This window comes from Limnobaculum eriocheiris (assembly GCF_021010575.1).
GTDB lineage: Bacteria > Pseudomonadota > Gammaproteobacteria > Enterobacterales > Enterobacteriaceae > Limnobaculum > Limnobaculum eriocheiris.
The window spans coordinates 115,344-173,014 of the sequence record NZ_JAJNAG010000002.1 but is presented as its reverse complement, the minus strand read 5'-3'; the positions used below and the strand labels follow the sequence as shown (position 1 = coordinate 173,014).

57 protein-coding genes and 1 pseudogene (2 of these 58 cut by a window edge) are annotated in these 57,671 nt (G+C 41.0%); 16 read left to right on the top strand and 42 right to left on the bottom strand.

Translation table 11 applies throughout. The annotated features are described in order from the left end of the window. The 11 genes from LPW36_RS01875 to LPW36_RS01825 all read right to left on the bottom strand — a co-directional run. Positions 1–375, bottom strand: the beginning of a protein-coding gene (locus LPW36_RS01875; RefSeq protein ID WP_230607802.1) for a mannose-1-phosphate guanylyltransferase/mannose-6-phosphate isomerase. It extends 1,041 nt beyond the left edge of the window; only the first 375 of its 1,416 coding nucleotides appear in the window; it begins with the start codon at positions 373–375; the stop codon falls past the left edge of the window. A gap of 25 nt (positions 376–400) precedes the next feature. Continuing rightward, positions 401–1,396 (bottom strand): WaaS/CpsH family glycosyltransferase, encoded by a 996-nt coding sequence (locus tag LPW36_RS01870; protein ID WP_230607801.1) that lies wholly within the window; start codon positions 1,394–1,396, stop codon positions 401–403. Between the two features lie 28 nt (positions 1,397–1,424). Beyond that, a complete protein-coding gene (locus LPW36_RS01865) occupies positions 1,425–1,982 on the bottom strand; it encodes an acyltransferase (protein ID WP_230607800.1) in 558 nt (185 codons plus the stop codon). 3 nt (positions 1,983–1,985) lie between these two features. Then, positions 1,986–2,792 (bottom strand): glycosyltransferase family 2 protein, encoded by an 807-nt coding sequence (locus tag LPW36_RS01860; protein ID WP_230607799.1) that lies wholly within the window; start codon positions 2,790–2,792, stop codon positions 1,986–1,988. Next, complete coding sequence (locus LPW36_RS01855; RefSeq protein WP_230607798.1) at positions 2,789–3,871, bottom strand: glycosyltransferase family 4 protein; 1,083 nt, start codon at positions 3,869–3,871, stop codon at positions 2,789–2,791. Before LPW36_RS01855 ends, LPW36_RS01860 begins: the two co-directional genes overlap by 4 nt. A 29-nt stretch (positions 3,872–3,900) precedes the next feature. Beyond that, the gene (locus tag LPW36_RS01850) at positions 3,901–5,082 is read right to left on the bottom strand and encodes a hypothetical protein (protein ID WP_230607797.1); all 1,182 of its coding nucleotides are present in this window, start codon (positions 5,080–5,082) and stop codon (positions 3,901–3,903) included. Between the two features lie 2 nt (positions 5,083–5,084). Continuing rightward, positions 5,085–6,206, bottom strand: a complete 1,122-nt coding sequence (locus LPW36_RS01845) for a hypothetical protein (RefSeq protein ID WP_230607796.1) — start codon at positions 6,204–6,206, stop codon at positions 5,085–5,087. Between the two features lies 1 nt (position 6,207). Then, complete coding sequence (gene wzx / locus LPW36_RS01840; RefSeq protein ID WP_230607795.1) at positions 6,208–7,617, bottom strand: O-unit flippase-like protein; 1,410 nt, start codon at positions 7,615–7,617, stop codon at positions 6,208–6,210. 60 nt (positions 7,618–7,677) lie between these two features. Next, complete coding sequence (locus tag LPW36_RS01835) at positions 7,678–8,508, bottom strand: NAD-dependent epimerase/dehydratase family protein (RefSeq protein ID WP_230607794.1); 831 nt, start codon at positions 8,506–8,508, stop codon at positions 7,678–7,680. A gap of 14 nt (positions 8,509–8,522) precedes the next feature. After that, entirely contained in the window at positions 8,523–9,056 is a 534-nt protein-coding gene (rfbC, locus tag LPW36_RS01830; protein WP_230607793.1) for a dTDP-4-dehydrorhamnose 3,5-epimerase, read from the bottom strand. 83 nt (positions 9,057–9,139) lie between these two features. Then, positions 9,140–10,225 (bottom strand): LPS O-antigen chain length determinant protein WzzB, encoded by a 1,086-nt coding sequence (locus tag LPW36_RS01825; protein ID WP_230607792.1) that lies wholly within the window; start codon positions 10,223–10,225, stop codon positions 9,140–9,142. Positions 10,226–11,046: 821 nt separating this feature from the next. Between LPW36_RS01825 and LPW36_RS01815 the strand changes: the two are divergent. Further along, positions 11,047–12,117, top strand: a pseudogene (locus LPW36_RS01815) (IS3 family transposase); the annotation flags it as partial. Between the two features lie 63 nt (positions 12,118–12,180). On the opposite strand, the gene LPW36_RS01810 reads toward LPW36_RS01815, so the two are convergent. The 8 genes from LPW36_RS01810 to LPW36_RS01775 form a co-directional block, all read right to left on the bottom strand. After that, complete coding sequence (locus LPW36_RS01810; protein ID WP_230607791.1) at positions 12,181–13,263, bottom strand: glycosyltransferase; 1,083 nt, start codon at positions 13,261–13,263, stop codon at positions 12,181–12,183. Positions 13,264–13,294: 31 nt separating this feature from the next. Further along, entirely contained in the window at positions 13,295–14,413 is a 1,119-nt protein-coding gene (locus tag LPW36_RS01805; protein ID WP_230607790.1) for a glycosyltransferase family 4 protein, read from the bottom strand. A gap of 311 nt (positions 14,414–14,724) precedes the next feature. After that, positions 14,725–15,750, bottom strand: coding sequence for an SDR family oxidoreductase (locus LPW36_RS01800; protein ID WP_230607789.1), 1,026 nt, complete (start codon positions 15,748–15,750; stop codon positions 14,725–14,727). 2 nt (positions 15,751–15,752) lie between these two features. Beyond that, entirely contained in the window at positions 15,753–17,030 is a 1,278-nt protein-coding gene (locus LPW36_RS01795; RefSeq protein WP_230607788.1) for a nucleotide sugar dehydrogenase, read from the bottom strand. A gap of 71 nt (positions 17,031–17,101) precedes the next feature. After that, entirely contained in the window at positions 17,102–18,094 is a 993-nt protein-coding gene (locus tag LPW36_RS01790; protein ID WP_230607787.1) for a glycosyltransferase, read from the bottom strand. Then, complete coding sequence (locus tag LPW36_RS01785) at positions 18,095–19,228, bottom strand: O-antigen polymerase (protein WP_230607872.1); 1,134 nt, start codon at positions 19,226–19,228, stop codon at positions 18,095–18,097. A 29-nt stretch (positions 19,229–19,257) separates the two neighbouring features. Continuing rightward, complete coding sequence (gene glf, locus LPW36_RS01780; RefSeq protein ID WP_230607786.1) at positions 19,258–20,358, bottom strand: UDP-galactopyranose mutase; 1,101 nt, start codon at positions 20,356–20,358, stop codon at positions 19,258–19,260. 15 nt (positions 20,359–20,373) lie between these two features. Continuing rightward, a complete protein-coding gene (locus LPW36_RS01775; RefSeq protein ID WP_230607785.1) occupies positions 20,374–21,621 on the bottom strand; it encodes a flippase in 1,248 nt (415 codons plus the stop codon). Positions 21,622–22,470: 849 nt separating this feature from the next. On the opposite strand from LPW36_RS01775, the gene cysK reads away from it, so the two are divergent. The 4 genes from cysK to crr all read left to right on the top strand — a co-directional run bounded on the left by cysK (position 22,471) and on the right by crr (position 26,723). Then, positions 22,471–23,439 carry a cysteine synthase A gene (cysK, locus tag LPW36_RS01770; protein WP_230607784.1) on the top strand — a complete coding sequence of 323 codons (969 nt, stop codon included), beginning with the start codon at positions 22,471–22,473 and terminating at the stop codon, positions 23,437–23,439. A 542-nt stretch (positions 23,440–23,981) separates the two neighbouring features. Continuing rightward, on the top strand, positions 23,982–24,239 hold the full coding sequence (gene ptsH, locus LPW36_RS01765; RefSeq protein WP_047781613.1) for a phosphocarrier protein Hpr: 258 nt from the start codon (positions 23,982–23,984) through the stop codon (positions 24,237–24,239). A 45-nt stretch (positions 24,240–24,284) separates the two neighbouring features. Further along, a complete protein-coding gene (gene ptsI, locus LPW36_RS01760; protein WP_230607783.1) occupies positions 24,285–26,012 on the top strand; it encodes a phosphoenolpyruvate-protein phosphotransferase PtsI in 1,728 nt (575 codons plus the stop codon). A gap of 201 nt (positions 26,013–26,213) precedes the next feature. Further along, a complete protein-coding gene (crr, locus tag LPW36_RS01755; protein ID WP_108901690.1) occupies positions 26,214–26,723 on the top strand; it encodes a PTS glucose transporter subunit IIA in 510 nt (169 codons plus the stop codon). A gap of 66 nt (positions 26,724–26,789) precedes the next feature. On the opposite strand, the gene LPW36_RS01750 is transcribed toward crr, so the two are convergent. Both LPW36_RS01750 and LPW36_RS01745 read right to left on the bottom strand, forming a co-directional pair. After that, positions 26,790–28,127: an ATP-binding protein gene (locus tag LPW36_RS01750; RefSeq protein WP_230607782.1), complete on the bottom strand. Its 1,338-nt coding sequence runs from the start codon at positions 28,125–28,127 to the stop codon at positions 26,790–26,792. A gap of 6 nt (positions 28,128–28,133) precedes the next feature. Further along, positions 28,134–28,811 (bottom strand): response regulator transcription factor, encoded by a 678-nt coding sequence (locus LPW36_RS01745; RefSeq protein WP_230607781.1) that lies wholly within the window; start codon positions 28,809–28,811, stop codon positions 28,134–28,136. A 267-nt stretch (positions 28,812–29,078) separates the two neighbouring features. On the opposite strand from LPW36_RS01745, the gene LPW36_RS01740 reads away from it, so the two are divergent. Continuing rightward, a complete protein-coding gene (locus LPW36_RS01740) occupies positions 29,079–30,269 on the top strand; it encodes an efflux RND transporter periplasmic adaptor subunit (protein ID WP_230607780.1) in 1,191 nt (396 codons plus the stop codon). Between the two features lie 4 nt (positions 30,270–30,273). Then, the gene (locus tag LPW36_RS01735) at positions 30,274–32,235 is read left to right on the top strand and encodes a MacB family efflux pump subunit (protein WP_230607779.1); all 1,962 of its coding nucleotides are present in this window, start codon (positions 30,274–30,276) and stop codon (positions 32,233–32,235) included. A gap of 382 nt (positions 32,236–32,617) precedes the next feature. On the opposite strand, the gene cysM is transcribed toward LPW36_RS01735, so the two are convergent. The 8 genes from cysM to LPW36_RS01695 form a co-directional block, all read right to left on the bottom strand. Continuing rightward, entirely contained in the window at positions 32,618–33,502 is an 885-nt protein-coding gene (gene cysM, locus LPW36_RS01730) for a cysteine synthase CysM (RefSeq protein WP_230607778.1), read from the bottom strand. 39 nt (positions 33,503–33,541) lie between these two features. Then, positions 33,542–34,636: a sulfate/thiosulfate ABC transporter ATP-binding protein CysA gene (gene cysA, locus LPW36_RS01725; RefSeq protein WP_230607777.1), complete on the bottom strand. Its 1,095-nt coding sequence runs from the start codon at positions 34,634–34,636 to the stop codon at positions 33,542–33,544. Continuing rightward, complete coding sequence (gene cysW, locus LPW36_RS01720) at positions 34,626–35,501, bottom strand: sulfate/thiosulfate ABC transporter permease CysW (RefSeq protein ID WP_230607776.1); 876 nt, start codon at positions 35,499–35,501, stop codon at positions 34,626–34,628. The genes cysA and cysW overlap by 11 nt, the downstream gene beginning before the upstream one ends. Next, a complete protein-coding gene (cysT, locus tag LPW36_RS01715) occupies positions 35,501–36,337 on the bottom strand; it encodes a sulfate/thiosulfate ABC transporter permease CysT (protein ID WP_420844696.1) in 837 nt (278 codons plus the stop codon). The genes cysW and cysT overlap by 1 nt, the downstream gene beginning before the upstream one ends. Beyond that, the gene (cysP, locus tag LPW36_RS01710; protein ID WP_230607775.1) at positions 36,337–37,344 is read right to left on the bottom strand and encodes a thiosulfate ABC transporter substrate-binding protein CysP; all 1,008 of its coding nucleotides are present in this window, start codon (positions 37,342–37,344) and stop codon (positions 36,337–36,339) included. Before cysP ends, cysT begins: the two co-directional genes overlap by 1 nt. Before the next feature lie 218 nt (positions 37,345–37,562). Beyond that, positions 37,563–38,459, bottom strand: coding sequence for a Dyp-type peroxidase (locus LPW36_RS01705; RefSeq protein WP_230607774.1), 897 nt, complete (start codon positions 38,457–38,459; stop codon positions 37,563–37,565). Between the two features lie 130 nt (positions 38,460–38,589). Beyond that, positions 38,590–39,168, bottom strand: coding sequence for an RpoE-regulated lipoprotein (locus tag LPW36_RS01700; protein WP_230607773.1), 579 nt, complete (start codon positions 39,166–39,168; stop codon positions 38,590–38,592). Positions 39,169–39,213: 45 nt separating this feature from the next. Further along, the gene (locus LPW36_RS01695) at positions 39,214–39,639 is read right to left on the bottom strand and encodes a GNAT family acetyltransferase (RefSeq protein WP_228399108.1); all 426 of its coding nucleotides are present in this window, start codon (positions 39,637–39,639) and stop codon (positions 39,214–39,216) included. Positions 39,640–39,796: 157 nt separating this feature from the next. On the opposite strand from LPW36_RS01695, the gene LPW36_RS01690 reads away from it, so the two are divergent. Further along, positions 39,797–40,252, top strand: a complete 456-nt coding sequence (locus LPW36_RS01690; protein WP_230607772.1) for a YaiI/YqxD family protein — start codon at positions 39,797–39,799, stop codon at positions 40,250–40,252. A 340-nt stretch (positions 40,253–40,592) separates the two neighbouring features. Here LPW36_RS01690 and napC read toward each other — a convergent pair whose 3' ends face one another. From napC to napF, 7 genes are read right to left on the bottom strand one after another with little or no spacing between them, the layout of a single operon-like run. Beyond that, positions 40,593–41,192 carry a cytochrome c-type protein NapC gene (gene napC / locus LPW36_RS01685; protein WP_230607771.1) on the bottom strand — a complete coding sequence of 200 codons (600 nt, stop codon included), beginning with the start codon at positions 41,190–41,192 and terminating at the stop codon, positions 40,593–40,595. 11 nt (positions 41,193–41,203) lie between these two features. Beyond that, on the bottom strand, positions 41,204–41,653 hold the full coding sequence (gene napB, locus LPW36_RS01680; RefSeq protein WP_230607770.1) for a nitrate reductase cytochrome c-type subunit: 450 nt from the start codon (positions 41,651–41,653) through the stop codon (positions 41,204–41,206). Continuing rightward, complete coding sequence (locus tag LPW36_RS01675; protein ID WP_230607769.1) at positions 41,650–42,600, bottom strand: quinol dehydrogenase ferredoxin subunit NapH; 951 nt, start codon at positions 42,598–42,600, stop codon at positions 41,650–41,652. The genes napB and LPW36_RS01675 overlap by 4 nt, the downstream gene beginning before the upstream one ends. Continuing rightward, complete coding sequence (gene napG, locus LPW36_RS01670; protein ID WP_230607768.1) at positions 42,600–43,352, bottom strand: ferredoxin-type protein NapG; 753 nt, start codon at positions 43,350–43,352, stop codon at positions 42,600–42,602. Before napG ends, LPW36_RS01675 begins: the two co-directional genes overlap by 1 nt. A 20-nt stretch (positions 43,353–43,372) precedes the next feature. Beyond that, complete coding sequence (napA, locus tag LPW36_RS01665; RefSeq protein ID WP_230607767.1) at positions 43,373–45,856, bottom strand: nitrate reductase catalytic subunit NapA; 2,484 nt, start codon at positions 45,854–45,856, stop codon at positions 43,373–43,375. After that, the gene (napD, locus tag LPW36_RS01660) at positions 45,853–46,122 is read right to left on the bottom strand and encodes a chaperone NapD (RefSeq protein ID WP_130592917.1); all 270 of its coding nucleotides are present in this window, start codon (positions 46,120–46,122) and stop codon (positions 45,853–45,855) included. The genes napA and napD overlap by 4 nt, the downstream gene beginning before the upstream one ends. After that, entirely contained in the window at positions 46,106–46,612 is a 507-nt protein-coding gene (gene napF / locus LPW36_RS01655) for a ferredoxin-type protein NapF (RefSeq protein ID WP_230607766.1), read from the bottom strand. The genes napD and napF overlap by 17 nt, the downstream gene beginning before the upstream one ends. Positions 46,613–46,977: 365 nt before the next feature. Between napF and narQ the strand changes: the two genes are divergently transcribed. The 6 genes from narQ (at position 46,978) to LPW36_RS01625 (ending at position 51,999) form a co-directional block, all read left to right on the top strand. Continuing rightward, complete coding sequence (gene narQ, locus LPW36_RS01650) at positions 46,978–48,669, top strand: nitrate/nitrite two-component system sensor histidine kinase NarQ (protein ID WP_230607765.1); 1,692 nt, start codon at positions 46,978–46,980, stop codon at positions 48,667–48,669. A gap of 62 nt (positions 48,670–48,731) precedes the next feature. Then, complete coding sequence (narL, locus tag LPW36_RS01645) at positions 48,732–49,367, top strand: two-component system response regulator NarL (protein ID WP_230607764.1); 636 nt, start codon at positions 48,732–48,734, stop codon at positions 49,365–49,367. 256 nt (positions 49,368–49,623) lie between these two features. Beyond that, complete coding sequence (locus LPW36_RS01640; protein WP_230607763.1) at positions 49,624–49,989, top strand: ArsC family reductase; 366 nt, start codon at positions 49,624–49,626, stop codon at positions 49,987–49,989. Further along, the gene (gene dapE, locus LPW36_RS01635) at positions 49,989–51,125 is read left to right on the top strand and encodes a succinyl-diaminopimelate desuccinylase (RefSeq protein ID WP_230607762.1); all 1,137 of its coding nucleotides are present in this window, start codon (positions 49,989–49,991) and stop codon (positions 51,123–51,125) included. The genes LPW36_RS01640 and dapE overlap by 1 nt, the downstream gene beginning before the upstream one ends. After that, positions 51,122–51,832, top strand: a complete 711-nt coding sequence (locus LPW36_RS01630) for a M15 family metallopeptidase (RefSeq protein ID WP_230607761.1) — start codon at positions 51,122–51,124, stop codon at positions 51,830–51,832. Before dapE ends, LPW36_RS01630 begins: the two co-directional genes overlap by 4 nt. Continuing rightward, a complete protein-coding gene (locus tag LPW36_RS01625) occupies positions 51,802–51,999 on the top strand; it encodes a YpfN family protein (protein ID WP_230607760.1) in 198 nt (65 codons plus the stop codon). Before LPW36_RS01630 ends, LPW36_RS01625 begins: the two co-directional genes overlap by 31 nt. 11 nt (positions 52,000–52,010) lie before the next feature. Here LPW36_RS01625 and LPW36_RS01620 read toward each other — a convergent pair whose 3' ends face one another. After that, a complete protein-coding gene (locus LPW36_RS01620) occupies positions 52,011–54,065 on the bottom strand; it encodes a tRNA(Met) cytidine acetyltransferase TmcA (protein WP_230607759.1) in 2,055 nt (684 codons plus the stop codon). A gap of 72 nt (positions 54,066–54,137) precedes the next feature. Beyond that, positions 54,138–54,317 carry a type 2 periplasmic-binding domain-containing protein gene (locus LPW36_RS01615; RefSeq protein ID WP_338085957.1) on the bottom strand — a complete coding sequence of 60 codons (180 nt, stop codon included), beginning with the start codon at positions 54,315–54,317 and terminating at the stop codon, positions 54,138–54,140. A 17-nt stretch (positions 54,318–54,334) separates the two neighbouring features. Between LPW36_RS01615 and LPW36_RS17905 the strand changes: the two genes are divergently transcribed. Both LPW36_RS17905 and LPW36_RS01605 read left to right on the top strand, forming a co-directional pair. Further along, the gene (locus LPW36_RS17905; protein WP_420844699.1) at positions 54,335–54,487 is read left to right on the top strand and encodes an NAD(P)H-dependent oxidoreductase; all 153 of its coding nucleotides are present in this window, start codon (positions 54,335–54,337) and stop codon (positions 54,485–54,487) included. Between the two features lie 219 nt (positions 54,488–54,706). Next, positions 54,707–55,066, top strand: a complete 360-nt coding sequence (locus LPW36_RS01605) for a helix-turn-helix domain-containing protein (protein WP_230607756.1) — start codon at positions 54,707–54,709, stop codon at positions 55,064–55,066. Here LPW36_RS01605 and LPW36_RS01600 read toward each other — a convergent pair. The 4 genes from LPW36_RS01600 to bamC form a co-directional block, all read right to left on the bottom strand. Next, positions 55,043–55,495, bottom strand: a complete 453-nt coding sequence (locus tag LPW36_RS01600; protein WP_230607755.1) for a DUF441 domain-containing protein — start codon at positions 55,493–55,495, stop codon at positions 55,043–55,045. The two genes, LPW36_RS01605 and LPW36_RS01600, sit on opposite strands and share 24 nt — an antisense overlap. A gap of 96 nt (positions 55,496–55,591) precedes the next feature. Continuing rightward, a complete protein-coding gene (ypfJ, locus tag LPW36_RS01595) occupies positions 55,592–56,467 on the bottom strand; it encodes a KPN_02809 family neutral zinc metallopeptidase (RefSeq protein ID WP_230607870.1) in 876 nt (291 codons plus the stop codon). 216 nt (positions 56,468–56,683) lie between these two features. Beyond that, positions 56,684–57,397, bottom strand: coding sequence for a phosphoribosylaminoimidazolesuccinocarboxamide synthase (gene purC, locus LPW36_RS01590; RefSeq protein ID WP_130592930.1), 714 nt, complete (start codon positions 57,395–57,397; stop codon positions 56,684–56,686). Positions 57,398–57,481: 84 nt separating this feature from the next. After that, positions 57,482–57,671 carry the 3' end of an outer membrane protein assembly factor BamC gene (bamC, locus tag LPW36_RS01585; protein ID WP_230607754.1) on the bottom strand. The gene runs 848 nt beyond the window's last position, so 190 of the gene's 1,038 nt are visible here — the last part of the coding sequence; the start codon falls outside the window, past its right edge; it ends in the stop codon at positions 57,482–57,484.

The window sequence follows — 57,671 nt, the reverse complement described above, 5'->3', positions numbered from 1 at the left end:
AAAAGCAATCTCATCTTTAATTAGGTGGTCAGCAGAAAGAATTAATAATAAAGGGTCATCACCATGAGATAATGCATATAATGCAGCTAATGCAATTGCAGGTGCAGTATTTCTGCCAAAAGGCTCTAAAATAATATTTTTATCTAATTTATTTAATTGTCGCAATTGTTCGGCAGCAATGAATCTATGTTCCTCGTTACAAACGATCAGAGGTTTAGTACTATCGCTTATATCATTCAATCTTGCCACAGTTGACTGTAACATAGTAAGTTCACTATCCAACTTCAGAAATTGCTTTGGATAAAGCTCTCTTGAAAGAGGCCAAAGTCGACTACCCGTCCCACCTGCAATTATAATGGGTTGTAACATTTTCATTCACCTTTATAAAATAAAAACCAATTTAAGCAGAAAATATATTATTAATCCAACTAGAAAGACTATATTTTAAGTAAATTTCTTCATCAATCGGCTTATATGGCAACCTTATAAAGTCCTCATCAATGAATATATTATTAGGATCTACTATACAGATGTTTTGTTTATCATAGAAATCATAGCTACTAACGTTAGTATTAGTCGTTATTAATTTTTTTTCAGCGCCCAACATCTCTATTGTTCTCATTGTTAATCCACTCTGAGACGGATGAGAAATATCAATTACAAACTCAGATTTAGAGATCATATCTAATAACAATTCATCATTAATTGGCTCAAAAGAAACATCCCTTAAAGAAACGCCTGACATTTCTTTAGTAAAAACTCGTTTAAATAGAAAAAGAATTTCACTAGGGCAATAAAAGAAACTAAACCCATAATGGTCATTCTTAAAAAAAGATGATATATGTTTGACTAAATTAAACCGCCCACTATGCAGTGTACCAATAAAACAAAATTTCAATTCATTTTTTTTATTCTTTCTCATTTCACTATACTCCTCAGTAAAAAAAAGAGGCTGAAATATTATTTTTGGATATATGAGTGAGTCTTGATTATCAAAAGTAAAAAATCTATCAACCACATTAATATATTGGTAACTATTTTTTTTATTATTAATTGAATCCCACATATACACAATGACTTTGGTCTCAGGAAAGATATTTTTAATATAAGACATTATCTCTGGAGTTACACTTTCCGGGTTAATGAAAAGAATATAATCCGGGTAAAAACTAAAAAATGAATTTATTTTTTTCAAATAATATCTGTGAATAAAATAACTAATAAGCACAGATACATTTAGCCTTAACAATATTTTACCAAAACTAGAAGAAAATGGTCGCTCATCAAATAATAAAACTTCCGCCCCCTTCTTTTTTAATTCATCCCTAATTTTATATTCATAACCAAAGAATTTAGGAGAGAATAAAACAATTCTTTTCCCCAAAAGATTTCGCATAAATTAACTCAATATATTCAAATAATTATTATGTATGGTGACTATTAATCCAACTACCACTTTCAAAATTATAACATTTAACTATTTTAGCTGGCACCCCAACGATTACTGAATATGGAGGAAAAATCCCTTTAACAACAGCATTAGCCCCAACAATACAATGTTCACCCAAAACAGTTCCTGCTTGAATAATTGCACCAGAACCAATAAAACAATTTCGTCCAATTATTGTATCTGAAAGAATAAATTGTTGACAATGAATAGGGATGATAATGTCAGAATAATCATGATCAATGTTAGTGATAACTACATTTGCTGTAATTAAAGTACCTTCCCCTATAATCAAATTACACCCTGATGTAATATGAAAATTCTGCCCTATAGCAACATTATCCTTTATATCAATTATACCGTCACCATGAGTCTCAATTCTTGAACCGGGAAATATCCTAACTCTCTTTCCGATAGTAACTCTTTTTAACCCACAAGAAAAAATAGGCCATGCAATATAAGTAGGAAAGCCAATTTTCTTAAGAAAAATAGATAATATAATAGCGGATAAAAACCATTTTAGCTTGTAAAGCATAACCTAACCTCGTCTAAACATCACAATTAACATTCGCCGTATATATTTAATCTTATAAAAAAACAAGAAAATATAAAGTTGTGATTGAGAAATTATGTTATTTGAATAAGTAAGATAAAGCATTTCTTCTGTACCGGCTTGCATTTTCTTTATATTTGAAGATAAACCACTAGCACCAAAATTATATTTCCCGTTTCCCGTAATAACTAATGATTCTGGATAATAGTAAAAATTGCTACTAGCACAGATACGTACCCATAATTCTCCATCTTCTGCATATCTCATTTTTTCATTATAATTTCCAGCCACATCAAGAACAGACTTTCTAACTATCGCTGTCGAAGTTTGAGGAAACATTTTGATCAATAAATCGGTGACATTTGCTTTATATAACGTATTAATATGCCTAAATAATATTCTAAGTTTCTCATTATTTCTAGCACATCCTAAAAAATCTATGCGCACATTAGAACTTAAAATAATATCAAATTGTTTTCTTATTTTTGCCGGTAGCCATATATCATCGGAATCAAGAAATGCGATCCATTCCCCCTTAGCTATATTTATTCCATAATTTCTAGCTGAAGATACTCCGCCATTCTTTTTATGAAAGATATATAAGTTGCTTTTTTTATTTTCTACTTTATATTTCTCTAATAAAATTAATGAATTATCAGTAGAACCGTCATCAATTACAATAACTTCCATTTCAATGTTATATTCACCAATTTCTTGCGAATAAACTGAATCTAAACAAGATAAAATAGTTTGCTGAGAATTATATACTGGAATTATTACTGAAAGCTTCATTTGAATACCTTAAACCAATGCTGGAGTATTATATTATCATTCCATTCCTCAGCTTTTATTAATGCATTTCTACCCATTTCCTCTCTCAAATCAGACTCTTTTAATAATATACTTAGCTTATCAATGTACTCTTCAACATTATTTAATTCTGCTAAAAAGCCATTATAACCATCTTCAATAATATCTCTAGGTCCAGATGGACAATCAAAAGAAACGCAGGGAACACCAAAAGATATAGCCTCTAAAAGCACCATACCAAACCCCTCAAATCGAGAGGTCAATGCAAAAATAGAAACCTTACTATATATACTTTCTATTCTAGTTAGTGTTCTAAGCAATGTAACAGAATTTAATTGATTATCTTTAATGAATTTCAATAACTCATTTTCCAACTCCCCTTCACCTATAATAATTAAGGTCCAACCATCAGGTAATAATCCCCGTATTACTAATTGGTTCCAACAATACAGTAATACAAGTTGTTGTTTATCGGCAGTAAATCTACCGACATTTAACACTATTTTTTCCTTTTTATTATTCAAAGAAAAAACCATATCAGAACGAAAATGAGGTATGTAAACAGCTGGAAAACCCTTTGACATATAAAGGTTATAATCTTGTTTTGTTGGAATACAGTAAAATAGACATGACTTATACGTCAAACGCTTTATTATTCTGTAAAAAAAATTATAGCCATGAGAAGAGCCATGCTCAGAAATAATAAGCTTATCAGTATTTCCTCCAGCCAATAAATACTCAACATGATTCATAGGATGCGTAATATATATATAATCATACCTATTATTATGAATAAAAGATCTTAAGAATTTTACAGACGTAAAAACACTCTTTCCTATTTGAAATATTCTAAATAATCTATTATTCATATTAAGTATTAATGGATTATTCATTGAGACTAGTTTGACATTATCACTAATAGCATAAAATGAATCGCCATCATCTTTAACTAAAATAGTAATTTCATATGAACTAGAAAGCTTACCTACAATGGTAGATACAACTCGCTCAATACCACCTGCAGGTTTCATACTATTTAAATAAAATAAAATTTTTTTCATTAAACACCATTTTTTTGGTACAAAACCAATTATAAATATTTAATTTTTACACGTCTAATTGACAAAAAAAAGAAATACAAAACTCGCAAGATAATTATAGATTGGAAAAGCATTGATAACTCCCAAATATCAGCAGATAAATTTACCATATAAGTTGCTAAAAGGAATATCACTACTCTATGTTCTTTTCTTTCATACGGGGTCAAATAAAATATCAATATATATATTGTGAGAATAAATCCAGAGTTAATACAAGCTATAGGGAAATCAGATCTAAACATTACTAATAAGTGACCGGGCAGACTCATAAATATAGAGTAATCAGCGGAATCACCAAGTAAAAAATCATTAAATAATATACTTGGAGTAATAGCAGGAAGAAGGCTTATTCCTGTTAATCGTTCAAGTATAATTCCTAATGAGAAGAACGGGGAAATAAGCTCACTATGAAAATTAATCATATCAATATATATATACGAAGATAGTGACGATATCCTACCTAAAGCAAAAATAAATATATCATCAGCAGCAATCCCTTCACCCCCTCTAGTAGATTGACGAACATCATAAATAAAAAGAAGTAAATCTTTAACTAAAAAGGATAAAATAAATGGCATTAAAAAAAGTAAAAATAACCTAAATTTACTCATATTGTAATTTATTAATATATAAACAAATGAAGATATTGCAATTACAAAATATCCTTGTAATGACTTTTGACAATAACTAATATATGCGATAAATAACGCACATAATATAAATCGTTTGATTGATAATCTATTAGCAGATATTATCAACAATAGAAAATATGGATTAATCTTTACTAAAATTGATTGAATCACACCTAATATTCCTGACTGAGCATTTTCACCAATAGCCATACCCCCAAAAATAAATGCACCCACACCACAAATAACAATGAGATAATAACAAAATGATGTAAAATGACCTTCTCTATCTTCAAAACCTTTTACATTATTAAAAATAATTAATATGACAACAAATCCTAATAAAACTAATATAAATGCTAGCAAATAAAGGAAAATATCAAATAAAGAACCATTATATTCGACACTTCTAAAATCACCAATTAAATGACCACTAGAATAAATATATATGGCATTGGTTATTAATGGAGTAAAATATAGATAAAATAGGAAAAACCATAATTTATTTTTATATCTGTAAATTTCGTTAATCATATATTCCATAATTAACTCTGGATTATTCGTAGCAAGTTATCTCTAAAATTATTGAAACTCATATCATCTCTTGCAGACTTCATATTATCGAAATACTCTTCACACTTTTCACGCTCTAAATAAAGTAATTTAATAAAATCAGCCATCTCATCAAGATTATTACATAATTTTCCCATGGGGCCATATTTTTCAAAATATGCTTGAAATATTCTATTTTTCAAAGAAATAATAGGGATATTAAAAGAAATACAATCATAAAAAATTCCGCTAGGTACTAACGCATATTGAGTATCACCATTATAAAAAAACAATGCAAAATCAATTTTATTTACATTCATAACGAACTCTTCGCGAGGAATAAAATTTTTTCCAAATACGCCAGCACAATAATGAAGAATATTATCTGAGCGGCCATATTTAAAATACCCATCACTTATACCAACAGTAATTATATCAATAGATTTAATTATATTCTCATCAATACATAACGCTAGGTCATATATCTTTTCACTATTTTTATCCTTTGAATGAATACCAAAAGAACCAAAACATAATTTTTTATCGTTTTTTTTACTAAACGTAATGTCATCCAAAGGATGCTCTACTATAGTTATATGTCCAGCCAATGACGGATAAATTTCTAATAATAGGCTATAGATAGGAAATCCCAGAGCAATATAAGTTAATTTTTTTACTTTATAGCTTAGAAAGCTCTTATTTATACACCAACCACCAATCTTTTGCCCTAATCCAATAGGATGATTCAAATAACTTAGCTCCCCATGCATTATTATGTATATATTCAAATTCAATATTAATAAAAATTTTGATATTATATAATAATGAAGAGGGGTTGCAGATAAGAATAAAACACTTTCCTTCCTAAAATAAGCCCTGAAAAGTATATAAACGGTAATAAATGAAGAGATAAACCAATAATAGAACTTCGATCCAAAGCTTCTCACATTTCTTTTTTTTACGTTGATTTCTCTATCTAATAAAACGTTACAAGTAGAGTTTTTTGTTAACCAGACCTCGGTTATAGTAGATGTACTCAGCAAAGCAGTAATAGCCTTACTATTAAACACATTGTGCTCATCATTTTGTCTCAAAATATCAACAATAATTGTCATATCAGACCTTTTTGCTATTAGTTAAAGCCCCACTTAATGATAAATATGCAATTTTAAAAGGCTCAAAAAATGTCAACCCAAGATTGTTATATGCAATAACTGGCCAAAACCAATTGTTAAAGCACACCTGGACTATAAATAAGGAAATAACTAATGTCCCAATTCCATACCCTAAAAATTTAATACTAATTAAACTAAAGAAGACAATTAATATACCTGAAATTATAGTCGACCACATAAATGGTACTCTATTTAAGGTTGTTAAATAAGCGGTGCATAATGAATGATTCATTTCTAGAAATCCAGCAAGAAAGAATAAGACTAGATATTTTAACTCAAATAACTTCGTACCTGATGAAACTAAATTAATTAATGGTATCCCAATATATATCAAACAAAGAAAACCAAAAATAAAAATGAACCAAGCAATAACAAGTGATATAGAAAAGATTTTTTTGATTTTGTCTTTACTATTCGTAAATTGTAATGAATTCATATGGGGTAATTGCAATCCAAAATACATAGATGCTACTATAATTAAAACACTTAGAAGTTGAGTTGCCAATCCATAACTTGCTGCTGCAGCTAACCCAAGAAAGCTAGAAGCAATAAATAAATTTGCTCTAAGTATTAGAAATGAACCTAATTGTACAAAACCCAACCGCCAAGAACTGGTCCAAATTAATGATAATAAATTTTCAGTAATTACTGTTGATATTGCTAACTTAGTTTCATTATAGCGATCATTATAAAATGCTCTACTTATTAAAAATCGGTCTACAATTACAGAACACAACATTCCAATAGAAAGTGCCATAATACCAAATCCAAATACTAATAAGGGTATCACTACAACTATATTTGTAACTTTCGAAATTACAATCACTTTGTTTAATGCTGTTTGATCACCTCTTCCTTTTAGGATTCCATTATAATAACCAAAATAAAACAATGTGACATTACTTATTGAATATAATACCCATGAAAAAAATATAGTATGTGAATCAATATTACTATTTAAACTATATATATATAATGTACCAATAATTAATAAAATTATTGATGCAGCTATAGAAACTATAAAATAAACTTTTCGGGAGGCTAAAATAAAATTAGCTAATAGTTTTATATTAATTTCATCTCCAGAGCAATTTCTATCAGGAATGCCGACTGACGATAATTTTTTTGCTCCAGAATATATATAAGATGTATGCCTTGATATCGTTGGTTGAAAACCAAACTCTAATAATTGAGTAACACCAGCAATAGATAAAAAAACATACCATAACCCCATTTGCTCTTCATTAAGATAATATAGAGCAATTGGTAATAATATAAGATAAGATCCCATATTAAGAAACTGAGATAAATACCCCCAGAAAATATCTGATTTTACGACGTGATTATTCACTATATAATCTTCATTATTTAATTTACCATGATATATAAAATTTATTAGCGATACATATGCTTATAAATTATTTTTCATACTACTCTTAAAGTCATCAATCATATAATTCAAGTCATCTAGTATTTTCCTTGGATTATATTCTGGTATATATTTCAGAAGATTATCTACTTCAATTCTTGGAAAATACTCCTCTGCAAAATCTATATCGTGCCAAATAATCTCACAATTCGTTTTTTTATGCAGAATATCCGCTATTTCTTTAGCCGAAACGTTATAGCCAGAAGCAACATTGATTATTTTTTCTTTTATAGGTATATCATTCTTAGCTAAAAGAATAGTTGTTAATGCGACATCATCAACAGATACATAGTCTTTTGAATATGACATAGGAACATACATATCTACTTTCCCATTATTAATTGCATTACGTGTTATTGTCGGTAAAAATAAAGGACTATTAAGTGTTATACCATAAACATTGCTAGGTCTTAAAATGAATACATCTCGACTACTACGCAAACATAGTTCCTCGGCTAATAATTTAGTTAAATTAAATAATCGCCTACTGTCATTTACACATATTCTAATATCATCATTTTCATTTGCGGATACATTATTCATATAAATGCGAGTTGACGAAATATATAATAACTTACTAAAATTTGCTTTTTGCAATAACTCACTTAGCAAATTAACATTTGCCTCATAAACATTAAATGGTGTTTTTACACAATCTCCATTTCCCGCGCAATAAATAACCACACCTAAATTTTTAATAAATATCGATGAATCATTCCGTTCTGGAATCCATACGGAGTAACCTTGGTTGATCAAATACTTTACAACCACTGAACCAATAAAACCATTACCACCAAATATAGTAAAATCCATTATCATTTTCGCTATTAGCTAAAAATATCTCTGAACATAGGTAATATACTATCTTTATCAGATATAATAGGCTTCAACAGAGGCCAGTCAATATTTAATGTAGGATCACTCCAATATATACCTCCTTCATCCAAAGGATCATAATAATCTGTACACTTATATTCAAAATCAGCCAACTCACTTAATACACAAAAACCATGAGCAAAACCTGGTGGTATATAAAATTGAATGTGATTGCTTTCACTTAATATAACTGACTTATGTTTACCAAATGTATCAGACTCGACTCTAAGATCCACCGCCACATCAAACACAACACCTTGTGTTACTGTTATAAGTTTGCCTTGGGGTTTAGTTTTTTGAAAATGTAATCCTCTTAATACATTACAAGATGAACGAGAACGGTTATCTTGAACAAATTCCGACTCAATACCAATATCTTTGTATCTTTCTAATTGATATTTTTCATAAAAAAAACCCCGACTATCCTCAAATACCTTTGGTATTATAATGAGCAACCCATCAATACCTGTTTCAATAACATTCATTTGATTTCTCTACATGGCTATATATTACTATTTTTTAATGAGATGCTTTCAGTCAATATTCAAAAGTAAACTATAATCAATCTCTAGCTTTTATTATTATAATTAACAATCAAAATCTTCCCTAAAAAGTACCCTATACTTATAAATAAACCAATAATCATTCCGCTAAGCAGTATCAATAATTTTTTAGGCTTGTCTTTAACAAGAGGTACCGCGGGACTTTTTAAATACGCAAATGCTTGAGCCTTATCTCTGTTGATATTAAAGCTTTCCAGATTAATGTATTGGCGTTGTAAGTCATAATATCCATCAGTTAAAACTAATGGTTGCTTTTCGATATTGTCTAACATTGCTTTCAATGCATCATTTCCTAATAAAAATAGATTTGAATTATCAATTCTTGTTAAACCATTTAATTCAGGTCTTTTTATATTAGATTTTTCAGCTATAACTAATGCCATTTTTATATTTTTAGTTTCTGCCTGACGCTTTTCCTCTGCAATTACCTTTAAAGTATCCATTTGGTTTTTAATACTAATTATTTTATTTTTAATTTGTAACGTTAATTGGTTATATTGTAATTCACCAACATTGCCATTGACTGTTCTCATATAATTTTCAAGTAATTTCTGGGCACTATTTGCTTCACTAGCCGGAAACTTCACGATATAAGAAGTACTATCTTTCTCTTTCGTAAAGCTTATATTATCCACTAGCTCATTTAATAAATTGGCCATTTCATCTGTGTTTTTACCACTAGCAAATCTTTTAAAGTACTCACTTTGGCCAACAAATTTACTTAATTCATTGTAAGAACTAGCCTGATTAATAAACTGCCTAAATAATTTTTCAGCTACATTATCTGGACTAGAAATTCTTTCAGAATTACCTTCAACAAGATGAACACCTTCATAATAATTACTAATTGAATCATATCCAGGTACATCTATTACTGCTGTTGCAGTCCACTGCTCTTTTGCAGTAAAAGCATAAATTCCAGCTATCAATGTGGCCACAATCATACAACTTACAATCCAAAATTTTTTTTGCCATAATTTTACAAGAAGAGCAAACAATTCTATTTCATCATTTTTTGATGCTAAATACATTGGATAGTAAGCAGGTAACACAGGTTGCTGTGGTGGTATGGATTGGTCTTTATCACTCATTAATTATTTCCAATTAATTGAAATTAAATTATTTAAATTCATTGCCTTACTTAATCTAACATAATAATTAGATATCATTTTGACATGCTACCGCCCTTGAGTTACGGCCCTCAAAGGCGCAATACTTTTCCAAATCTAGAGCCACAGCTGCTCTCCACTACACTAATATCTAATTCAATGGTTAGCGCCTGTCGCTCTTTATGTTGTAATGTAGAGGAGTATTTATATGAGTGATTATACGCACTTACCCCCTAATCGCAAGCGAAGCACGTCATAGCTCACAAGCCGAATTAATTATAACCAATTGATTAAATAGAGAAATTAAACATCATTAGATAAGTAAATCTAACGTTAATCACTAATTTTTCCATTACCCATAAATACTGTTTTGTTATAAAAGCAGATAATATCAACCTTAGGCGATTTAACTATAACCATCAACTAATAGCGTGCGGAATAGTAAATCAAGTTAAGGGAACTCAGCCTGGATTGTACGATCTAAACAATCGCCAAACCAACCATAATTACCAACTAAACTAAGTTATGCTAATCATATCACCCATCCCTCAAAATGAACGACACCTGATAAAAATTATGCCCGACAGCTCATGACCATGCTGATGTTGCACCGGGATGAATGTGTCAGCAATATCGCCAAAACATTTTGCTGCGCCTGTTCATCTGTCGGATGCAGAACTAATTGATTTATACTATCAGGCAGGCGTTGAAGGGTTGATGTAAGTGTAAGTATCCCACATAATAGACCCATTCACTTTTAGAGATCTTCTGACATACTGATTATGTTCCTGGAGGAGATCACCATATGTAAAATCCGATTTACAGAGCACCAGATAATCGCCGTTCTTAAATCTGTTGAAGCCGGACGAACAGTGAAAGATGTCTGCCGTGAGGCTGCTATTTCTGAAGCCAGCTATTACAACTGGAAGGCGAAATATGGTGGTATGGAAGCTGCTGATATCAAAAAGCTCAAAGACCTTGAGGACGAGAATCGTCGTCTGAAACAGATGTTTGCCGATCTGAGTTTGGAATGCCGGGCGCTGAAGGACGTCATCGAAAAAAAAGCTTTAAAACCAGCGATAAAGCGTGAGCTAGTCAGCTATTTGATAGAGCGGTTTACGATGAGCACGCGTCAGGCGTGCAGGACATTATCGCTGAGCAGGACGGTATTTCGTTACCAACCGGATACAAGACGTGATGAACCGGTGTTTCAGGCACTGACTGAAGCAGCGGAGCGTTATCCCCGCTACGGATTTAAGAAGCTTTTTCAGATGCTTCGCAGGCAGGGGCATCTCTGGAACCACAAACGTGTGTACCGGATTTACTACCTGCTAAAACTGAATTTTCGTCATCAAGGTAAACAACGCCTGCCGGTGCGCAACCCGGCTCCGCTGGCAACACCGGACGCACTCAACCAAAGCTGGTCCATCGATTTTATGCACAACGCACTGGTCTGTGGCCGACGTTTTCGTACCTTCAACGTCGTGGATGATTTTAACCGAGAAGCGCTGGCCATAGAAATTGACCTGAATATTCCGGCACAGCGCGTTGTCCGGGTACTGGACAGGATAGTGGCAAACCGGGGATATCCGTTGAAGATGCGAATGAATAACGGGCCGGAACTGATATCACTGACGCTGGCACAAAGGGCTGAAAAGCATGGCATGATGCTGGAATTTATCAAGCCCGGCAAACCGACGCAGAACGGGTATATCGAACGTTTTAATCGAACATACCGGACAGAAATATTGGATTTTTACCTGTTCAGAACGTTGAATGAAGTACGGGAAATCACGGAGCACTGGCTGAACGAATACAACAGTGAGCGACCCCATGAATCCCTGAATAACCTGACACCGGAAGAATACCGGCGGATGACTAAAAACCAGAAATCTCAAAAAGTACGTAGTACTAAAACGGGTGTACTTACATTACAGTTAATAAATAGACAACCAACGTTCAATTATTTTATTCAGATCAAAGTTCTCATGAGAATGCATTCTGGCTTTTTTCATCAAAATCAAAGATTCCTCTGCAGGTAGCTCCAATGCATGTACCATTGCACAAGCAAGTTTTTCACTATTTCCAGGCTCAACCAAAAAGCCTTGCTCCCCCAGAACTTCTTTTACTCCACCACTATCTGTAGCTACAATTAATCGCTCACATAACATTGCTTCAGCAACAACCATGCCAAAACCTTCCCAAGCAGATGACAGCACGAACAGGTCTGCTGCACTCATCCACCCTGGAATATCATTCCTTACACCTAAGAAATAAATAAGATTAGTAAGACCTAATTCTTCAGCTAATTTTTGTATATCAGGCTTTAATTCACCATCACCTATAATAACCACTTTAATATCTGGTATTTTTTGAAAAACACACTTGATAGCATATAATAAATTAGGATAATCTTTCGCCTGAGTAAATCGCCCAACGGAAAGAATAAGTTTAGTACGTTCATCAACACCCAACTCTTTTCTTTTTAGATTTCTTTCTGACTCTGAAAAACTAAACTCACATGAACTAATCCCATTATAAACAGTGATAATCTTATCATTATCCACAGCATTATGATTTAACAAGGAATTCACAGCTGAATTACTTACATTAGTAGATAAATCAGGAATACATTTCGTTACTCTATAAAGAAACATTCTCATTTTCCCACCTTCATTATTGCTATGAGAAGTATTTATTAATTTCCTTATAGGCGTTATGATTCTTAACATCCTAACAAAAATATTTGCATGATACATATGAGAATGAACAACATCTGGAATTATTTTATTAATAACCTCTCTTGCTTTTAACAAAGCAATAAAAATTCCCCATGGATTTTTCTTTATATTTAATGAGATAATATTAATCTTTTTGTCATTAGGCTTTAATATAACATTCCCATTAAGTGATATAATCGTAACCGAGTGCCCCAGTTTACTCATACCATCAGCAAGATTACATACCTGCCGTTCAGCTCCCCCTACACCAAGCCCTGTAATAAAATACATTATTTTCATAAAAAATTCTTCTTTTATTCTTTTATAAGAACTAATATCCATTATTATAAATATTTAAATGCGACTGTATGACAATATTAATGTCAAAAACTCCTTCAGCAAATAATCTCCCTTCATTTCCCATTTTTTTTCTTCTGTCAGGGTTTAATAATAACTCTTCGATAGCGTTCGCTAAACTCATTGCATCTCTAACAGGCACTAACAATCCTGTATTATTCGGAATGATAGCATCTCTACACCCTGGAACGTCTGTAGTAATAATACTTCGTGCACACGCAGCCGCTTCAATTAAACATTTTGGTAACCCCTCACGATACGATGGAAGTACAACTATATTTGATTTTGATATAGCCAAAGGCACATCGTTCGTGTATCCCCAGTGTTCAACTAATTCGATAGATTTCCAGTTATTAACTTCCACAGGCTTAATAGATTTTGGATTATCATCAAAATCACCAAGTAAAACCATTCGAACATTGACATTGCGAAATTTTAAAATTTTTGCTGCCTCAACAAATTCATATACTCCTTTGTCCTTTAACAATCGACCAATGAACATAGCTGTCGGCTTAGCAGAAACAGGTTCATCTACAACATGATACTGTTCTAAATCTACACCAGACCCTCTAATTAAAACAGACTGCTTAGGATTAATAATTCCTAACTTTACAAATAAAGACTTATCATCATTATTTTGAAAAATAACAGTAATACGCTTACCATTTATAGATAATTTATATATTCGAATTAAGAAAAAACGCAATAACTTTGCCTTTAAACCTTCAGCAAGAAATACATAACCCAACCCAGAAATTGCAGCCACAACCTTTTTAATTCTTAGTAACTTACTAGCCAGACCTCCATATATCACAGGCTTAATAGTAACCAAATGAATAATATCTGGAACATTATTTCTAATAGCATTAAGTATTGATAAAAAAGATAATGCTTCTGATAATATATTCATTCCACAACGAGACATCTTTATTGGATGTGTTTTAATTCCAAGATCACTTATATATTCTTGCCGATCGGTAAATTGACATACAAGATGAACCTCATAGCCATTATTCATTGCAGCTATCGCTATAGGAAGTCTATGTGAGATAAAAAAAGTATCCACGTTTAATATAAACATTAACCTTTTCATAAAAATACCTAAATCTGTCCTTGAATTTATAACCAAACAAATTATGATTATGTGCTGTATCATAATTTTACGGACATTTAATATATAAAACACTCATAACAATTATTTCATATATATTTCAATGGCCATTATTTAAAACATTACATATTATTATCTATATTAATTAGCACACATAAAAACACCAAAAAACGTAATGTAAATCCTTACATTTAATTTATTGAAAAATTAATTATATTATAAAAAATCAACAGCATTTCAGATAATCCTATAAAAAGACATACAAACAAATCAGTTATATTATCATCCAAAAACTATAAATACTGAGTCATATACCAGTGCATCGCCACCCTAATTCCATCATTAACGGTATAAGTTGGTTCATATTTAAGCAATGACCTGATTTTTTCAATATTGGCTAATGAGTGCTTTACATCACCTTCACGAAATTTACAGAACTCAGGAGGAAAAATATTATGAGAGAAACCATTTTCTTTTAAAGCATTAGATATCATCTTAAAAAGCTCATTAAGTGATGTTCTCTCTCCTACTGCCACGTTATATACTGTATTAACAGCTTCTTCATTACATGTTGCAGCTAAAATATTAGCCTGTAGTACATTCTCAATAAAACAAAAATCTCGACTAGTTTCACCATCGCCATTAATTTTTATTTGTTCTCCAGCTAAAATAGCAGCAGTCCATTTTGGAATAACCGCAGCATATGCACCATTAGGATCTTGACGAGGACCAAAAACATTAAAATAACGTAATCCGATGCTATTAAAGTTATAGCATTTTGCGAAAACATCAGCATACAACTCATTTACATATTTAGTAACAGCATATGGTGAAAGAGGCTTTCCAATTTTATCCTCAACTTTAGGTAAACCTGGATGATCGCCATATGTCGAACTACTAGCAGCATAAACAAAACGTTTAACACCTTCATCTCTTGCCGCAACAAGCATATTCAAAAAACCACTGATATTTGTTTCATTGCTAGCTATAGGATTCTCAATAGAGCGAGGTACTGAACCTAAAGCAGCTTCATGAAGTATATAATCAATACCACGGCATGCGGATCGACAATCATCCAAATTACGAATATCACCTTCGAAAAAAGTAAACCTTTTCCATTGCTCCGTAGTTACAATACTTTCTACTAATCTCAAATTATGAACGTGACCCGTTGAGAAATTATCTAAACCTATTACTACTTGATCTAATGATAATAATCTTTCTAATAAATTACTTCCTATAAAACCAGCAACGCCTGTAATGAGCCATACTTTAGGTTGAGCTTTCAATTCATTAATAGCAACATCAATATATTTCATTATTATAGTCTCCAGAAATGATAACCATTAGATAATATTTTCTTAGCAGGCCATGCACTTTTAACATCGACAAATACACCGCCTGATGTAAGTTTAGATAATATTTTATCTATCTTCATTTCTTGATAAACATCATGATTTACTGCAGCTACTATTGCGTTGACTTCAGGAATATAATCCCATTCACAAAGAGTAATATTATACTCCGACTTCGCTTCCTCTATATCGGCCAGAGGTTCATGTACGATAACTTCAATACCATAACTTTGTAATTCTTTAATAACATCAACTACCTTACTATTACGTAAATCAGGACAATTCTCTTTAAATGTTAATCCTAATACTAATACTTTAGCACCTTTAATTGATTGACCTGCTGCAATTAAATTTTTTATAACTTGTTCTGCAACATATTTTCCCATTCCATCGTTAATGCGGCGCCCAGCTAAAATAATTTGGGGGTGATATCCCAGCATTTCTGCCTTATTAGTTAAATAATAAGGGTCAACACCGATACAATGTCCACCAACTAAACCAGGACGGAATGGTAAAAAGTTCCACTTGCTACCCGCAGCCTCTAAAACCTCTAAAGTATCTATTCCTACTTTTTCGAAAATCATAGCTAATTCATTCATTAGTGCAATATTTAAATCACGCTGTGTATTTTCTATTACCTTCGCTGCTTCAGCAACTTTTATTGAACTTGCAGAATAGACGCCAGCAGTAATAATAGAGCCATATACACTTTTAATTTTTTCTAATGTATCCTCATTATCACCTGAAATAACTTTTACAATTGTTGTAACTGTATGGTTTTTATCCCCTGGATTTATTCGTTCAGGGCTATATCCTACATGAAAATCTTTCTTCCAAATCATATTAGAATATTTTTCCAAAACAGGTATACAGACTTCTTCTGTAGCTCCCGGATAAACTGTAGATTCATATACTACAATTGCTCCCGGTTTAAGATTTCTTCCTACTGTTTCAGAAGATTTTATTAAAGGAGTAAAATCAGGTTGATGTGCATCATCAACAGGTGTTGGTACAGCAATAATAATAAAATCAGCTAACTTCAAAACGTCAGGATTTGAATAGCATGATAAATACTTTGCTTCTTTAATATCATCACTACTAATTTCACCTGTTGGATCGCAAAAGTTTCTATACGCGTTAACTTTTTCTTCTGATAAATCAAATCCTATAGTTTCAAATTTTTTACCAAACTCAACAGCTAAAGGAAAACCTACATAACCCAAACCAACAACAGCAACTTTCATTCACATCTCTCCCTAATTGCGACTAAAAAACAATCCATTTATTCAACTATAAAACTGAATATTATTAATAACTATATTAATTTTTTAAGAGACTCAGATAAATAATCTCCTACTCTTAATTTTCTACCTATATTCTTAGCAGACATTATATGTTTATAATATTCTTTATTATCATTTAATATAAAATCTAATTCATTAAGCGATGAAATACTAAAACCACAATTATTTAACTCAACATATGATGACAAGGCCGACTCTTTCCAAACAATAACAGGTATACCAAGTGTTAAATAAAGTGATAATTTGTGAGGATTATTAAACCGTAAATATTCACCATAATTACCACTACATGTATCTACTGAATCGCCATCCCAAACCAATCCATAGCATTTATAATCATCTAACTTAAGTAATTCTGAAGGATCGTTTGAATCGAAAACCCCTCTGTATGACATCATCTTTGATACCTTTGCAGAAAGATTAATCCCAAATAAAAACACATTAAAATTTGGATTCCAATCATACAGGTATCTGGCCTTAACTGGTGATAAGTTCCCAGCCACAACGACAGCACAATTACTATCAGTTTTAGGCGAAAAATATGCATCATCCTCAGGTATCAAATAATCAAATATCCCTAGATTTACCATCCTCTGAGGTTCAATTCCTTCTTGCAACAATAAATCGAACATTCTTTCGTTATGAACAATTAGACCTTGTGCGCACGTAAGAAGGTTATTTCTTTTTTGTTCATGGCCTCTTAATGAATCAACATCATGAACTAAAAAGTAAGACTTAAAATTCCTAAGCCTCATAATAACCAGTATTATGAAATTATATGGTTTAGCTAATGGATAATTAAAAATAATTCTATCCCGGCTAGAAAGGGATAATAAATACATAGAAAGCCTAATAGAACTAATAATTCTCCCCCAAAAACCTTTTATAGATAGAGGAATTGTTTTTATATCGAGATTGTTTTTTTCTGCTATCTTTAAGGCATCATATTTAGCTTTAAAACCAGCATGATTCCCAATCAAACTTAAATCATTAAAAAATATCATTTATAATGCCTTTCTTTTGTAAAAGAATGAACTTATTAATATAGAAAGAAAAACTATTTGAATCCAATAACTAATACTTGTAATAAAACTCTCATGATAAAAAACAAATATTATACTATATGCAAAATAGCCATAACATACTTTTGCCCATGGATAATTTTTTGCTAAACGCCACATAATGCCAGATACAGCACCATGAAGAAAACTCAATAGAAAAGATGTCCCCATAGAATAATATACATAATCAGAGTATGCCGTATATACGTTTGTTGGAACACCAACATTAACAAAGCCTCTATGTAATGATGACAAATTATTACTGCCTGAAATAGTATTCAGGATTTTTTCAAAAATGCGAAATAAATTTGAGCTTTCAGGAAATTGGTTTAAAAAATAATATTCCTGGAAAGCGATTGTTGGGCTTGATATATAAAAAGCCATATACTTTTTCATATCAGAAACAAGTTCCCCATCCCCCCCATTTCGGAGAATAAAACTAAAGAAAAAGAATACAAACATCCCAAAAGCAAAAAAAAGCAATAATGAAGATAATTTTCTTTTACTAATTATATAAAAAGCAGAAATCAACAGTAAAAAAGCAGATTGTTTTGACGTTGTGAATATTGTAACAATGAATAGTAAAAAACCTAGAACTATGTACAATAGTGTTACTGATGGTTCTTTTTCTCTTTTCCAAATAAGACAGTAAGCCCAAATCACATATATAATAGGAAGAAGATATGTAATTAATGAAGTTCCATCTACAATATCCTCTTTTCGAATATCATTGATAATCTTACTTATTGAATCCAATGAAATTGAATAGCTACTAACACGAATTACTATATAAATAATGCATAATACAGCCAAAAAAAGCTGAATGGATGATATATTATCTCTTAATTCTAAATTGTTATTTATTGAAAATTTTCTTACTATCTCATCAAAAATAACACAGGATATAGAAAAAAACATTATATTTATAAATATAAAAACTTGTGTTTCCAGAAAAAACGAGCTAGTTAATATATCTCTAGTCCAGTAAATGGAAAAAGACACAAATATATATGAACTACTTATCAAAAAAACTGGGTAAAATGAATCTCTACGAATATAATAAATTAAACAGGACATTAGTAACAACAGAATAATTAACATTCTACTTACCCATTTAATTCCTGCTTAATACAATAAAGAGCAGAACGAATTACTTGATGCATATCATAATATTTATATTCAGCTAAACGCCCCCCAAAAATAACATTATTTTCCTGTTGAGATAGTTCTCTATATTTAGAAAATAGGGCCATGTTTTTTTCATCATTAACTGGATAGTAAGGCTCATCGCCAACCTTCCATTCCGCAGGATATTCCCTGGTGATAATGGTATGATCGGTTTCAATAGGGTCAAAATGCTTATGTTCTATTATACGAGTAAATGGTACCTCAGCTTCCGTATAGTTTATTACTGCATTTCCCTGGTAATTGCTTTCTTTCAAACACTCATTCTTAAAACACAAAGATCGGTACTCTAATAAACCATAGATATAGTCATAATATTCATCAATAGGGCCTGTGTATATTACTTTAACGGCACGCTGAGACAAACTTTCACGCTTCGATAAGTAATCGATATTAAGCTCAACATCAATACCTTCTAACATATTAGATACTAATTTTGTATATCCACCTACTGGAACACCTTGATATTTATCAGAAAAATAATTATTGTCAAAGGTCATTCGAACTGGCAGACGTTTAATAATAAAAGCTGGTAAGTCAGTCGCTTTTCTACCCCACTGCTTTTCTGTATAACCTTTTATTAAAATCTCATAAATATCCCGACCAACAAGAGATATTGCCTGCTCTTCTAAATTAGATGGTTCTTTTCCTTCCAATTCTTTACGCTGTTCGTTAATTTCATTTAATGCTTCACTTGGTGTTTTAACTCCCCATAGCTGATAGAATGTATTCATATTAAAGGGCAAGTTAAACAATTTCCCTTTATAATTTGCTAATGGCGAGTTAGTAAAACGATTAAATTCAACAAAAGAATTCACATAATCCCAAATATCCTTTTCGTTAGTATGAAAAATATGAGCCCCATACTTATGCACATGAATACCATTATTATCTTCAGTATATAAATTACCTGCAATATGAGCACGTTTTTCTATAACTAAAACTTTTTTTCCATTCTTTTTTAACTCATGGGCACATACAGATCCAAACAGACCTGCACCAACAATCAAATAATCATACATCAGTATGAACCTCTATCATTTGAATAAAAATATTTTCTTTTTACGTAAAAATAAATACATTAGTAATGTAACACAGGATTCTGTCATCAAAATAGAAATCGCTGCGCCATTGGCGTAAAATAATAAGACCAAAGGAAAAACAATAAACAAACTACAAATACCACAAGTAATAAGTATAGTACTAAATTGCTTTTTATAATTATGAGAAAGCATCGTTTGCACACCAAAAATATTACTTAATGAAATTATAAAAGGCAAAAATGACATCCATCGTAAAATACTAACTGAGCTATGATATGCTTCTCCAACACTGTATTCAATTATAACAGGAGCAAATAAAAATAATAAACAAGAAAAGAACATTGATATACAAGCAATATATCTTAACGATCTCCTTATTAACTCAAGAGCCTTGCTATAATCTTTTTCAATTAAATTATTAATTCTGGGATATAAAGCCTGAGATATAGGATTTAACAATCCCTGAACCGCACTTCGTATTGTATTTGCCGCATTGAAATATCCAACTGCTGCAGGATTGACTAAAAACCCAAGTATTACAGTAGTACTTGTCGTGTATAAACTGATTGCAGATGTTGATATAAAAACATGCCAACCGTTTCGTAAACAGGATATTATATTCTGAGATTTAAACTCGATTGGCTTAACCCAGTCATTTTTAAAAACCAAATAAAGACCAATTACTCCGGCAATAAAATTCACACTACCTTGAATTAAAGCAGCCACCCACAAATCACTAATATTATTAACAAAGATAAACACTAACGGGATCAGCATACAACGAGAAAAAATACTGCATAAGGTAATCCATTTCATTCTTTCCATGCCCTGGAAAAACCAAATTGGATATATTACATTCCCCCAAACCATTGGGGAAAATGACAGTAAAACAAACCAAATCTCTTTATATTTATCTACATACAAACACATTACAATCAAAATAGAAAAAGATAGCAATGCAAGAAAGAATTTACTCCACAAAACAGCCCAAAAAATACTGCTTAATTTCTCTTTATCATCCCTATATTTTGCTACTTGTTGTGTTGCGGTCCAGTTAAAACCGTAGTCAGTTAATAGGACAAGATATTGTATAGATGCTTGACAAAAACCTAAAACACCAAAACCATCCGGCCCCAATACTCGAACCAAATATGGGAACGTAAGCAAAGGAAGTATATATGCACTACCTTGAACCAAGGAGAGATATAATATATTTCTATTTAGAACCGTATTAATTTTCACATTAAAATACTTTTAATCATTTACTTTTGAATATAATGCTCTTAAATATACATTATAAAGCATCCATTTACAATTTGTTAAAAGGAACATAAAAAGAGAGAATGAATTATACCAGAGACAGTTATGTACTTTTAAAATTTATTTATGCTAACATAATGATTAATTAGCTTGGTAATTAATCAAATCTATTCTGGATACTTTTCATTTTTTCCAATTTACTTTTAAATCCAATTTATTTACAACGTTCTAATTTTTTAGAAAACAAAATATTATATAGTCCATATTAAACCTGCATTCATACAGGTACTCTTCAGTTTTTCTAGGATTATTTCTTATTACAACACTATTCCATTAATTGAAATTAAGAATATAAACATAGTTATGAAAACATATTTGACTAAAATTATGACATGCTACCGCCCTTGGCATAATAGTCACTAATAGAATAAAATTGAATAAACTCACAATCATATAACAAACTAATTATCATTCAAAATAACTTAATATCTAACCAATAGATGACCTATCAATTACATATTAACAACCACACTTATAGCTCAAGTTAAATATCAGACAGGTTGAAATTTTATTAAAATTTTTCTTAAAACACTAAATTCACAAATAAGCACCCCGTTGAAAATGACTATTTCAACTATCGGATAGAGCTCTGCTGATTTATTTACTGACTATACTACTACGCTTACTAAATTTCATCAAAGATTATATTACTTCCTATAAAACTTATTCCCTAATCACATATCGATATACCAAAACTTTCCTTCACTCTCATAAGATTGGCGCTATGCTATATGGGTTCTCTAAAAAACTCATAATATTAAAGGATAAGCCATGACTAAGATTTATGAAGATAACTCACAAACCATAGGCCATACCCCCTTGGTACGCCTGAATCACATTGGGAATGGTAGCATCCTGGCAAAAATAGAATCGCGTAATCCCAGCTTTAGTGTGAAGTGCCGGATCGGTGCAAACATGGTTTGGGATGCTGAAAAGAGTGGTGCGTTAAAGAAAGGTGTTGAGTTAGTCGAACCAACCAGTGGTAATACCGGTATTGCCCTGGCGTTTGTTGCTGCTGCCCGTGGGTATAAGTTAACGCTTACTATGCCAGAATCAATGAGTCTTGAACGTCGTAAACTGTTAAAAGCCTTGGGTGCGAATCTGGTTCTGACCGAAGCAGCGAAAGGTATGAAAGGCGCTATTGCTAAAGCAGAAGAAATTGTCGCCTCCGATCCTGCACATTATTTGATGCTGCAGCAGTTTAATAACCCCGCTAACCCTGCAATTCATGAGAAAACTACCGGTCCTGAGATATGGGAAGATACTGACGGTAATGTTGATGTGTTCATCGCTGGCGTAGGTACAGGTGGTACATTGACGGGTGTAAGTCGCTATATTAAAAATACCAAGGGTAAAAAGATTATTTCAGTAGCCGTAGAACCAACGGATTCTCCGGTTATTAGTCAGGCATTGGCCGGTGAAGCATTAAAACCTGGACCACATAAGATTCAGGGCATTGGCGCTGGCTTTATTCCGGGTAACCTTGACCTTAGTTTGATTGACCGGGTTGAGAAGATCACTAATGAAGAAGCGATTGCTACTGCTCGTCGTTTGATGGACGAAGAAGGTATCCTGGCTGGTATTTCATCAGGCGCTGCTGTTGCTGCCGCTTTACGTCTGATTGAGAAGCCAGAGTTTGCTAATAAGAACATTGTGGTGATTCTGCCTTCATCCGGGGAACGTTACTTAAGTACCCCACTTTTTGCTGATTTGTTTACGGAAAAAGAGTTGCAGCAATAAGTTAGTGCTCACAAGTCATTATGCTAAAAGCCACCACAAAAACGAATGTGGTGGCTTTTTTATCTAACTATACCATCTGATTTTTCTGACTGTCTGATAGCTAATTTTCTATTAGAGATTCGATCGTTACAAAATATTCATTCTGTTTAAATTCATATCCCAATCAAATAACATTTTCGTAACCAACGTCATTTTCCAAACAATTTTATGTGCACAATATCTCGTTTTTAAATAAAAAAATTTGATTTTTTTTACCTCAGCGAGTATCAAGCTAAATACTTTTTTCGATGCACGAATTAAATCACTTCTTAATCGCTTAGCTCCTTGCTAAAAGGAGTCATATATAATAGCGTAAGTGATATACCGTAGTTCGGAACAACAAAGGAAAGCTATCTAAACCCCGCGTTCGTTCCCTCTATCCCGCGCATTCCAGCATTAATATGGCAATATTGCTGTTACGCTAACGCCATATTAGTAAAAATAATAGGCTAAACTTAAGTGTTAACGCCAAAAGCTTTAATCCAACTAAGTTGAGGATCACTATGTTCCAGCAAGATGTTACAGTAACCGCGCCAAACGGCCTGCATACCCGCCCAGCTGCACAGTTCGTAAAAGAAGCAAAAGCTTTTACTTCTGATATCACTGTTACTTCAAATGGCAAGAGCTCCAGTGCTAAAAGCCTGTTTAAATTACAAACTCTTGGTCTGACTCAAGGTACTGTGGTAACTATTTCAGCGGAAGGCGAAGATGAACAACAGGCTGTTGAGCATCTTGTAAAATTAATGGCAGAACTTGAATAAGCCCTGTATTACATTTTAACACCCGTTTTAGATTAAGGTAGGCTTATGATTTCAGGCATCCTAGTATCTCCAGGCATTGCATTTGGTAAGGCTCTCATATTAAAAGACGATCCAATCGTCATTAATAACAAAAAGATTTCCAGCGATAACATCGAGCAAGAAATAGCCCGTTTTAAAGCTGGTCGCGATAAAGCCAGCGCCCAGCTTAATGCCATCATGGAAAAAGCGAGCGAAACGTTCGGTGAAGAAAAAGCGGCCATCTTTGAAGGTCATATCATGCTGTTGGAGGACGAAGACCTCGAGCAGGAAGTTGAAAGCCGAATCAAAACGAAATTAGAGACTGCTGATGCCGCCGCTCATGGTGTGTTTGAAGCTCAGGCAATCGAGCTTGAAAGTCTGGAAGATGAGTACTTAAAAGAGCGCGCTGCTGATATTCGTGATATCGGCAAGCGCTTATTACAAAACATTCTGGGTATGACTATTGTCGATTTGGGAGCAATTAAGGATGAAGCTATTCTGGTTGCAACCGATCTGACCCCATCAGAAACCGCGCAGTTAAATCTGGATAAAGTTCTTGGTTTTATCACCGATTTAGGTGGTCGCACATCTCACACATCCATTATGGCTCGTTCGCTGGAAATTCCGGCGATTGTAGGCACTAATGATGTGACTAAACAGGTGAAGAATGGTGATTATCTGATTCTGGATTGCGTAAACAACAAAGTTTATGTTAATCCACCAACAGAAACCATTGAGCAGTTAAAAGCAGCTCAGGCTCAATACCTGAGTGATAAAAACGAATTAGCCAAACTGAAAGATCTACCAGCCATCACGCTGGATGGTCATCAGGTTGAAGTAGCCGCTAATATTGGTACCGTACGTGACGTTCCTGGTGCTGAACGCAATGGTGCTGAAGGTGTCGGACTCTATCGTACTGAATTTCTGTTTATGGATCGCGATGCATTCCCAACAGAAGAGGAGCAGTTCCAGGCTTATAAAGCTGTGGTTGAGGCCATGGGTGATTTGCCTGTTATTCTGCGTACAATGGACATCGGCGGTGACAAAGACTTGCCGTATATGAACCTGCCAAAAGAGGAAAACCCATTCCTTGGCTGGCGTGCTATCCGTATTTGCTTAGACCGTAAAGAGATCCTTCATGCACAGTTGCGTGCAACTCTGCGTGCGTCTGCTTTCGGCAAACTGCGTATTATGTTCCCAATGATCATTTCAGTAGAAGAAGTACGTTTACTGAAAGCTGAGTTGGAAATGCTAAAAAATCAGCTTAGAAAAGAGAATGTTGCCTTTGATGAGACAATTGAAGTGGGTGTAATGGTAGAAACACCTGCAGCCGCCACTATTGCACATCATTTAGCAAAAGAAGTTGATTTCTTTAGTATTGGGACAAACGACTTAACCCAGTATACTCTGGCAGTAGATCGTGGCAATGAGCTGATTTCTCACCTCTACAACCCACTCTCTCCATCTGTGTTAACCTTAATCAAACAGGTTATTGATGCTTCTCACAAAGAAGGCAAATGGACTGGAATGTGTGGAGAGTTAGCAGGTGACGAACGTGCAACTCTGTTGCTGCTCGGCATGGGCCTGGATGAGTTTAGTATGAGTGCTATCTCAATACCTCGCATCAAGAAAATTATTCGCAACGCGAACTACTCTGATGTGAAAACACTGGCGGAAAATGCATTAGCACAACCAACAGCTGAACAGGTATTAGCGATTGTAAATAAATTCATTGAAGAAAAAACGCTCTGCTAAGTTAGCTTTATAATAAAAGCCGAGCCCTGTAGCAGCTATTGTTACAGCCACTTTGGGCCGTGTTAGTGAACAAATATCTTAAGCGACAAACGTATAATTAAGGTATCTGACACTACTCAGGCCCAAAATAACATGTAAAATAGTCTAATGGGTAAGCATTAAGGCAACGCCGATTAAAATATTATTGCTGAGGAGAAAATCATGGGTCTGTTCGACAAGTTGAAACAACTCGTTTCTGATGATAAGAAAGACGCAGGCAGCATTGAAATTGTTGCTCCGCTGTCCGGTGAAATTGTCAACATTGAAGATGTTCCAGATGTTGTATTTGCTGAAAAAATCGTTGGTGATGGTATTGCGATTAAACCAACCGGCAACAAAATGGTTGCTCCTGTTGATGGCACTATTGGTAAAATCTTCGAAACTAACCATGCGTTCTCTATCGAATCTGATAGTGGTATTGAGCTGTTTGTTCACTTCGGTATTGATACCGTTGAACTGAAGGGTGAAGGCTTCAAGCGTATTGCTGAAGAAGGCCAGCACGTTAAGAAAGGCGATTTAGTAATCGAATTTGATCTGGCCTTACTTGAAGAGAAAGCGAAGTCTACACTGACACCTGTTGTCATTTCTAATATGGATGAAATCAAAGAGCTGACTAAGCTTAGTGGTAGCGTTGTCGTGGGAGAAACGCCGGTTATTCGTATTAAGAAATAATGATTAGATTTTAAATAAAAACGGAGCCTTCTGGCTCCGTTTTTATTTATTCGATTTTCTGCTGATTCAGCTATTTTCCCAAAGCGGAAGATGAATATAGATAATCAATCCACTATCAGTGCCATTTTTAGCTTCAATAATACCACCGTGGGCATTAACAACCTTGCGGGCAATCGCCAGGCCCAGCCCGTAGCCTTTGCCTGAAGCTGCTGATTTCACCCGCACAAACGGATCGAAAATGCTTGAAAGTTTATCTTCATCTACACCAGGCCCCTGATCGCTGACCTTAATGACAAATTCACTTTCAACTTTGCTCAATACCACACGTATCTGCTGTCCGCCTTTGGAAAAACGCAACCCATTACGCACAATATTTTCTACGGCTCGTCTCATCAGTTCAGAGTTGCCCTTTATTGTGGCATCCTCTTTCACTGCCTCATCAGCTTCAAGAACAATCTCAACCCCAGGCACCTGAGCTTCATAACGGACATCGCTGACTACCGCTTCCAGTAAACCATACAGATCAAAATACTCTTCATCTGAGATCCCGGTAGCATCGGTACGGGATAGCGTCAGCAATTCGCCGATCATCTTATCTAACCGCTCCGATTCATGTTCAATGCGCTGTAATGAATTTGCGACATTTTGCGGATTCTGCCGCGCTAATCCTATGGCCAGTTGCAAACGTGCCAGAGGAGTACGCAATTCATGAGATACGTCGTGCAATAGAGCCTCTCGTGCCCCCACCAGTAATTTTAAGCGCTCCACCATAGAATCAAAATCCCGCGCCATATCACTGAGCTCATCCCGACGTTTATTCATCACGGGATAAAGGCGCACATCCAAATCCCCTTGTGCAACCCGGTCAAAACCGGATCTCAGCAAACGCATAGGTCGGGTTAAATGCCATGCCAGTATAAAGCTAAACAGAAAGCCCCCTATTCCACCTAATATCAATAATGGATTAGGGATATTGAAAAATAACAATCGACCCGAACGATTAGGACGATACTCTTTTCTGAGTGCTTCTACATCGTATTTCAACAGATAGTATTTGCCATCTCCGCCTTTAACATGTTCAACCCACACATCATCCGTCAGTGGAATTAATGATGTTCGCTGAGAATTGTGAGTTAATGGAATTTTTAACGGAATCACCGCAATATGTCGTTGGTCTATAACGGGCCATCCATCCGTCATGCGATTAAGGCCATCGATACCCTCCGCTTCCAACACAGTTACCGCAGAAGTAAATTGAAGCGAAACAATACGATTGGCTATTCGATTTTCAAAGGGTTCTTTCTGGCTGGCGTAATAATAAAACACCAGCCACACTGCCTGGGTGATCACAATGAAGGTCACCCAGAAACCGATTAATATTTTCCAAAACAGACTTCGGCGCATAATTTATTACCTGATACGGTAGCCAATACTACGTACTGTCTCAATCGATAATGTATCGCCAGCAATCTGACTCAGTTTTTGCCGGATATTACTGATATGAACGTCTACGCTACGGTCATAAGCTTCCCGTGGGCGCCCCAACCCCAGCTCAGAGAGTTCATCTTTGGAGACCACCCGGTCCTTCTCTTTCATTAACAACATCAGTAAATTAAATTCAGATGCGGTTAATTCAAACGCATCCCCTTTCCATTCACTGGTGCGTTGAGATGCATCCAGGCATAAATATCCCAGACAGATAATCGCGTCATCCTGAGGCTCGATATGCTCCTCAAAACGACGCAATACGGCACGTAAACGAGCAACCAACTCCCGTGGATAACAAGGCTTGGGAACATAGTCATCGGCACCCATTTCCAGCCCAATGACGCGATCGATATTGTCCCCTTTCGCCGTCAGCATAATGATTGGCAAACGACTTTTTTTACGTACTTTATTCAGTACATCAATGCCACTCATATCCGGCAGCATAATATCCAGAATCATAGCGGCATAATCGCCTGACATGGCCCCGTCTATTCCCGCTTGCCCGGTTAAGGCAACGGTAGCCGAGAAGCCTTCAGCCTGAAGATACTCTCGTAGCATATTGCCAAGTTCCACATCGTCATCGACCAAAAGAATTTTCATGCCTTTCTCCTGATTATTATGTTTATATTCGTTAAATCCCGCATCGCAGAAAGACAACGATCTCACAAGATAATGGATATATTTTTTATCATTCTTACGTCTTCGATTGTAATATGCAGCTACTTTTACTTAAACCTTACACTTTCCTTATGATGAGCTTACCCCTGATGCCATAAACTCGTTGTACATTAGTGCATAATTAGCAGCGGACAGTGACATCCTCAGGTTTTTATTCAATATTTAGTACTTTTAAGGCAACTGAAACTTATGCAATTACCTACATCCAAACTTCGATATGTGCTGATTATTGCAGCCATTTTGATCGCCGGTTGGTTGATAAAGCTATTCTTTTTTCCCGAAGTAGTAAAACCTAACTACATTACTACCCCGGCAATGAAGACCAGTATAGAGCATACAGTTCTGGCTGATGGCTCCATCAAAGCCTTAAAGCAGGTTAACGTAGGTGCACAGGTTTCAGGTCAGATTAAAGCATTACATGTGGAACTGGGTGATAAGGTTACCAAAGGGCAGGCGCTGGCAGAAATCGATGACCTGCCGCAAAACAATGACTTGCACAATGCTGAAGCGGGTTTAAAAAGCGTACAGGCTCAACGTCAGGCCAAATTAGCCACGCTGAAAAATAATCAATTAGCCTTTAATCGTCAGAGTCAAATTCTGGCAAAAGGTGTTGGCGCTCAGGCGGATTACGACGCGGCTAAAGCCCAGTTAGACGCCACTAAAGCGGAAATCGAATCGCTGGATGCACAAATTGTTCAGGCACAAATTGCCATGGATACCGCCAAGTTAAACCTCGGTTATACCAAAATCAGCTCCCCGATTGATGGCGTTGTCGTAGCAATACCCGTTGAAGAAGGGCAAACGGTTAACGCGGTACAAAGTGCGCCAACCATTCTGAAAGTGGCCCAACTGGACACCATGACCATCGAAGCTCAAATTTCTGAAGCGGACGTGCCAAAAGTTAAAACCGGTATGCCGGTTTATTTCACCATTCTGGGAGAACCTGGCAAGCACTATAGCGCTAAGTTACGCGCTATCGAACCCGCGCCAGACTCCATTAATAACAGCGACACCACCACGACCAGCTCATCCAGCTCAACGACTACTGCTATTTACTACAATGGCCTGTTTGATGTGGAAAACCCGGATGGCAAGCTACGCATCTCCATGACGGCTCAAGTTTATATTGTTCTGGATCAGGCTAAAGATACCATTGTTATCCCGACCACTGCGCTTAACGATACAGATAATCAGGGAAACGCCAGCGTTCAGGTTGTTGGCGCTTCCGGAAACATCGTACAAAAGAAAGTCAAAACTGGTATTAATAATGACGTTGATGTACAGATTATCTCCGGTCTGGAAGAGGGTGAAAATGTGATTGTCAGCGAAACCGGTGCCGCTGGCTCAACTCAACCGACACGTATGCGGATGAGGATGTAGTCTGATGAGTCAACCGTTACTGCAACTGGATAACATTTCCCGCCAGTTCCCGGCGGGAGAACAAACCGTTACCGTTCTGAAAGGAATCAATCTGACGATTCATTCTGGAGAAATGGTAGCGATTGTTGGCGCTTCCGGTTCAGGTAAGTCTACGCTGATGAATATTCTTGGCTGTCTGGATAAGCCAAGCAGCGGAACTTACCGCATTGCCGGACGAGCAACCAATGAACTGGCTCCTGATGATTTAGCGGAACTGCGCCGTGAACACTTTGGCTTTATATTTCAACGCTATCACCTGTTGGGAGATCTGAGCGCTGCGGGTAACGTCGAAGTGCCGGCTATCTATGCCGGAACCGAGCGTCAAAAACGCAAGGAGCGGGCCGTAGCGCTGTTAACTCGTCTGGGTTTGGATGAACGTACCAGCTATCGTCCCAGCCAGCTCTCCGGCGGCCAGCAGCAGCGTGTCAGTATTGCTCGTGCGTTGATGAATGGCGGTCAGATAATTCTGGCCGATGAACCCACCGGTGCGCTGGATAAGCACAGTGGGCAGGAAGTACTCAAGATTCTTAAGGACTTGCACGGTCAGGGACATACCGTCGTCATTGTTACTCACGATATGCAAATTGCTGAACATGCTGAACGCATTATTGAAATCAGCGATGGCAATATTATTGCCGATAGAAAAGTGCCTAAAGGGCCAGAAGATATTGTTCAAAAGTCTTCCTCATCATCCCATGCAACCAAAACCAATAACGGCTGGTTTGCCCTCAGGGACCGTTTTGTAGATGCCTTTAAGATGGCACTATTGGCTATGTTTTCCCAGCGTTTACGCACCTTTCTGACCATGTTAGGTATTATTATTGGTATTGCTTCGGTCGTTTCCGTGGTGGCATTAGGGGAAGGTTCTCGTCAGAAAATTCTGGCAGATATCAGCTCAATGGGTACCAGCACGCTGGAGGTCTTTCCCGGTAAAGACTTCGGCGATAGTAAAGCTTCCACCATACATACGCTGCGCGGAACCGATGCGGATGCCCTGAGCCAACAAAGCTATGTACATAGCGTAACCCCCAGCGTTTCAACTTCCACTACCTTTCGGGTAAACAATCAGTCAGTAACCGGAACGGTAAACGGCGTCGGTCAACAGTTCTTTGATGTACGCGGTTATAAAATGGAATTGGGTATGGCCTTCAGTCAGAGCAGTGTAGATTCTCTGGCTCAGGATGTCGTCATTGACTCCAACACCAAAGAACAGCTGTTTGGTAAGAACAGTGATCCGGTTGGACAGGTGATTCTACTGGGTAATCTGCCAGCCCGTATTATTGGCGTAGCGGAAGAACAACAGAGTGGCTTTGGCAGCAGCGAAAATCTTGAGGTCTGGCTGCCCTATACCACCGTGATGAAACGTATGCTTGGGCAGTCCTATCTGCGAAGTATCACTGTACGTATCAAAGACGATATTGATATGGATGTGGCAGAACAAGGGGTCACCAAGTTATTGACCCAGCGCCACGGCACTCAGGATTTTTTTATTCTGAATACCGATAGCATTCGACAAACCATTGAAAATACCACGGCAACCATGACGCTGTTAGTCTCCATGATTGCCGTTATCTCTTTGGTGGTTGGCGGTATTGGCGTAATGAATATTATGCTGGTTTCGGTCACTGAACGAACGCGGGAAATTGGGGTGCGTATGGCCGTTGGTGCCCGTTCCAGCGATATTATGCAGCAATTCCTGATCGAAGCGATTCTGGTCTGTCTGTTAGGCGGCTCATTAGGTGTAGGACTGGCGCTGGGTATTGGCGTTATCTTCGATCAGTTGGTCAGCAGCTTCTCCATGATCTACTCCATAACCTCGATCGTTGCTGCATTCGTCTGCTCAACCATGATTGGTATGGTATTTGGTTTCTTTCCGGCCCGCCGGGCGGCAAGAATGGACCCCATCAACGCCCTGGAACGCGAATAACGCTTTTCATAAAACAAAATACCCACAACTATGGTGGGTATCAACTTAATGGCAACGTCTGATTTGTTCAGTTTTGTATTTTAAATAGCCAATTGTCGGGAGGGGATCCCGTGGGGGTCAACTTGACGTAAGCCAACGACAAATAGGCGAAAGCCTGTTTGAACAGCACTTGCACTGGCCCGAAGGGCAAAACACCGAAAGGTGTTTCATAACAGCCCCTAACCCGGCCAGGCCGACACACTCCGTAGCTAAGTACAGACGGTTTACCTACCGCTCACGCTGTAAATATAAGCACATTATCTTTACGGTCGGAATATCCGCAGGTGCGATTTATCAGGTTTCTCAGCACGCTGGGGTCCATAGCTACAACGGGCACCCAACACTAATCATCAAATACCCCGGTAGACAAATAACGATCCCCACGATCGCAAATCACCGTCACAATCACCGCATTTTTATGTTGAGCGGCAATACGTAATGCCCCTGCAACCGCACCGCCGGAACTCACGCCACAGAAAATACCTTCACGCATAGCTAACTGCTTCATGGTAAATTCCGCCTCCACCTGACTGATATCCATAATGGTATCCACCAGTTCAGGGCGAAAAATACCCGGTAGATATCCGGGAGACCAACGTCGAATACCCGGAATGCTGCTGCCTTCCGCAGGTTGTAAACCAATGGTTTGAACTTCAGGATTTTGTGATTTCAGATAGCGACTAACGCCGGTAATGGTTCCGGTGGTTCCCATACTGGAGATAAAATGGCTAACCTGTCCAGAAGTTTGCTGCCAGATTTCCGGGCCGGTAGTAGTGAAATGCGCATAGGGATTATCATCATTATTAAACTGATCGAGGATCTTCCCCTGCCCGTCAGCGGCCATCTGCTGCGCCAGATCTCTGGCACCTTCCATCCCCTGTTCACGGCTTACCAGAATTAACTCCGCGCCATAGGCTCGCATAGAAGCCTGACGTTCACGGCTCATATTGTCCGGCATAATCAAACGCAGAGAATACCCCTTCAGTGCAGTAATCATTGCCAGAGCAATGCCGGTATTGCCACTGGTTGCTTCAATCAGCCGATCGCCCGGATGGATCTCACCCCGCTGTTCAGCACGCTGAATCATCGACAACGCCGCCCGATCTTTCACCGATCCTGCTGGGTTATTACCTTCCAGCTTAACCCAAACCTCGCTCTTCAGCCCTTCCGTCAAACGCTGTAGCCTTACCAGCGGGGTATTTCCAATATAGTCTTCTAAAGTTGACACGTGCTTTCCCGAATGCAGATAGGTATTCACATAGAGGCCTCAGGCGCTTTTTGCATAGGGATAGCTTTGTAGTAACAGTGTATCCCCGGCGTACAGTCGCGCCCACTCGCCTCCAATATAGTAACGCTCACCTTTTTGTGGCGGTGCGCCATGTTCATGACTAAAGGTAACGCTAAGTGGCGTTTGTTGCCAGCCTGAGGGTTGCAAAGTGAGTTGCCAGTAATGGCCTTTTGGTATGCTGTCTGCCACCTGCACCGGCAATACGCAACGGGATGTAGGTTGAGCGCTTAGTTCAACTTCCCACGGGCGCAAATAGAGTTCCACCGGCCCCTGATGTATTGGTGATACCTCCAGCGGCCACTGATGCTGCCCCACCAACAAGCGATTACCTTTGATTTCGGCTTTAATCTGGTTAACTTCACCAAGAAACTCCAGCACAAAGCGACTTTCCGGTTCGCGCATCACCTCATCCGGCGTACCAACCTGCTCAACATGCCCCTGACTCATCACAACGACGCGATCGGCAATTTCCATTGCTTCTTCCTGGTCATGAGTCACGAATACGCTGGTAAACTTTAGCTCTTCGTGCAGTTGACGCAACCAACTGCGCAGCTCTTTACGTACCTGAGCATCCAACGCCCCAAAAGGTTCATCCAGCAACAGAATTTGTGGATCGACCGCCAGCGCACGCGCCAATGCCACCCGCTGACGCTGACCTCCGGATAGTTGGGAAGGAAAACGATTTGCCAAATGGCTCAGTTGTACCATTTCCAGCAGGCCATCGACTTTTTGCTTAATTGCCGCTGCGGTTGGACGCTCACGACGAGGCAATACTGTCAGGCCAAAGGCAACATTATCAAACACTGTCATATGGCGGAATAACGCATAGTGCTGGAAGACAAAACCCACCTGACGATCCCGGGCATGAAGGTGACTGACATCTTTGCCGTTAAAACTCAACAGACCCGAGTTTTGATACTCCAGCCCGGCAATAATTCTCAATAGCGTAGTTTTGCCCGAACCGGATGGTCCCAGCAGCGCCAGCATTTCACCAGAATGAATATCCAGAGAGATGTCCTGCAAGACTCTGGTTTGGTCAAAGTATTTATTAATACCTTTAATCTCAATGCTCATGATTTATCTCCTGAGTATCTTGCTTTTTCTGACGGGCAATACGCCATTGCAGAGTGCTTTTTAAGAACAAAGTAACGATCGCCATCAGGGTTAGCAGGCCTGCTGCGGTAAAAGCGGCAGCGGTGTTGTAATCCTGATGAAGGAGCTCAACCTGTAACGGTAAGGTATAGGTTTCACCGCGAATAGAGCCGGACACCACCGAAACCGCACCAAACTCACCAATCGCCCGGGCATTAGTCAATACCACGCCATACAGCAGCGCCCAGCGAATATTCGGTAACGTGACCCGGCGGAACATTTGCCAGCCGGAAGCACCCAGCAGCACCGCTGCTTCATCTTCCTGGCTGCCCTGGCTCATCATCACAGGAACCAGTTCACGTACCACAAACGGACAGGTAACAAAAATAGTGACCAACACCATGCCTTGCCACGAAAACATCAGTTGAATGTTGTGTGATTCCAGCCAACCACCGACCACACCATTTGAACCGTAAAACAGCAAATACAACAGTCCCGCCACCACCGGCGACACGGCAAAAGGAATATCAATCAGCGTCAATAGCAGTTGGCGGCCACGAAACTCAAAACGCGTAACCAGCCACGCCAGCAAGGTACCAAAAACCAGATTCACCGGTACCGTAATCAACGCAATCAATACCGTCAGCCAAACGGCGTGCAGCATGTCCGGGTCACTCAGGTTATTCCACAGCGCATCGATACCGGCAGAGAATGCCGTAACAAAAATGGCCGCCATCGGTATCACCAGCAGCAACACTGAAATCACCACGCCAATGAGAATAAGCGCCCACTTACCCCAGTTAATCTGGCGGGAACTGAATGTCTGTTGGAAAGTAAAATCCGTCATTAATGACCTCCAACCCGTTTGCCATAGCGACTCTGCAAGACGTTAGCGATAAATAGCAACACCAGCGAAGCCGCCAGAATCACTGAAGCAATGGCGCTGGCCGCCGCATAGTTAAACTCTTGCAGACGAATAAAGATCATCAACGAAGTCACTTCCGTCTTCCAGGCGATATTACCGGCAATAAAAATTACGGCGCCAAACTCACCCAAACTGCGGGTAAATGAAAGCACTGTGCCGGTCATTAATGCCGGAGCCACTTCCGGTAAAACTACCCGACGGAAACTTTGCCAACGGCTGGCCCCCAGAGTTTCAGCGGCTTCTTCATATTCAGGACCCAGCTCTTCCAGTACAGGCTGAACGGTTCTCACCACAAAAGGAATGCTGGTAAATGCCATAGCAACGGCAATACCTAACCAGGTAAACGAAACTTTAATTCCCAGCTCCGCCAGCCAGGTACCGTACCAGCCGGTGGTTGAAAACAGGCTGGCCAGCGTTAACCCCGCAACGGCCGTTGGCAGAGCAAAGGGTAAATCCATCAGGCCATCCAACAGGGTTCGGCCTGGGAAGCGGTAACGGGTTAAAATCCACGCCATCAGCATACCGAAAGCTGCATTGAAGATGCTGGCTACGGCGGCCGCAACCAATGTCACTTTATAAGCTGCTACCACCTGTGGATGGGTGACTACCTGCCAGTATTCATGCCAGCTCATATTCGCGAGCTGCATAACTAATGCGCTCATGGGCAACAGCAGAATTAAGCAGGTAAATAACAGACTGCTCCCTAAACTCAGAGAGAAACCCGGTAATACGCGCCTGGCAGGTATAGATAACAACATTAGCTTTTATGCCCCGCAGCCAGCAGTTGGTCTAAGATGCCATCAGTATTGAAATGCACTTTCATTACCTGCTCCCAGTTACCAAACTGATCTTCAACTTTAAACAGTTTTACCTGAGGGAATTGGCCCTTCACCGCATCCATCGCTGCGTTGTCATATACGCGGTAGTTATAGCGAGTGAAGATTTGCTGGGCTTCCGGGGTATACAGAAAATCCAGATAGGCTTTAGCCTGTTTTTCGGTCCCATTGCGTTCAACATTACGATCGACCCAGGCCACAGGGAACTCAGCCAAAATATCAACCTCAGGAACCACAACATCGTAATTGTCCGCACCGTACTGCTTTTGAATATTCTTCACTTCAGATTCAAAACTAATCAGCACATCACCCAGCCCGCGTTCAACAAATGAAGTCGTTGCACCTCGACCACCCACGTCAAACACCGCTACGTTTTTCAGGAAACGGGTCATCCATTCGCGGGTTTTCTGTTCATTGCCACCGTCAGCCAGATTAGTGGCTCCCCAGGCAGCCAGATAGGTATAGCGTCCATTACCGGAGGTTTTAGGATTGGGGAAAACCAGCTTCACATCATCCCGAACCAGATCGTTCCAGCTATGAATATTTTTCGGGTTTCCTTTGCGTACCAGAAACGCCATGGTGGAATAATAAGGAGAACTGTTATTTGCTAAACGACTCTGCCAGTTGGCCGGTATCAGGTTGCCTTTATCATGCAGAATCTGCACGTCGGTCACCTGATTGTAAGTGACCACATCGGCTTTTAAGCCCTGTAGAATTGCCAGCGCCTGTTTTGATGAACCTGCATGAGACTGCTTGATAGTTAAGTCTTCGCCGGTTTTTTGCTTCCATGCTTTTTCGAATACTGGGTTAATTTCAGCAAACAGCTCACGGGAAATATCATAAGAGCTATTCAGTAACTCAGCCGCAGAGACAGAAGACGTCGCAATCATCGTTGCGATAACCCAACTTTTCAGCCCTAATTTTTTCATTTTATATTCTCACTTATCGCTAAAAATGATGCTTTGATAAGTCATAGTGTATGGGCTGAATTCACTTTTTTATAACAATTTCATATACCGTTTCGCACTGATTAAGAGCAAAAAAGAATATGCAATACAGACACTGATATAGCGGAAATAGCAGATGGGGAATAATCAGACAAAACCATCGGGCAGCGAAGAATGTTTCCGCGCTGCCCCGATTCAAATTATAGAGAGAGCAATTTATCTAACGATGGAGCAAAGAAATAACTGCCGGTAACCGGTTTACTGAATCTTAACAATTGATCGGTTTTACCATCTCGCTCACCAAACATACTCAGCAGTTGCTGCTCAATATTATGCAGATGAGCGCAATAAGCGATAAAGAACAGGCCGTGCTCACCGCTGGCAGTTCCATACGGCAGGCTCTGACGAATAATTTTCAGCCCTTTGCCCTCTTCTTTCAGGTCAACACGGCCCAAATGAGAAGTTGGCTGGCGCTTGTCGGATGGCAGCTCCTCATTATCCACCTTCGTCCGGCCCATAGCATTTTCTTGCGCTTTTACCGGCATGTTGTTCCAGACATCAAGATTATGTACATAACGCTGTACCATCACATAACTGCCACCGGCATCTTCCCCTTCAGGAATGATGCCAACGCCTGGGCGGGCATCCCCTTCCGGGTTTTCTGTACCGTCGACAAAACCGCTTAAATCGCGCTCTTCTGTCCAACGGAAACCGTGCGTCTCTTCTTCTACGGTAATGGCTTTACCAAAGGCTTTTAATGCGGCCTGAGCCAGCGTGAAGTTAACATCATGGCGTTGAGACAGGATATGGATAAGCATGTCGCGCTGAGTGGCTGGCGCTAGTCCATTACCCAGCGGAGTGAAAGGCTTAAGCTCACTGGCACCTCGGCCATCGGATAGTGTTTTCCACAGATCGGAACCGAAAGAGATGACGGCACCTAATGCAGCCTCAGGAAATTTTTGTTGCAGTTCGGTCAAGGTATTCACAAACGTTTTGCAGCCGGTGCGGATCTGCTCTAAGTCTCCGCCAACCTTTGCTTCAATAAAAATACCAAAACGACAATGTTCCGGCAAAATACCGCTCTGAACCTGAGCCATGACTTAATCCTCATATCAATGAAAAGCGGTGCTGTTTGCTGGCACCGCTTTAACTAAACATGAGTCTATAATAACGAAATCAGACAACGCTATCATGCGCTAACTCAAGTATGAATAAAGATTTAACCTATTACTTTGATTGCCATACCATTTTACTGATAGTCCAGACTTTTAGCTTATCGTCGGAGGGCATGATCTCTGAAGGCCCCATCCACTCGCCGCTGAACACATAGGTAATACGGGTACTTTCCGGTGAACGACAAAGCACTTTGCCACTCTCATCTCCGGTGCCAACCCGGCAAACATCAAATGCTTTCTGATAAAGATCGCTAAATGGCATACCTACATGCGAACCTTTAGGCGTCTCAATGGATTTGTCCATCACTTCAATACGCTCAACCCGGTTTGATGGATTACCGTGAAAAACCAGCATCACTTTATCGTCGTTCATCGCTTCATAGTAGCTGGTCACCTGACCGTTACTCATTCCCATACCTTTACGCAAACGGTAATCACCGTCCAGGGCCTGATTCAGCGCTTTTTCTTCCATTGGCGTCACGGAGGAAATTGCCCCCAAGCCTGCATTATTTAATTCCAGAGAACTGCCAAACCAGTTAGTTGGCGATAACTTAGACCAGGAAAAATTACTGACTGTCGAACATCCTGTAATCAAAAATGGAACCAACAGTAAAACAATACGTATATTCATCTATTATCCTATTAAGTGAATAAAATCAGGGTATAATTCAACGCCTTAATACTCCTGATCCTCAATCAGGCGTTTACCAATGCACACCGTATCCTGAATTTCATAACCCAGTTTCTCATACATACCAATAACAGCATCGTTATCATCACGCACTAACAGCTGTAATTTTGGACAACCACGCGCTATCAGCTTCTTCTCCAGACGACTAATAAGGGCATTGGCAATGCCCCGGCCGCGATAATCAGGGTGTACACCAAGATAATAGGCAGAGCCACGATGACCATCATATCCGCCCATAATAGTGCCAACTACCTCACCTCCGACCTCTGCAACTAAAAACAGTTCAGGATCATTATTTTGTTTACGTTCAATATCGGTTTCAGGATCGTTCCACGGGCGCAATAAATCACAGCGCTCCCACAGCGTCACAACATCTTCAAAGTCATCTTGTTTATAGATACGGATTTCCATCATATTCACCGTTTAACCCTGTTATAGTGCACGATTATGGTAAGTTTAGCGTTAAGTGCAACAGATAAGTGAAGATTCCCCGGTTCGTTGCTTAAATTAAGTGCGGAATCTTCACTCAATTTTCCTGATGATGACATCAGATCAATAAGGATCAACTATGCAAATCTGGGTCGATGCCGATGCCTGCCCCAATGTGATAAAAGAGGTACTGTTTCGTGCCGCAGACCGTACACAGGTTATGGTTACTCTGGTAGCCAATCAATACATTAAAACGCCACCTTCCCCTTATATTCGCAGTATGCAGGTTGCATCAGGCTTTGACGTGGCAGATAACGAAATCGTTAAACGCACTGAACCTGGCGATTTAGTGATCACCGCCGATATTCCTCTGGCTGCCGAAGTACTGGAAAAAGGCGGAGCCGCCATCAACCCCAGAGGCGAACGCTACTCCCCCGCCACTATTCGCGAAAAGCTCACCATGCGTGATTTTATGGACACCATGCGCTCCAGCGGCATCCAAACCGGCGGCCCCAGCACTCTGAACCAACGCGACCGTCAACAGTTCGCTAATGAGCTGGATAAGTGGTTGTTGATGTTTAAGCAGCAGAAATAGAAGAACACAGCAATGTTGATCGCTGACAAACCAAATTAATCAACATTAGTGAATATTCCGACCGTAAAAGCCATGTGCTTTAATGAACACCGAATGCGGTCGGGAGAACCGCTATACTTAGCTACCGTGTGCACCGGGCCTAGGGCGCTTAGGGGCTGTTATGAAACACCTTTCGGTGTTTCACCCTGTGGGCCAGCGCAAGCGCTGGCCCGAAGCTCTCAAATACTAAGTACCTATGGTCTTCCGGCCGGGCACCATACCCAAATAAGCACAATGACTTTTACGGCCGGAATATTCTCAGCGGCTGATTAAAACAATATAATCAGCCACTACCTCAGCATCAGAACCCATTCGGGATCCCCGTCATATCAGGAAGCTTATGCGCAATCCCCTTATGACATTCAATACAGGTTTTACCCTCTTTGATTGCCATAGCGTGCATCTTCCCGGCTACGGTTTTCTGCTCGGTAAAGTCCATATAATCAAAGCTGTGGCAGTTACGGCACTCTTGAGAGTTATTCCCCTCCATTCGTGCCCACTCATTTTTCGCCATTTGCAAACGATGCTCATTAAACTTTTGTGGAGTATCAATAATGCCCATCGCTTTACCATACAGCTCTTTTGATGCCTTGATCTTACGGATCATCTTAGGAACAAACTCTTTCGGCACGTGACAGTCAGAACAGATGGCGCGCACGCCAGTTCGGTTGCTGTAGTGCACCGTATCCATATATTCCTGATAGACGTTATCACGCATCTCATGGCAGCTGATACAGAACTTCTCGCTGTTCATCACTTCCATACCGGTATTGAAACCGCCCCAGAAGACAATGCCGGCTACAAAGCCCATTGCCAGCAAGGTACCTATCGCCAGACGACTGGGGGTTCTGAACCAAGTCCATGCCCGGCGAATTACACCTGGTTTTTTATCTTTACTCATGAATCCCCCGATTACTTACCATATCCCGGTGCCGGTGTGAACGTGTTACCAATGATTGGCGCAGCGTCAGCCTGAGGCGCGTGACAGGACTGGCAGAAGTAGCGGCGTGGTGCCACATTACTGCTGACATGACCAGCACTATCAACAAAGTGAGTTGGGCTGATACGCGGTGCACCGGTAGTACGATAGCTTTGTACTCCGTGACACTTCAGACAGGTATTTACTTTGGTTGTCACCTGATAGCCATCCACACTGTGTGGAATCATCGGTGGTTGGTTAACATAATCGAGCGCCATACGAGGCTGTTCTTTAGGCATAATAATTGAGCCTTCAGGGGTACCAGACACTTCCGGTGACTGACTCAAATCAACGCTATCTGCAGCAAACGCCACGCTACCGGAAACTAATGCCACCAGCATAGTCCATAAGGTAAGCTGCTTTTTCAAGACGTTACTCTTCATTCCTCTACTCCCGAACGATGGAATCGTGTTTTTATTTGAAATACTTTCTCTGAACAGACATCAATACAGCGACCGCAGGAAATACAATCTTTACTCAGCACTAATGGGCTCTCCTGTTTACCAAACAGTGGGCCACGCAGCACCTGCGGTTCCGGACAGATATGAATACAGTCCATACAGCGGGTACAGTTCTGGCGATTTTCCGCACTGATACGCAGTACACCTTTACAGCCTATTGCGCCGTAAAGAGCACCAACAGGACACAGATGACCACACCAGCCATGCTCTACCACCAACAGGTCAAACAGGAATACCACCACAATCAGCCAAATACTGGCACCAAAACCGAAGAGTAAACCGGTAATAATGCCGGATGATGCTGAGTGGCCGAATCCACTGATTAAACCCCGACCAAATGCGGATACCGGATTTACCCACTCCCACACCAGCGTGCCGGTAATGACACTGCCGATGATAATGGCAACCAGAATGCCATAACGCAACGTTGCCGGAATGGCTGCACTACTGCGCAGCCCCAGCTTACGCCGCAACCAGGCAGCAAAATCGGTTACCAAACTTAATGGGCAAACCCAACCGCAAAACAGCCGACTGGCAAACAGTGCATAGACCAGCGCAATGATCACACCGCCAATCAGGGCATACCATTCAGACCATGCTGCCCAACCAGATTGCTCTGGCACCTGAGGAAGATGACCGCTGGCCAGCGTTTGCAGCATCATTAACGGATCGCTAAGCGGGATAGTATCCAGCAGCATGCTACCGCTGTAGTTACCCCGCAGGATCCAGACGCCGAGAAGTGGCCCGGTCAGATACATCGACAGAATAAGCAGTTGACTGATACGGCGAAAAACCAGGAAGCGGTGGCTATACCACCATCCGTACTTCACCAGAGCCTCATGGCCTGCGTTCTTAGGTGCATTTGCCATTATTGCCCCCCTTCCGGTTTACGGGTTGGCAGAGTCAGCGCTTCAGGGATTAACGAATGCCCCGCTTTATCTTTCTCTATCCATCCCAGCCGATAGTGTTTACCCAGTTTGCCCTGTGCCAGTGACAGTGGAAGTACCTTGATTGCGGCTTCTTCCAGTACACATGCCTCTTCGCATTTACCACAGCCGGTACAATATTCACTGTGCACGGTGGGTAAAAACATCGCGTGTTTATTGGTTCGCTCATTACGATGCAGTTCCAACGTAATAGCTTTATTAATCAACGGACATACGCGATGGCAAACGTCGCAACGCAAACCCTGCCAGTTCAGGCAGTTCTCGTGGTCAAGCAATACCGCCAGCCCCATCCGGGAATTATCAATATCTGTCAGAGAAGAATCGAGGGCGCCACTCGGACAGGCTTTAACACAAGGAATATCTTCACACATCTCACAGGGGATCTGGCGAGCCACAAAGTACGGAGTGCCCGTAGATACCGGTGACAACAGCGTTGCCAGCTTTAACGTATCGTATGGACAGTCCTGTACGCATTGCCCGCAGCGGATACAGGCGCGGTTAAACGCCTCCTCAGGTAGCGCGCCAGGTGGACGCAACGCGACCCCCTCACGTGCCTGAGACTGTTTCTGCGGAATACCCAGCAGCAGCGTCAGCCCGGCCAGGCCGCCTGCGCTGCGTGCTACGTCGCGTAAAAAGCGGCGACGCGCGGGTCCTTTATCCCTTTCATTAGCCATAATCGTGCGCCCTGCTTTCCTTATACTTTAACGACTTTAACCGCACATTTTTTGTAGTCAGTCTCTTTTGACAGTGGATCGGTTGCATCCAGTGTCAATGCGTTAACTAACTGTGCTGCGTCAAAGAACGCCATGTATACCAGCCCTTGCGGCACCCGGTTACGACCGCGAGTTTCCACAATGGAGATGACTTCACCGCGACGTGACTGAATCTTCACTTTATCGCCGCGACGCATACCACGTTTCTGGGCATCCTGCGGGTGAATAAACAGCACTGACTCAGGGAAAGAACGGTGCAGTTCAGGTACACGACGCGTCATTGACCCGGTATGCCAGTGTTCCAGCACGCGGCCGGTTGACAGCCACAGGTCGTATTCCGCATCCGGACTTTCTGCAGGTGGTTCATAAGGCAGAGCAAAAATAACCGCTTTACCATCCGGTTTACCGTAGAATTTAACGCCTTCACCGGCCTTAACATACGGGTCATAACCTTCACGGTAGCGCCATAGCGTCTCTTTGCCGTCAACTACCGGCCAGCGCAGACCGCGCGCTTTGTGGTAATCATCGAATGGAGCCAGATCGTGAGCATGGCCACGACCAAAGCCAGCGTACTCTTCAAACAGCCCTTTTTGCAGATAGAAACCATAATCATGGGATTCATCGTTTAACTGGCCTTCCGCCAGCTCATCCAGTTTGAACTTATTAACCTGGCCGTTAGCGAACAGAATTTCGTACAGCGTTTTACCACGATACTCCGGGTTCTTATCTAACAGCTCAGCCGGCCAAACTTCATCGGTTTTAAAGTACTTAGAGAACTGAACGATTTGCCACAGGTCAGATTTTGCCTCACCCGGTGCCTTAACTTGTTGACGCCAGAATTGACTACGACGCTCGGCGTTACCGTAAGCCCCCTCTTTTTCCACCCACATTGCGGTAGGCAAGATCAGGTCCGCAGACAGCGCACTGATGGTTGGATAAGGATCGGATACCACTACAAAGTTACGCGGATCGCGCCAGCCTGGCATACGGTCTTCATTGATGTTTGGGCCCGCCTGCATATTGTTAGTACACAGCGTCCAGTAAGCGTTTAACTTACCGTCTTTCAGCGCACGGTCCTGAGCTACTGCGTGCAGGCCGATAGAACCCAGAATGGTGCCTTCCGGCAGTTTCCACTTCTGTTCTGAAATCTTACGGTGTTCTTCGTTGGTCACTACCATGTCCGCAGGCAGACGGTGTGCGAAAGTACCCACTTCACGCGCGGTCCCACAAGCAGAAGGCTGACCGGTCAGAGAGAATGGACCGCAACCCGGTATAGAGATCTTACCGGTTAACAGATGGATGTTGTAACACAAGTTGTTCGCCCATACGCCACGGGTATGCTGGTTGAAACCCATAGTCCAGTAAGAAACGACTTTTATATTTGGATCGGCATACAGTTTCGCCAGCTCAACCAGTGAATCTTTTGGTACACCGGTCATTTCAGCGGTTTTCTCCAATGTGTACTCTGCAACGAACGCTTTATATTCGTCGAAGGTCATTGGGGTAGATTTGTCACTGTTTGGATTTTTAGCCGCTTTTTCCAGAGGATGGTTTGGACGTAAACCATAGCCAATATCGGTATCACCACGACGAATGTTGACATGTTTATCCAGGAAGTCCTGATTAACAGCATTATTCTGGATGATGTAGTTGGCGATATAGTTCAGGATAACCAGGTCAGTTTGCGGTTTAAAGATAATCGGGTTATCGGCTAATTCGAAGCTACGGTGTTCATAAGTAGACATTACCGCAACTTTAACATTTGGATTAGACAGGCGACGGTCAGTAATGCGCGACCACAGGATCGGGTGCATTTCTGCCATATTAGAGCCCCAAAGTACGAAGGCATCAGCGTGCTCGATGTCATCGTAACAGCCCATTGGCTCATCCATACCGAAAGTACGCATAAAGCCAACTACGGCGCTCGCCATACAGTGACGGGCATTGGGGTCAATATTGTTAGAACGGAAACCCGCTTTAAATAATTTAGCCGCAGCATAGCCTTCCCAAATGGTGAACTGACCGGAAGCAAACATCCCGCCGCCGTTCGGCCCCTGCTCTTTAAAGGCTTTTTTGTATTTTTCACTCATTACGGTGAAGGCTTTATCCCAGCTAACCGGAGTAAATTCACCATTTTTGTCATATTCGCCGTTCTTCATCCGCAGCAGCGGCTGAGTTAAACGGTCTTTTCCGTACATAATCTTAGGTAAGAAGTAACCCTTGATACAGTTTAACCCGCGGTTAACGGGGGCATCAGGATCACCCTGAGAAGCCACAACGCGACCGTTTTGCGTACCAACCAGTACGCTACAACCGGTACCACAGAAGCGGCATGGTGCTTTATCCCACTTAATTGATTGGTCCCCTTCAGCAGCAACGGCTACTGTCGGGATAGTCATTCCTGCGGCAACTGCGGCTGCAGCCACTGCATTTGCTTTCATGAAGTCTCGACGACTGAGTTTCATGGCGTATCCTCACCTTGCTCATCTTGCTGGTGATAAACCAGCGACACCGCCAACACACCCGCTATATCACGTGCTGACTCAATTTGGGCAAACAGAACATCTGAATTGTCCGCCTGCATAACAACAATTAACTTTCCTTCGTCTTCATTCACTCCGGGAATCTCTGTTCCTGGTAGTGCGTACAACGCTTCGCTTACTTTAGGTATATCCTCCGGACGTACCTGAACAATCAAACTACAAACGTGCCAGTCATTGTTTTCCGTCATTATCTTTATCACTCTCACGGGTTGTTATTGCCTGAACCGGACAGCTTCGGACACAGCCCCCGCATCCTGTACAGCTCTCTTTTTCCAGTTCCGGCTGGGCAATACCACCCAACCGTAATTTGAATTTAATTGCATAGGGCTCACAGGCATCCTGACAGCTTCGACAGGCCACCCCCTGATAGGTGAGACACGTTTGGTTAATCACTGCATAACGCTGCCATGGCTGACTTTCCGTCGAATGAAATATCGGCTCTGGACAAACTTCTACACAGCGTTTGCAAAACGTGCACTCTGCACGTTGAAAATCCAGCTCAGGAAAGCCTTGGTTACCACTGACTGTGATGACCCCGGTTTCACAGGCCTCAACGCAAGCATGGCAACGACTACAGCCATCGGTAAACAACGCTTCATCTACCGACCACGGCGGCCTGATAGCATCGTGGCCTCGCCATTGACCACGTAACAGATTTCGCCGGGATAGAATTGACATGCTTTATTACTCCACTCACTCAGGAGGACATCATTTATTACATTCATTGTCTCTGTTATCTGGGACTACGCATTCAGAGACTCTGGCCATGATAAGTTAATCCTTGCGAAGTAGAGATATAATCACTCTTAAGGGGTAAATAGGTAGGTAGCTTGCGCTAGATCAATCGTTCGCTGCATTTTTAACCCAATATTTGACCCACACGGCATTTTATTTGGTTATTTTTAAGTTAAAACCCAGCAGAATAGTCAGTACACTAAAAAGAAAACTGGTTACTATCACTACAGGTTATCTACGACAATCTGATAATTCTCTCTAATACATGAACATGACAAAGTACAAATCAATTAACGCTTTGAGGATGTATGGCTTCTGTTAAACGCTCTGTAACCAATAGTATAGCTCGTATGCTGATCGCAATAGTGATCCTTTCGATTCTGTCCGCCGGGCTTGCTTTGATTTCATTAGCCGCCAGTCGTACAGATGCCGAAGCGATTAATATTTCGGGCTCTTTGCGTATGCAGAGTTATCGTCTGGCCTACGATCTGACGACCAACTCCCCTTATCTGAACTCCCATATCCGACAATATGCGTTGTCAATTAATGCCCCCGCCTTAAAAGAGATCAACGAATTTTACTTTCCGGCGGATATACAGCAGAAATATCAAACCCTGCTGGACCGTTGGCAGGAACTGGAACAGGAACTGACGCATAACGATGGTGATATCTATATCAACCAGTTAGCCGATTACGTTAATGAAATTAATGAGTTTGTACTTGCCATCCAGCTGTTTTCTGAACTGAAACTAAAAACCGCGGTTTTTATCAGTATTATCAGCGTACTGAGCACTATTGGGCTGGTGTTTTACGTGATTCTCTTCAGCCGTCGGGAAATTGTCGAACCGCTAAATCGGATGGTGACTGCCAGCCACTATATTCAAACCGGGCGCTTTGACCACCAACCGTTGGATGTCGGTCAGCATAATGAATTGGGCGTACTGGCAACCGCTTTTACTTCTATGTCGTCTGATTTGGAAAAAATGTACCAGTCGCTGGCAGAAAAAGTAGAAGAGAAGACCGTTAAACTCACTCAGGCCAATCGCTCATTAGGGGTTTTATATGATTGCCTTCAGGCTTTCAGCGTGAGTCAGGTTGACCACCAGTGTTTTGAACAGGTCATGCATATTGTTCGCACCAGCGAAAATCTGGTCGCGATTCGCCTGGAGATTCAGGACAGTGGAGAAGGCCGCTGGGTACTTGAAGAAGGTACCGAAGATAAAGACCGCATTTGGCAGCATCTCCCCTTACAGCAAGATGAACAGATTCTGGGCAGGATGAGCTGGCAATGTTCTGATACGGCAGTACACCCTCAGTTAATTGAAAACGTCAGTAATATCCTGAGTCGGGGCATCTATTTTAACCGGGCACAAAAGCGTTATTTACAGGTTTTACTGATGGAGGAACGAGCCACAATCGCCCGTGAACTTCACGACTCGTTGGCACAATCCCTTTCTTTCTTGCGGATCCAACTGACCTTGCTTAAACGCGTTATTCCCAGTAATAATGAACAAGCTATGAGTGTAATCACTGATTTCGATCAAGCGCTATCCAGTGCTTATCGTCAACTAAGGGAACTATTAGCAACATTTCGACTCACAATTCAGGAAGCTGACTTACACGAAGCACTAAATCAGTTAATCACTCCGTTACAGGCACAAACGGAAGTTCCGATTCAAATGCACTGTGCGCTTTCGTCGCAGGCATTAAATGCACAACAACAGGTTCACGCATTACAAATTGTTCGTGAGGCCGTTCTGAATGCCATAAAGCATGCCAATGCCAGCCTGATTAGCATTAATTGTGAGCCTACAAATGACGGTAATAATATGATTATCATTGCCGATAATGGGGCCGGAATAAAAAGTTTAGATGAGCCCGAAGGCCATTACGGGCTCAATATTATGAGCGAACGTGCTTCACGTTTAGGTGGAACGTTAACCATTGGGCCGCAGGAAAGAGGAGGGACATTAGTCCGACTCATCTTCCCTCAACAATAACAATGACAAAGTTAGATATAGCTTTGCGGCACCCTTCAATAATTTTAAAAAATAATGGAGTAATGACAGTGCAAGAACAGTGCAATATTTTGATCGTAGACGATCATCCCCTGATGCGGCGCGGAGTCCGGCAGTTGCTTGAGCTGGAACCTTCACTCAATATTGTGGCAGAAGCCAGCAACGGCAACGAAGCAATTACTTTTGCCTGTCAGTTGCTACCCGACCTGATTCTGTTAGACCTGAACATGAAAGGTCTGTCTGGTCTGGATACGCTGAAAGCACTGCGTAATGAGGGTATTGCTGCCCGTATTATCGTGCTAACCGTTTCCGATTCCCGCAGCGATATTTATGCGCTCATTGATGCCGGAGCCGATGGTTATTTACTAAAAGACAGCGAACCAGAACTGCTACTGAAGAAGATTCTACAGGCCGCTAACGGTGAAAACGTATTTAGTGACATCATTCTTGAATACCTTGATTCCCGGGATGACCAAAGCGATCCATTTGAGTCGCTAACTGAACGTGAGTTGGATGTTCTACAGGAAGTGGCTCGCGGTATGTCTAACAAACAAATCGCTTCGCATTTACACATTTCCGAAGAGACAGTAAAAGTACATATCCGTAATATGCTGCGTAAGTTGAATGTTCGTTCACGCGTAGCGGCAACGGTGATGTATCTGGAAAGAAAAAGCCAGTAGCGGTTAAGATTCAATTTGGTGAAAGAACCGGGCTTTCAACGAAGAGTCCGGTTTTTAATCACCTACTGTTAATAACCGATCTGTAATTTTATTCGTTTTTCATCTTTGTTTATTCGTTAATACCTTCGAAATACTTTCCCCCTCCCCCCTGATTTAATGGTAAATTTATCGGCTATCCTCCCTGCTTTATCAGCCTTTTGCTGAACGGGTAAATTTACGGCAGGCGTATTAAATTTTGACTGATGAGGGAATCTCTTTGAAAACGACATACAGCCTCTACGGCATTAAGAACTGCGATACGATTAAAAAGGCCCGCCGCTGGCTGGAGGAACACCAGATAGACTATCGTTTTCACGATTACCGCACTGATGGTTTAGATAACCAATTATTGCAGCAGCTTATTGATGGATTAGGCTGGGAACCACTGCTCAATACCCGTGGAACAACCTGGCGTAAGCTAAGTGACGATCAAAAAGCGACGGCAACCACTGAAGCGGGTGCGAAAACACTGATGCTCGAACAGCCGTCCATCATTAAACGTCCGGTATTAGTTGTTGATCACAAAATGCTGTTGGGTTTCTCTGTGGACAGCTATCAGCAATTTACCGGTGGAGATAAATAATGTTCTGTCCGGTAATTACGCTGGCCCAGCAGCTCATCAAACGCCCTTCTTTGAGCCCTCATGATGAAGGCTGTCAGCAAATTATGATTGAACGGTTAAAAGCCATTGGCTTTACCGTTGAAGAGATGAATTTTGGCGATACCCTTAACTTTTGGGCATGGCGTGGCGGTCATGGTGGCGCACCGACTTTAGCCTTTGCAGGCCATACCGATGTGGTTCCCGCCGGTGATGAAAGTCACTGGCATCAGCCACCGTTTGAACCCACTATTCAGGATGGCTTCCTGTATGGCCGTGGCGCAGCAGATATGAAAGGTTCGTTGGCCGCCATGGTGGTGGCTGCCGAACGCTTTGTGGCGGCCAACTCCAATCATAGCGGGCGTCTGGCCTTTCTCATCACCTCGGATGAAGAAGCCAGTGCGGTTAATGGTACGGTTAAGGTGGTTGAGGCATTGGCCGCTCGTCGTGAACGCGTTGACTACTGTCTGGTGGGAGAACCTTCCAGTACCGAACGCGTAGGTGATGTGGTTAAAAACGGACGCAGAGGCTCAATTACTGCCAATCTGACTATTCATGGCACTCAGGGGCACGTGGCTTACCCTCATCTGGCGGATAATCCGGTTCACCGCGCTACGCCATTTATCAATGAACTGGTGGATACCGAATGGGACAGAGGCAATGAATTCTTTCCCGCAACCAGCATGCAAATCGCCAATATTCGCGCCGGAACAGGTAGCAATAACGTGATTCCCGGTGAGATGTTTGTGCAGTTTAACTTCCGCTACAGTACCGAGCTAACCCATGAGCAAATAATGCAGCAGGTACAAGCCATGCTGGAGCGCCACCAGTTACGCTATACCATTGAATGGAATCTGTCCGGTAAACCCTTCCTGACCCCTCGCGGTAAGTTAGTTGATGCGGTATCCCATGCGGTAGAGTATTACGCAGCCATCACCCCACAGTTACTCACTAACGGCGGTACTTCTGATGGCCGCTTTATTGCCCAACTGGGAACTCAGGTGGTAGAACTTGGGCCGGTTAATGCCACCATTCATAAAGTCAATGAGTGTGTTAAAGCATCTGATTTACAGCTACTTAGCCGTATGTATCAGAAAATAATGGAGCAGTTATTAGTATGATAACGCCAGCCATGTTGACCGGCCAAAGCGAAGAGCATCTGGTTACGCTAACGGGAAATCATCGTTTGCAGCCGGAAGTCGTTAATGCATTTCTTGCTATGCAGGCCGCCGCAAAAGAGGCGGGATTTAATCTTCAACCCGCCAGCACCTTTCGTGATTTTGCCCGTCAGCAAATGATTTGGAATGAAAAGTTTATCGGTTTACGTCCGGTGATGGATACCATGAGCCAACCAATGGATATCTCCACGCTGGACGATGAGCAGCGCTGCTGCGCAATTTTGCGTTGGTCAGCGATGCCAGGAGCCAGCCGCCATCATTGGGGAACCGATCTGGATATTTACGATCCAGACCTGTTACCTGAGGGGATAAAGTTACAGCTGGAACCCTGGGAATATGAAGAGGATGGCTATTTTTATCCGCTAACCTGCTGGTTAAGCACTAATATGAATAGATATGGCTTTTATCGACCTTTTGTCAGCGATCGGGGGGGCGTTGCCGCAGAACCCTGGCATCTCAGCTACTACCCTCTGGCTCAACAGGCCGAACATCTGTTAACGCCAGAACTTTTGCTATCGGCCTGGCAGGATAAAGACATTGCGGGTTTTAGTTGGCTCTCTTGCCATCTTAACCAGATATTTAAACGTTTCATCACCCCACCCAACGGAGTGTCATCATCATGCATTGGCTCGCAGACTACTGGTGGGTAATCCTGATCGTTCTGGTCGGTATGATTATCAATGGTATAAAAGCACTGTATAAAGTGAATTATGACCGCTCAATGAAAGAGAACTCAAAGCTTCCTCCGCACCGGGATAACAACGCCGCATGGGATAAAGAGGAAGACGAAGAGTGGAACCGCAACAATAAAAAGTAAACTATCCCCTGTTAAGCTGCCGGGCTAATCACCGGCAGCCGGGCGACTACCCAATTTTTCCAATAGTGACATCGCTCTGAATCGAGCGCCAACAGCGCTTCAGCAACTTCTTGTCGCCACTGCTGCATCAGCGCCTTACGCCCGTTAAGATTTCCCTGTTTTAGCAAGAGTTCTACTGTCATCTGCCCTTCCAGCAACGGCCTTAAACTATGGCATATAGCAACCTGATGGCGTAACAGACGATACAGCGATACCTGGCTGGCCTCCAGCGTCCGATAAGCAAACGCAAACCCTGCCAGCTCTCGCCAGTCTTCTTCCGCCAGCTCTGCCGCAGCAATATCGTTAACATGATGTAATTTGACGCAAGATAACAATTGATTAAGTAAAAACTGCCGCTTTGCCCTTCTGGCAAGTAATACCGCATCCCGGCTAAAAGGTACTATCGCCATTGCGGCATAACATCCACTACTGGCTTCCCGATGGCTTCCCATATGAATAAGCTCAAAGCCACAGGCCTGCCAAAATTGCCATAGCTCTTCGGTATAACCAAAGCTCACCGACAGATAATCTAAACCCCGTAGTTTCGCCCGTTCAATTTGCTGAGTAATCAGGGTTCGGGCAATTCCCTGACGACGCAGGGAAGAGACCACGGCAATACGACTAATTCTGACAGAACGTAATTGAGGAGCCAGATATTCAGCGCCATGAGCCGCCAGTGACTGCGCCACCAGATTTCCCCGAGGTCGCCGACGCCCGGCCCAAACTTCCCGGGCCAGATCCGGGGAGAGCCCACCTTCATCTACCAACCACAGCGCGGCGATAACCGATTGCTTATCATCTAAGCCCAGGGAAAAAGATAATCCCGGCGCATCAAACAGACGGCGTAAATCTAACGGCGTGGTGCGATAATGGGCGCTGGTTAGTAAACCATAAAATTGATTAAGCCGATTTTCATTCCCCATCAACTGCTGCTGATTAATCTCCACAATCTGCTGTAGTTTACCCGGTTTTTCACTCAGGCTATTTTCAGCTTCCACCAGTAATAGTTGATGAATACAGCGTTCCAGCGGATCGTTATTCGCCCAGCGAATCGGCTGCTGCAAATTTAACAGGTGCATATCCGTTAAACCTGCACAGAACTTTAATAGAAAGCCCCTTCCGCTACCTTCATAACCCTGAACGGTGGTGGTCAGCAGCACCCGGGGGAAGCTGGAAATTAAGCGATAGAGCTGTGGGGCCGGTATTGCCGCAGCCTCGTCAATAATCAGCCAGTCTACATGCTGCGGTGGTTCTGCCTGACACTGCGCCAATAATGCATCCGGTGCCCAAAAGCTCACCTTACCCTCAGCCCATTGCTGTAGCGTATTCCCCGATGCCTGAGCCGGTGCCGTTAACCAACATTCACCTTTGCCAGCCCATTGGGCCGCCAGCATTCCCGCCAGCGCAGATTTTCCCCGTCCGCGACCGGCAATTAGAACATAGGTACCGGCATCTGCCCGCAACAGACTATCCAGCAGATGTTGTTGCTCTTCTGTGGGAGAGCCATCAGGCTTCACCCATACTTTTCGTTCTGCCAGCAGTTGACCGGTAAATTCGCCATTCTGAAGCCAGAACAGCACATCCGAATCCGCATTCAGTTGGCGTTTAATATGTTGAATAAAATGGGGGATACAAATGGGTTCAGGCGCTTCACTCCAGCGCAAACTGTCGTTGTCCGGCTGCTGCTCCAGACTGCCCCATTCCGGTAACAACAACACCAACAAACTTCCGGATGACAATGTACCGGAAACGGCAATTAACGACTCAGCATTAATGCCGTTACTGGCATCAAACACCGCGTGATGAAACTCTGAACCTAACAGATTTTGTACAGCCTCTGGTTTGCGCTGTAGATGAGGGTAATTCGGTAATGGTGTATCGGCTATCCACAGCCAGTCACCGGAATATTGACGGGTAAAACCCAACGCCTGCTGGCGACACCACGCCGCCTGACCGCTTAAAACTAGCAGGCGGCGCACGCCATACTGCTGCATCTGACTAAGATAATGCGCTAAATCAATATTCATCGCTGGGCTATCACTTTATGATTTATTCGTTTTTTGATGGCTGATTATATTCATAATATTGACGAATACATATCAGTTAAATCTGAGACGTAGCTGTTCAGCCATATAATCCAGAAAGGTACGGCAAACCAGAGACAGCCCTTTGCTGGAAGCAAAAATGGCATGAACGTGAGTGGATGGTGAACGCCACTGCGGTAATACCTGCACCAGCCGTCCGTCATTGATGGCTTTGTAACAGTCATATTCCGGAATTAACGTAACACCACTCTATCTCCAGTCATCTGAAAACCTGGCTGGACCTGATTTGTCAGGCAGGAAAAACGTTCCGTTACGCATCTGGCGGCCCGGTTGGTTTACTGAAAGACCGACCGGTGTTTATTGCCTCATCACGCGGTGGTATCTACAGTCATGTGAAGGTTTAACCCACGATTTTCAGGAGCCCTATCTGGTTTCTATGCTGGGTACATTAGGTTTAAAGGACATTCATATCGTTCGGGCGGAGGGTGTCAGTATGTCTCATCCCGGTAGAGACGTGGCAATGGCTAACGCTATGCAGCAAATCAGACAGATATTTAATTTACAAGCAATTGCGCAACCAGCCTGAATCACAACCAGACTCTAACTCCCAGGAGGGAAAAACCATGTTCCACGCTAATGTCATTAATCAGCTTACCAACTGGATTGAAGATAATCTTCAGGAACCCCTGAATATCAAAACTGTCGCATCAAGATCCGGCTATTCACCCTGGCACTTGCAGCGAATGTTTAAGAGCATTACCGGTTATCCACTTGCTTCTTATATTCGTATGCAACGACTGAATAACGCCGCCTGCGAACTAAAAAAGAGCCGGGTAACCGTGGCAGATGTCGCGGCAAAATATCAGTTTGACTCGCAACAAAGCTTTTGTCGGGCGTTTAAAAAGTATTTCGCAACCTCGCCATCCCGCTATCGTCGATTTTCGCTAACCAATCGATCATCAGGTTCGACCAACAATCAGTGATACCATCCCGGCAGCAATTAATGGGCCAACCGGCACTCCGCGAAAAAATGCCACGCCAATAATAGTACCAATCAGTAGCCCCGCCACGATGGTAGGCTGACTGGTCATCAGCGTTACCCCTCGCCCTCCCAGCCAGGCAACGGCAATCCCGATAATGATTGCCACTATCGACTTCCAGTTAACAAACACCTGTAACAGCATGGCCGGGCTCATTTTGCCGTTAGCCAATGGGGTCATTACAGCGATAGTTAATATGGTAATACCCAAGGTTAATCCATATTTTTGTACCATCGGAAATGCAGCTTCAAGTGGCGTAAGGCGCAGGATAAGCAGAACAAGAATGGCGATAGTGACTGTATTGTTATGGCTAAGAATACCTAACCCGGCCAATACCAGCAAGATGATGAGTGTGGGGTCAATACTGGGCATTTGCGGTAGTTCTCATAAATGATGATACAAATGATTGCTTGATGAATATCGGCTAATAACTGCCGATATTCATCATACCGCAAATAATCAAAAGCGTTACAGTTTATCGGTCGAGAAAGTATCACACTGGCGGAAATCACCCGAATCAAAACCGCGTTTGAACCAGGTATAACGCTGTTGTGAGGTACCGTGAGTAAAACTATCCGGAATCACGCGGCCACTGCTTTGCTTTTGCAGACGATCGTCACCAATCGCCTGGGCAGCGTTAAGCGCCTCTTCCATATCGCCCATTTCCAGTACCTGCTGCTTTTGCATACTGTGCCCCCAGACCCCGGCAAAACAGTCTGCCTGCAGTTCCTGCTTAACAGAAAGACGATTCACTTCAGCCTGACTACGGACCTGCTGCTGCATGGCGCGAACTTTATTAGCGATGCCCATCAGGTTTTGTACATGATGGCCAACTTCATGAGCAACAACATAGGCCTGGGCAAAGTCACCACCGGCTTTCAGACGAGTTTCCATATCCTGATAGAATGACAGATCGATATAGACGGTCTTATCTACCGGGCAGTAGAACGGCCCCATCACCGATTCGCCGGTACCGCAACCAGTACGGGTAGCACCGCGATACAGCACCAGTTTAGGGTCCTGATAGTTGCTGCCCTCTCTTTTAAAGATAGCCTTCCAGGCATCTTCCGTTGAGGCCAGTACCACCGAGGTAAATTTAGCTTTTTCGTTATCCTGCGGAGAAAGAGCCTGGCTTTGCTGCGTAGGTTGTATATCGCCACCGTTTAGTAATGGAGTCAGATCTACACCGTAGTATCCTGCCACCAGCACCACTACCAGCAGAACCAATCCACCTTTACCTCTGGGCACCCGCATACCGCCGCCGCCCATTCCGCGTGAAAAACCACCTGACTCACTGCGACGATCTTCAACGTTATCGCTTTCCCGACGACCTTGCCAACGCATAATCTTGTCTCTCATTATCAACGGCCATAATTCAGGCCTGTCGTTACATTATATAACCTGAGTATATGCAGCAAAACATAAAAAGCCCTACTGATGCAGGATAAAACAGATAATGAAGTAACATTTTATTGTGAAAGCCCCTATCGCCAGACAAGCAAAAAGCCGGATAAACCGGCTTTTAACAGTAACGCTGAGATTACGAAATCGATTGCGCAATTAGTCCAAATTAATACCGAGACGATGTGCTACCTCTTCGTATGCTTCAATCAAGCCACCCAGGCTTTGGCGGAAACGGTCTTTATCCATTTTGTTAAGCGTTGTTTTATCCCACAGGCGGCTACCGTCCGGGGAGAACTCATCACCCAGCACAATCTCACCTTTAAACAGACCAAACTCCAGCTTAAAGTCCACCAGAATCAGACCCGCATCATCAAACAGCTTTTTCAGCACATCGTTAGCTTTATAGGTTAGCTCTTTCATGCGCGCCAGATTAGACTCATTCACCCAGCCAAAGGTGGTGCAATAAGATTCATTGATCATTGGGTCGTGCATGGCATCGTTTTTCAAAAACAGATCGAATAACGGTGGGCTGAGTTCCATTCCCTCTTTTACGCCTAAACGACGCACCAGAGATCCCGCCGCGCGGTTACGAATGACACATTCAACCGGCACCATCTCCAGCTTCTTAACCAGTACTTCTGTATCAGAAAGCAGACGTACCATCTGAGTCGGAATTCCCGCCTCTTCCAGCTTGCTCATAATGAAATAGTTAAATTTATTATTCACCATTCCTTTACGATCGAACTGCTCAATACGTTCACCGTCCAGGGCTGAAGTGTCATTACGAAACTCCAGAACGAGCAGGTCCGGATCCTCTGTTGTATAAACGGTTTTTGCCTTACCACGATAAAGTTCGGCTACCTTTTGCATCTTCAGTTTTCTCCGTTGATTTCAAATGTGATGGTTTTATTACTAAACGTGGAATAAAAAAGGGGCGTTCAGCCCCTTTTTTCATTATTCAGCTATCGAGCTATGGTTAAACGCGGATTGCAGAACCGTAACCAGTGCGCTGTTTTCTGACTCTTTCAACACCTGGCCTTTATCGGTACTAAATTGCAGGCTACTGCGGTTATCTAAATCACCCACCTGAATTTTGTAATCACCGTTTTTCAAATCTGGATTTGACACACTCAATGCCGCCCAG

Excerpts from the sequence above, each read along its gene's own strand:
- LPW36_RS01870 (WP_230607801.1), bottom strand. The coding sequence starts at position 1,396 with ATGCGAAATCTTTTGGGGAAAAGAATTGTTTTATTCTCTCCTAAATTC.
- LPW36_RS01865 (WP_230607800.1), bottom strand. The coding sequence starts at position 1,982 with ATGCTTTACAAGCTAAAATGGTTTTTATCCGCTATTATATTATCTATT.
- LPW36_RS01860 (WP_230607799.1), bottom strand. The coding sequence starts at position 2,792 with ATGAAGCTTTCAGTAATAATTCCAGTATATAATTCTCAGCAAACTATT.
- LPW36_RS01855 (WP_230607798.1), bottom strand. The coding sequence starts at position 3,871 with ATGAAAAAAATTTTATTTTATTTAAATAGTATGAAACCTGCAGGTGGT.
- LPW36_RS01850 (WP_230607797.1), bottom strand. The coding sequence starts at position 5,082 with ATGGAATATATGATTAACGAAATTTACAGATATAAAAATAAATTATGG.
- LPW36_RS01845 (WP_230607796.1), bottom strand. The coding sequence starts at position 6,206 with ATGACAATTATTGTTGATATTTTGAGACAAAATGATGAGCACAATGTG.
- LPW36_RS01835 (WP_230607794.1), bottom strand. The coding sequence starts at position 8,508 with ATGGATTTTACTATATTTGGTGGTAATGGTTTTATTGGTTCAGTGGTT.
- rfbC (WP_230607793.1), bottom strand. The coding sequence starts at position 9,056 with ATGAATGTTATTGAAACAGGTATTGATGGGTTGCTCATTATAATACCA.
- LPW36_RS01825 (WP_230607792.1), bottom strand. The coding sequence starts at position 10,225 with ATGAGTGATAAAGACCAATCCATACCACCACAGCAACCTGTGTTACCT.
- LPW36_RS01810 (WP_230607791.1), bottom strand. The coding sequence starts at position 13,263 with ATGAAAATAATGTATTTTATTACAGGGCTTGGTGTAGGGGGAGCTGAA.
- LPW36_RS01805 (WP_230607790.1), bottom strand. The coding sequence starts at position 14,413 with ATGAAAAGGTTAATGTTTATATTAAACGTGGATACTTTTTTTATCTCA.
- LPW36_RS01800 (WP_230607789.1), bottom strand. The coding sequence starts at position 15,750 with ATGAAATATATTGATGTTGCTATTAATGAATTGAAAGCTCAACCTAAA.
- LPW36_RS01795 (WP_230607788.1), bottom strand. The coding sequence starts at position 17,030 with ATGAAAGTTGCTGTTGTTGGTTTGGGTTATGTAGGTTTTCCTTTAGCT.
- LPW36_RS01790 (WP_230607787.1), bottom strand. The coding sequence starts at position 18,094 with ATGATATTTTTTAATGATTTAAGTTTGATTGGGAATCATGCTGGTTTT.
- LPW36_RS01785 (WP_230607872.1), bottom strand. The coding sequence starts at position 19,228 with ATGTCCTGTTTAATTTATTATATTCGTAGAGATTCATTTTACCCAGTT.
- glf (WP_230607786.1), bottom strand. The coding sequence starts at position 20,358 with ATGTATGATTATTTGATTGTTGGTGCAGGTCTGTTTGGATCTGTATGT.
- cysK (WP_230607784.1), top strand. The coding sequence starts at position 22,471 with ATGACTAAGATTTATGAAGATAACTCACAAACCATAGGCCATACCCCC.
- ptsH (WP_047781613.1), top strand. The coding sequence starts at position 23,982 with ATGTTCCAGCAAGATGTTACAGTAACCGCGCCAAACGGCCTGCATACC.
- ptsI (WP_230607783.1), top strand. The coding sequence starts at position 24,285 with ATGATTTCAGGCATCCTAGTATCTCCAGGCATTGCATTTGGTAAGGCT.
- crr (WP_108901690.1), top strand. The coding sequence starts at position 26,214 with ATGGGTCTGTTCGACAAGTTGAAACAACTCGTTTCTGATGATAAGAAA.
- LPW36_RS01750 (WP_230607782.1), bottom strand. The coding sequence starts at position 28,127 with ATGCGCCGAAGTCTGTTTTGGAAAATATTAATCGGTTTCTGGGTGACC.
- LPW36_RS01745 (WP_230607781.1), bottom strand. The coding sequence starts at position 28,811 with ATGAAAATTCTTTTGGTCGATGACGATGTGGAACTTGGCAATATGCTA.
- LPW36_RS01740 (WP_230607780.1), top strand. The coding sequence starts at position 29,079 with ATGCAATTACCTACATCCAAACTTCGATATGTGCTGATTATTGCAGCC.
- LPW36_RS01735 (WP_230607779.1), top strand. The coding sequence starts at position 30,274 with ATGAGTCAACCGTTACTGCAACTGGATAACATTTCCCGCCAGTTCCCG.
- cysA (WP_230607777.1), bottom strand. The coding sequence starts at position 34,636 with ATGAGCATTGAGATTAAAGGTATTAATAAATACTTTGACCAAACCAGA.
- cysW (WP_230607776.1), bottom strand. The coding sequence starts at position 35,501 with ATGACGGATTTTACTTTCCAACAGACATTCAGTTCCCGCCAGATTAAC.
- cysT (WP_420844696.1), bottom strand. The coding sequence starts at position 36,337 with ATGTTGTTATCTATACCTGCCAGGCGCGTATTACCGGGTTTCTCTCTG.
- cysP (WP_230607775.1), bottom strand. The coding sequence starts at position 37,344 with ATGAAAAAATTAGGGCTGAAAAGTTGGGTTATCGCAACGATGATTGCG.
- LPW36_RS01705 (WP_230607774.1), bottom strand. The coding sequence starts at position 38,459 with ATGGCTCAGGTTCAGAGCGGTATTTTGCCGGAACATTGTCGTTTTGGT.
- LPW36_RS01700 (WP_230607773.1), bottom strand. The coding sequence starts at position 39,168 with ATGAATATACGTATTGTTTTACTGTTGGTTCCATTTTTGATTACAGGA.
- LPW36_RS01695 (WP_228399108.1), bottom strand. The coding sequence starts at position 39,639 with ATGGAAATCCGTATCTATAAACAAGATGACTTTGAAGATGTTGTGACG.
- LPW36_RS01690 (WP_230607772.1), top strand. The coding sequence starts at position 39,797 with ATGCAAATCTGGGTCGATGCCGATGCCTGCCCCAATGTGATAAAAGAG.
- napC (WP_230607771.1), bottom strand. The coding sequence starts at position 41,192 with ATGAGTAAAGATAAAAAACCAGGTGTAATTCGCCGGGCATGGACTTGG.
- napB (WP_230607770.1), bottom strand. The coding sequence starts at position 41,653 with ATGAAGAGTAACGTCTTGAAAAAGCAGCTTACCTTATGGACTATGCTG.
- LPW36_RS01675 (WP_230607769.1), bottom strand. The coding sequence starts at position 42,600 with ATGGCAAATGCACCTAAGAACGCAGGCCATGAGGCTCTGGTGAAGTAC.
- napG (WP_230607768.1), bottom strand. The coding sequence starts at position 43,352 with ATGGCTAATGAAAGGGATAAAGGACCCGCGCGTCGCCGCTTTTTACGC.
- napA (WP_230607767.1), bottom strand. The coding sequence starts at position 45,856 with ATGAAACTCAGTCGTCGAGACTTCATGAAAGCAAATGCAGTGGCTGCA.
- napD (WP_130592917.1), bottom strand. The coding sequence starts at position 46,122 with ATGACGGAAAACAATGACTGGCACGTTTGTAGTTTGATTGTTCAGGTA.
- napF (WP_230607766.1), bottom strand. The coding sequence starts at position 46,612 with ATGTCAATTCTATCCCGGCGAAATCTGTTACGTGGTCAATGGCGAGGC.
- narQ (WP_230607765.1), top strand. The coding sequence starts at position 46,978 with ATGGCTTCTGTTAAACGCTCTGTAACCAATAGTATAGCTCGTATGCTG.
- narL (WP_230607764.1), top strand. The coding sequence starts at position 48,732 with ATGACAGTGCAAGAACAGTGCAATATTTTGATCGTAGACGATCATCCC.
- dapE (WP_230607762.1), top strand. The coding sequence starts at position 49,989 with ATGTTCTGTCCGGTAATTACGCTGGCCCAGCAGCTCATCAAACGCCCT.
- LPW36_RS01630 (WP_230607761.1), top strand. The coding sequence starts at position 51,122 with ATGATAACGCCAGCCATGTTGACCGGCCAAAGCGAAGAGCATCTGGTT.
- LPW36_RS01625 (WP_230607760.1), top strand. The coding sequence starts at position 51,802 with ATGCATTGGCTCGCAGACTACTGGTGGGTAATCCTGATCGTTCTGGTC.
- LPW36_RS01620 (WP_230607759.1), bottom strand. The coding sequence starts at position 54,065 with ATGAATATTGATTTAGCGCATTATCTTAGTCAGATGCAGCAGTATGGC.
- LPW36_RS01605 (WP_230607756.1), top strand. The coding sequence starts at position 54,707 with ATGTTCCACGCTAATGTCATTAATCAGCTTACCAACTGGATTGAAGAT.
- LPW36_RS01600 (WP_230607755.1), bottom strand. The coding sequence starts at position 55,495 with ATGCCCAGTATTGACCCCACACTCATCATCTTGCTGGTATTGGCCGGG.
- ypfJ (WP_230607870.1), bottom strand. The coding sequence starts at position 56,467 with ATGCGTTGGCAAGGTCGTCGGGAAAGCGATAACGTTGAAGATCGTCGC.
- purC (WP_130592930.1), bottom strand. The coding sequence starts at position 57,397 with ATGCAAAAGGTAGCCGAACTTTATCGTGGTAAGGCAAAAACCGTTTAT.